A 57671-nucleotide genomic window follows, 5' to 3' on the forward strand; every position below is an offset into this window, starting at 1 on the left:
CTTTCAGACGCACGGCTTCTTCCACGGCGATTTCGCAGAAGGGGTTCATCGACATTTTGACGTTGGCGAGATCGACGCCGGAATTGTCCGCCTTGACGCGAACCTTGACGTTGTAATCAACGACTCGCTTAACCGCTACAAGTACCTTCATGAGTGCCTCATTTTCGGATGGACCAAAACAAAACCCGCCAAAACGTGACTGAAAACTCCTTTTCATTCATATTAAGACCAAGGCGGGCCCGTCATTCAAAAGCCCTTTATCATGACGGCCGGCGCACAGACGGTCAATACTTGCAACCCGACCATAGGCGCAAAGGCGAGACAAACCGCCATCTTTGCATTGGAGGCGAAACAACTGGCTGTTATACTTCGCGGCTAATCGATCATGGAAGATCATTCGAAAATCGATACTTGTGACCGGCCTAGAGTTAGGAGATACATAGTGGAACGCGAATTCATGGAGTTTGACGTTGTCATCGTAGGTGCTGGCCCATCGGGCCTTGCAGCTGCATGTCGAATCAAGAAGCAGGCAGCTGAATCCGGCCAGGAAGTCAGCGTTTGCGTTGTTGAAAAAGGCTCCGAAGTCGGCGCGCACATTCTCTCCGGCGCCGTATTCGAACCCCGCGCCCTGGAAGAACTCTTCCCCGATTGGAAAGAGCTTGGCGCCCCGCTGAACACCCCGGTCACGCGTGATGACATTTATATGCTCACCAGTGCCGAAAAAGGCAGCCGCATCCCCGACCTCTTTGTGCCCAAGACCATGCACAACGAAGGTAACTACATCATCTCCCTCGGCAACCTCTGCCGCTGGCTGGCCGAGCAAGCCGAAGCCCTTGAGGTTGAAGTTTATCCCGGCTTTGCCGCACAGGAAGCGCTGATCGACGAGAACGGCGTGGTTCGCGGCATTCTGACCGGCGACCTGGGCGTTGACCGCGAAGGCAACCCGAAGGAAGGCTTCTACACCCCGGGCATGGAGCTGCGTGCGAAATACACACTGTTCGCCGAAGGCTGCCGTGGTCACATCGGCAAGCAGTTGATCAAGCGCTTCAACCTCGACTCCGAAGCCGACGCCCAGCATTACGGTATCGGTATCAAGGAAATCTGGGATATCGACCCAGCCAAGCACGAGCCGGGTCTGGTGGTACATACCGCTGGCTGGCCGCTGGACATCACCGGCACCGAAAACACCGGTGGTTCCTTCCTGTATCACATCGAGAACCATCAGGTAGTCGTGGGTCTGATCATTGATCTGTCCTATGCCAACCCGCATCTCTCGCCGTTCGACGAATTCCAGCGCTACAAGCATCACCCGGTAGTCAAGCAGTACCTGGAAGGCGGCAAGCGTGTTTCCTACGGCGCACGCGCCATCTGCAAAGGCGGTTTGAATTCGTTGCCGAAAATGGTCTTCCCTGGCGGCGCGCTGATCGGTTGCGATCTGGGCACCCTGAACTTCGCCAAGATCAAGGGCAGCCACACCGCCATGAAGTCCGGCATGCTGGCTGCTGACGCCGTTGTCGAAGCGCTGAAGGCCGGCCGCGAAGGCGGTGATGAACTGACCGGTTACGTTGATGGCTTCAAGGCCAGTTGGTTGTACGACGAGCTGTTTGCTTCACGCAACTTCGGCGCCGCGATTCACAAGTTCGGCCCGCTGATGGGTGGTGCATTCAACTATATCGATCAGAACTGGTTCGGCGGCAAGATCCCCTTCACGCTGCACGACAACAAGCCCGATTACGCCTGCATGAAAAAGGCATCGGAAGCCACCAAGATCAATTATCCCAAGCCTGATGGCGTGCTCAGCTTCGACAAGCTGTCTTCGGTGTTCATCTCCAACACCAACCACGAAGAAGATCAGCCGGTTCACCTGACACTGAAAGATCCGAGCATTCCGATCGAGAAGAACCTGCCGTTATACGATGAGCCTGCGCAGCGCTACTGCCCGGCCGGCGTTTATGAAGTCGTGACCGAAGACAACGGCGACAAGCGCTTCCAGATCAACGCGCAGAACTGCGTGCATTGCAAGACCTGCGACATCAAGGACCCCTCCCAGAATATCAACTGGGTGGCCCCTGAAGGTACTGGCGGCCCGAACTACCCGAACATGTAACGCGCGTCTGGGCGTTACAGCGGCAAGCTGCAAGCGACAAGAAAAACCCGGCCTCTGTGCCGGGTTTTTTGTTAGGGGATAATGCAGCTAGAAGCTGGAAGTCTTGCCTCGGTGTGAATTGCGAAGATGTTAGGCTGGTCGCGGCACTTTACTCAAGACGAACCCCTCCCAACTAAAAGAGCAAGCCGGCGACTTGAAAAAAGGGGGGGGGTAGCTTCTAGCTTCTAGCTTCTAGCTTCCAGCTTTAAGCCCCCCACCAGCCGACCAGTATGCGCGGTCGCGCCGCCTACCCCTACCCTACAACCAGCTCCAGGAAAAACCGGTGTAGACGCCAAAGCCCTCACCTGGCGTCAGGCGCGCAGCCTCTACGCCGTTGTCGTTGTAACCGGGCGTAACGGTGGCGGCGTAGCGCTCATCGGTCAGGTTGCGCAGCTCAAGCCAAGCCTGCCAGCTGGGGGCGTCGTAGCCCAGGGTGGCGCCAAAGATGGTGTAGGCGTCGGCGTTCCAGGAATTGGCGTAATCCACCGGCACTTTGGATGCGTGCTGCGCGTTCAGGCCGAGGTACACACCGGCGGAATGCTGATAGCGCAGCTCGCCTTGATAGTAATGCCGTGGCAGACCCGGCAGACGGCTGTCACCGAAGGCGTCATCGTCGCGGTAATGGAAGTCGCTGAAGGTATAGGCCTGACGCAGCGCCAACGCGCCCAGCTCACCGCCTTGCCATAGCGTGCTGGTCAACCCGGCCTCAATGCCTTGATGCACAGTCGGGCTGGCGTTCGACTCGGCAAAGATATTCGGCTCAACCTCAATGGTGAGCAGTTCGTGACGCACCTGCGCGTAGTAGTACGCCAGATCCCAGAGACCGATTAGCGAGTCACCGCGAGCGCCCACCTCAAAGGTGGTTGCGGTCTGATTATCCAGGCTCACTGGAGTGCTCTGGCGTCTACTCCAAGGCTGGGTAGTCTCATCGAACCGAATAGGCGAACCCCAGATCATCGACCACGGATGTGGCGGCTCAACCGAGCGCGAAAGATTGCCGTACACAGCAGCACCGGACTCCAATTGATAACGCAGCCCGAGGCGTGGCGCGTAGTCCCAAGTACTCTCAACCAGCCGCTCATCGGTATTCGGCCAAGTGACCTCCACCTCGCGTTGGGTATAGATCAGCGCCAGCCCGCTGGTAAGCCACAGCCTTGGAGCCAGCTCCAGCTCGTTGCTGACATGGAGCACGTTGTCCGACCCCTGATGTTCATATTTGCGCATCAGCGTGCCGACCGGATAGGTGACCGAGGGCTGGAGCCTGTCAGGCGTCCACACTTCATACGCCGTTTCTTTCGCGTCGCTGCTCGGCAGATTGGTCGTGGTTCGCCAACCAACCGTGGTATTGGCGTTGAGGCCAAACAGCTCGTGCTCACGCTTATAGTTCAGCGTTGCACTGATATCGCTGTAATCCACCCGGATGCGATACGGGCTCTCCATCAGATCCATCGGATAGTGGTGATACACCAAGCCCATTTCCAGCGTACTGACGTCGTCCAGTCGCAGCGTGGTCTTGTTCGCCAACCAGGTACTGCCGGGCTGCTCACGCTTGGCATCACGGGCGATATTGGCTGCGTTGGCCTGCGTCGGGTCATCGTCGATCTGCGATTGGGTCAGGCGCCCCGGCGACTGGTGCTCGGTTTCGCGATAACGCAGGAAAAAGCGGGTCTCCAGATCAGGGGTCAGCTGCAGACCCAGGTTGGCGACAACGCCCTTGCCGCTACCGGCAGCATGATCCTGCTGCCCGTCGTAGTGCAGATCGGTAACGCCCACATAGTAGTCCAGGTTGTCGATCACCTGACCCGACGCGACATGGCGCTTGAGGTAGCCGTCACTGCCCGCCTCCATGCGCAGTTGCAGACGCGGCGCATCAAAACCGCTGCGGGTGATGTAATCCACCGCGCCACCCAGCGCCAAGGCGCCGCGATCAAAGCCATTGGCGCCACGCAGCACCTCGGCACGGCTGAGCCACAAGGGTTCCAGCAATTCATAGGGCGTTCCCCCAGAACCCGTCAGCGGTAGACCGTCGAGCAAGATGTGACTGCCCGAGGCATGGGCGCCGGGGCCCCGATTGATACCCGAGCCGCGGATGCTGATCTTCACCCCTTCGTTACCCGGTGACTGGGCATACACACCCGGCTGATAGGCCAGCACATCCGCGACACCGGCAACCCTGCCCTGCTCTACCCGTTGCATGTCAATCAGATTGGTGCCGCCCGGCACTTCATTCAGCTGCTCACGCGCCAGAGCCACCTCGTCCAGCTTCACGCCGGAGATAGTAATGGCGTCGAGCTGCGCCGCGCCGTGCTCCTGTGCCGGCGCAGGAGAGGCAAACAAACACGCCAGACAAAGCGGCGCCAGACGGGTTGGCGGGGTCAACAAATTGGGCATGCGGCAACTCCAGCAGCGGGTAGACAAAACGCGGGCAGTGGCCTGCGGCAGTTTGGAATCGGCGCATTTTACTGGTTTACCCGGCCCCGACAACCAGCGCGTGATCTCGCATCCTGTTCCGCGATCAGCCGGAGAAATTTTTCAGATATAGCCAAGGCGCAGCGCCATGCCCCAGGTCGGCCGACGCATTTCATTGAACAGGGAGATCTTTCGCGCGTCCGCCGCTAGAGCAGCGAAGCTTCTTCACGCAAGGGGATTACATCCACTGCGACGCTGAGCACATGGTCGCCGCCGCCGGTCATCACCCCCTTGAGTGGGGTTACATCGGCGAAGTCGCGCCCCCAACCCAGCACAATGTAGCGCTCGTCGGGCATGCAGCCGTTGGTGGGATCGATTTCCAGCCAGCCCCAGCCTGGAATGAAAACGGCTGCCCAGGCATGAGTTGCATCCGCACCCAATAGTTTGATCTGGCCGGGCGGCGGTGAGGTTTCCATGTAGCCGCTGATATAGCGCGCAGCCAGCCCAAGTGAGCGCAGGCACCCGATGATCAGATGCGCGAAGTCCTGGCAAACCCCGCGCTTGTTGTCGAGCACGTCTGCCAGCGGTGTAGCAACCGTGGTGAACTCGGGATCGTAAACAAACTCATTGAATATCTTGCTATTGAGTTGCAGCACGGCATCGACCAGGTTGCGACCAGGGCTGAAGCAATCACGGGCATATTCCGCCAAGCGTTGATGCTGAAAGATAAAGGGTGAACTCAGCACATAAAGCCGCGCTTCAAGACAGTCCCGGTTGGTTTTACGCGGATCCTGCTGCAACTCCCCTGCTGCCGCCTCCCAGCCAATGCTGCTGAAAAAGTCTGCGGCCAGCCGCGGGCGCGTCACTATGTTACTGCTGACGGTGACATCTAGGCTGTCGTGCAGTGACTCGATGGAAAAGTAGACCACCTTGTTGCCAAAAAAATCGGTGCGTTCACGCAGGCGATCCGGCGTTGGGGAAATCACCAGTTGGGTATCGATGCAATGCTGCCACGGCAGATCGCGCGGCAGTATGCGCGCTTCGTTGTGGCTCAGCGTGACCGCGCCGCTGTATTCATAATGGGTGGTATGGCGTAGCTGGTATTTCATCACTGCCTCGGTCAGGGTTGCCCACTGTAATGCATGCTTACCAGCTGACGCGGCGCTTCAACGTGGCTGAAATGACTGTGCGAGAGCGCGTTCGACAACTCGGACATGGGTTCGATCAACTGGTCCAGCAGGTTACTCAAGGCGTCTCGCGCGTCTGCGGAGCCTTCCAGGTCAGTCAGGGTAGCAATATCGACCAGATGCAATGTGCTGGTCGCCTGGATTACCAGGCGCTGCTCGGTATTGCGGTAAGGCGAGCTGCCAGGCGAAGGCAGCTTGGCAATCTGCCGCTCCAGGCGCTTGAGCATATAGCCGATCGAACGCGGATTGGTTTCATCAAACAGCAGGAGATCCAGAATGGCCAAAGGATGCAGCTGCGAGCGGTAGCGCCGGCGATACACCGTCAGGTTGTCGGTCGTCGCCAGGACCACCTCCCACATCGGGATGCCCGGCTCCTCGGCTGTCAACAGCGCCAGTTTGAGCAACTCCAGCGAGCCCAGCATACGCTCGATAAAGCGGCCGATATCCAGAAAACGCCAGCCATAATGATGCGGCATTGTCTCGTTGCACAGACCGAAAAAGGCAGCCAGATCAAGCACCATGGCTTCGAGATGACGCTGGCCCACTACTATGCCGCGAGTACGCGACATACTGTTGAACTGCTGCCGCAGGCTGTTGATCGCACGCCAGGTATCGTCACCCAGATGATCACGCACCGCGCGGCTGTTACGCACAAAGTGACCGAAGAGCACAGGCAGGCCCTCGGGCAGGTCATCCGAAAACATCTGCAACAGGCGGTCCCGAGTCACTATGTACTCACGCGATACGCGGCCCGGCGCTGGCGCAGGCTCCGCTGTTTTCGTTTCATCCAGCTCGAGCGAAATCTCCAGCGCCCGTAACAGGTCCGGCATCAGGGTAGACCCACCCTCCTGACGATCGTCCTGCAACAGTCGCGCAAGCGACTCACGCAACAGGCGGGCGCGGCTATCCAGACGCTCACCATATCGGCCCAGCCAGAACAGGCTTTCTGCCACCCGGCACGGCAGGTCCTTGCCGTCGCGCGTCACCACTATGGGCCCCAGCGCCTGACGTAACAGGCTGATGTGCGGCTGCGGGACCGGCGCCAATACCCAGACATCCTTGACCAGGCGGCTCTTCATGAGCGGCGCACCGGCCTCCCCTTGCCACGCCAGACCGCCAGGCATGACGCGATAACTGCGCTCCGCCACCGGCTTGAGCAGGTCATCGGGCTCCATCAGGCTGAAGAACCGCAGCGTTGTATGCTGCCGTTCGAGGCTGCGCGTCTGCGGATTGAAGCCCGGCGTCACGCCCACTGCGATCTGACGCTGGGCAGTAAACAGATACGGATGGTGGCGTAGCTCTGCGCGCAGGTCGCGTAGCGCATCCAGGCCCATCTGGTCCGCCCGATAGAGCTTGCCCGGGCGGCTGATGTCGCGCAGCACCCATTCATCCAGCTCATCGTCAACCTGCGCCAGACTGTCGGCAGAGCCGCACCACAGGGTTTCGCGGCATGGCAGCAGCAGCTCTTCATCCAACAGCGCGCGGCACAGCTCCGGCAGGAAGGCCGACAGCCCGGGATGCTCGAGAATTCCGGCGCCCAGGGTGTTGGCGATGTGCACATTGCCGCAGCGCGCTGCCTGCAGCAAACCGGGCACGCCCAGTAGCGAGTCCGGGCGCAGCTCCAGCGGATCGCACCAGGGATCATTGATCTGTCGCAGGATGACGTCGACCTGCGTCAAGCCGCCCAGGGTGCGCATGGCCACCTGACCGTCACGCACCACCAGATCATCACCTTCGACCAGCGAGAAGTTCATGTAGTTGGCCAGCCAGGCATGCTCGAAATAGCCGGGGCTGCCGGGACCAGGCGATAGCAAAACGATGTTGGGCTGCTCGCGCTGGGTTTTTGCCAGACTTGCCAGACAGCGGTGCTGCGCCTGCAGGAACCCGGCAAGACGCTTGATGGGCGCATCGCGATAAATGCTGGGCAGGGCGCGCGCCAGGGTAATGCGGTTCTCCAGTGCGTAACCAACACCGGCCGGCGATTGGGTCCAGTCGCTCAGCACCTGCCAGGCGCCGCGCTCGTCGCGAATCACGTCGGTGCCATGAAAGATCAGCAGTGGTCGATCTACCTGGGCCGGGTCATCCGCTGCCGAAAACAGAAAGCCGGGATGAGTGAAGATCAGTTCCGGCGGCAGCAAGCCATCCTGGAACACCCGGCGTGCACCGTAAAGATCGTCCAACAGGTGTTCCAGCAGCCGACTGCGCTGGCGCAATCCAGCTTCGAGTTCGTGCCAGTCTTCGGTATTGATCACCCAGGGCACGCAATCGAGCTGCCAGGAGCGCAATTGCCCCGGATCATCTTCATAGGGGTTGAAGGTGACGCCGTTCTCGTGCAGCAGGTTCTGGGCTTCTTCGCTGCGGCTGACCAGAGTATCAGGGCCGAGACTGGCAATATCCTCCAGCAACGCCTGCCAATGCGCGCGCGGCTGCAGCTCGGCGTCGAGAAGCTCGTCGTGGCCGGAATGACCCGGATAATCCCCCAGCAAGGTTTTGAGCGGGGAGACTGCGTTACCTGCCTGTTGCATGCAAAGCTTCCTGAAGACCGCCGATGACAGCGGCCCGGCGCTAGGGGGTGTAGTCAGCCATTATAAACCAGGGCTGGCCACTACGGCACGGCGCAAATCCAGAGTGTGCGGATATTCCTGCCCCGGCGCCTGGCGAACCTCGGCCATTGAACCCTGCGTGTGGCCATAATCCCAGAAACGCGTCATACGCCGCGCTTCGGCTTCGTTGGCGTTCACCGGGAAGGTTTCATAGCCGCGGCCGCCGGGATGCACCACGTGGTAGGTGCATCCGCCCACCGAGCGCTGATTCCAGTTGTCCACCAGATCAAACACCAGCGGCGCCTGAATGGTGATCATCGGATGCAGCGCCGAGGGCGGTTGCCACGCCCTGAATCGCACGGCTGCCACCGCTTCTCCGCTCACGCCAGTGGGCTGCAACGGCACCTTGTAACCATTGCAGGTCAAGGTATAGCGCGCCGCGTTGAAGTCCCTCACCTTTACTTCCATGCGCTCGACCGAGGAATCGACGTAGCGCGCGGTACCGCCCCCACTCACTTCCTCGCCCAATACATGCCAGGGCTCAATAGCCTGGCGTAGTTCAATGCGTACATCGCCATACTGCACCTCACCGGCGTGCGGGAAGCGGAACTCCAGAAAAGGTGCAAACCACTCATCCTTGAAGGCAAAGCCATGCGCGCGCAAATCCGCGAGCACATCGCACAGGTCTTTCCAGATGTAATGGGGCATCATCCATTTGTCGTGTAGCGCTGTGCCCCAGCGCGCGAGGGGTTGTCGATAGGGTTCGGCATAGAAGCGTGCCACCAGCGCGCGAATCAACAGCTGCTGCATCAAGCTCATGCGCGCATGGGGCGGCATTTCAAAGCCGCGCAGCTCAAGCAGCCCTAAACGTCCGGTGGCACTGTCAGGCGAATACATCTTGTCGACGCAGAACTCTGCACGGTGGGTATTGCCGGTGATGTCGGTCAGCAGATTGCGTACCAGCCGGTCGACCAGCCAGGGCTGCGGCACATCCCCTTCGGGGATCTGCGCTAAAGCGATTTCCAGCTCATACAGGGCTTCATGCCGTGCCTCGTCAATGCGCGGAGCCTGACTGGTCGGACCCAGAAACATGCCCGAGAAAAGGTATGAGAGGCTCGGATGGTGCTGCCAGAAGGTCAGCATGCTGGCCAGCAGGTCCGGGCGACGCAGGAAGGGCGAGTCCGCCGGCGTGCGCCCGCCCAGAGTCACGTGGTTGCCACCGCCGGTACCCGTGTGCCGTCCATCAAGCATGAATTTCTCCGTGCCCAAACGGGTGAGGCGCGCCTCTTCGTAGAGGATTTCGGTGTTTTTTACCAGATCAGGCCAGTTGCCCGCCGGCATGACGTTGACCTCGATCACCCCGGGGTCGGGCGTGATCATGAATTTCTCGATACGGGTGTCCGCTGGCGGTGCATAGCCCTCTATGCACAGAGGCATCTTCAGCTCCGCGGCGGTCTGCTCAAGGGTCGCCAGCAAAGAAAGATAACTCTCCAACAGCGTCAGCGGTGGCATGAAGACAAACAGCTTGCCGTCGCGTGGTTCTACGCATAGGGCGGTGCCTATGATGCCCTCTTCCTCGACGGGCACCTGCTCCTGCCATTGCTGGCCGGCGGCCACCTGATGGGTGCCCTGCCCGCTGGCACCGCTGCTCGGTTTCTGCAGAGCACTGTAAAGGCGCGCCACTTCCCCATGAATGTCGCTCAGTTCCTTGACCTGCTCGAACAGAGATGCGGCCTGCGGCTCTTCCCGCTTCTTCTCCGGCAGTGCCGCCAAAGGCAGGCGCAGCCCCATGGGCGAGTCGCCGGGGATTAGATACAGATGCTCACGGCGCAGCGGCCATTCACCTGTCTGCCATAGGTTCTTCGCCTTGCCAGCCGCCAGCGGCAGCGCAAACCCGGTGACTTCATCCAGGCCCTGTTCCAGCAGCCGTGCCAGACGCCTACGGGTTTCATCGTTCTTGAGATCTTCGTTGACCAGGTCGATATCAGCCGGCAGCGTCTGTTCAATCCACAGGTAATAGTAGGCATCTTCATAGCAGGGAATGAGGAACTGGGCCGAAAGGCCAAGCCGTCTGACCAGGGTTTCTGCAAAGAGCTGCGCCTCGGCACCGCCGTAGCCATAATCCTTTTCCATATCGGCCAGCCATTGATCGTCCTGCCACATGGGCTTGCCGTCACGGCGCCAGTAACAGGCCAGAGCCCAGCGCGGCAAGGGTTCGCCCGGATACCACTTGCCCTGCTGATAGTGAATGAGTGAACGCGGTGCATAGTGCGGACGCAGGCGCCTTAACAGCGCCTCGGAAAGCCCTCTTTTGGTCGGCCCCTGCGCAGCTATGGTCCATTCTGGTGCATCCATGTCGTCGATGGACACAAAGGTCGGCTCCCCGCCCATGGTCAAACGTACGTCCTGCTCATCCAAATGGCTGTCCACCATGGCGCCCAGCGCGCTGATTTCCTGCCATTGCTCATCACTGTAGGGCAGGGTCACGCGCGGATCTTCATGCACCCTGGTGACGCTCATTTGAAAATCAAAGGTCACTTCGCACTTGCCGGTCGCCCCGGTAATGGGCGCAGCGGCACTGGGTTCGGGCGTGGCCGCCAGCGGCAAATGGCCTTCGCCGGCGAACAGACCCGAGGTCGGATCAAGGCCAACCCAGCCCGCGCCCGGCAGAAACACCTCGGTCCAGGCGTGCAGGTCGGTAAAGTCGACGTCGGTGCCCGAGGGGCCGTCCAACGCCTTGACATCAGCAGTCAACTGGATCAAATAGCCAGACACAAATCGTGCGGCAAGGCCAAGATTGCGCAGTATCTGCACCAACAACCAGGCCGAGTCTCGGCACGAGCCGCGCAGCAGTTCAAGGGTTTCCTCAATCGTCTGAACCCCAGGCTCCATACGAATCAGGTAGGCAATATCCTGCGATAGGCGCTGGTTAATCTCGACCAGAAAATCGCTTACCGTCATTTCCTTGGTACTGACATCCTCCAGCCACTTGCGCAGCCGCGGGCCGGGCTTCTCTGCCTCAAGATAGGGGCTCAGCTCCTTTTTCAGGTCTGCGCTGTACTCGAAAGGGAAGGTTTCGGCGTACTCTTCCACAAAGAAGTCGAAGGGATTGATCACCGTCATAGGCGCTATCAATTCCACATCGATATGCAGCCTTTCCATCTTCTCTGGAAACACCAGCCGGGCAATGTGATTACCAAAAGGATCCTGCTGCCAATTGATAAAGTACTCGCCTCCGCTAACCTTGAGGCTGTAGGCGTCAATCGGCGTGCGACAGTGCGGTGCCGGCTTGAGCCGGATCTGGTGGGGTGCGACAGTGACCGGGCGATCAAAGTCGTAATGCGTGGAGTGCCTGAGTGCTACACGGATAGTCATGCTTGATGATCCCGGTTGTATGGTCGGCAGATGCGTTGCCAGAACAAAGCAATGGCTATGCCAACACCTTGGATGATACGGACCGAATACGCACGTGATTTCTTAACACCACAATGTGACACTCACCAATACGGCTGTAGAACCTGGTTTCCAATCTGGCTACCCAATGCAGGGTGCGCCAACCATTCACCTGGTGTTATCTGGTATGGCAATTGCAAAGCATCTGCCATCCCTCCCCTAGCGGACAGAGTAGCTGAATGAGCAAAGTAAACTGGGAAAATTACCTATCCAAGGGCTTCTACGACGAACTCATCAAGGCGCCCGGGCAGCCGAGGCAGGAAGCCGACCTGCTATGCCGATACCTCGCCAATCTTGATGCGCGCGAGCTGGCCGAACACAAGACGGCGGCCGAGGTAGCCATTCAGTTGATGGGCATCACCTTTACCGTCTACACCGAAGGCAACATGATCGACCGCGCCTGGCCCTTCGACATAGTGCCGCGCATCATCCCCCTGAGCGAATGGCAGAAGACCGACGCCGGTCTGAAGCAGCGCGTACAGGCGCTCAACATGTTTATCGACGATCTTTACCACGACCAGAAGATCATCAAGGACAAGGTAGTACCCGCCGAGGTGCTCGCGCAATCGGTCAACTTCCGTCCGCAGTGCGTGGGGATATCTACGCCGCACAACGTCTGGGCCCATATCTGCGGCTCGGATCTGGTGCGCGACAACGACGGCACGCTCTACGTGCTGGAAGACAATCTACGGGTACCCTCGGGCGTGTCCTACATGCTGGAGAACCGCAACGTCACCAAACGCGTGCTGCCGGACCTGTTCGCCAGCGGCCGCATCCAGCCGGTAGACGACTACACCTCCCAGCTTTACGACATGCTCGCCTCGCTATCGCCACGCCCCGGAGACGACCCCAATATCGTGATTCTCACGCCGGGGATCTACAACTCCGCGTACTACGAGCATTCCTATCTGGCCGCGCAGATGGGCGTGCAGCTGGTGGAGGGTCCGGATCTGGTGGTGGGCGATGACGACTGCGTCTATATGCGGCTGATCGATGGTCTCAAGCGAGTAGACGTCATCTATCGCCGCGTCGACGACATGTTCATTGACCCGGAGGTGTTCAACCCCGACTCCATGCTGGGCGTGCGCGGGCTGATGCGCGCCTGGCGCAAGGGCAACGTGGCGCTGGCCAATGCGCCGGGGGCTGGCGTAGCCGACGACAAGGTGGTCTACGCCTTTGTACCCAAGATCATCGAGTATTACCTGGGAGAAGAACCGCTGCTACCAAACGTGCCGAGCTACTTGTGCATGTTTGAAGACGATATGAAGTATGTGCTGGCGAACCTCGACAAGTTGGTCGTCAAGCCGGCCAACGAGTCCGGCGGCTACGGCATGCTGATCGGCCCGCATGCCAGCAACAAGGAGCGCGCCAAGTTCGCCGAGTTGATCAAGGCAGACCCACGCAACTATATGGCGCAGCCCACGCTCAGCCTGTCTACCTCGCCCACCTTGTGCGGCAAGGAGATGGAGCCCAGGCACGTCGACCTGCGCCCTTTCATCCTGTCCGGCGAAAACAACTGGGTTACCACCGGCGGACTCACTCGCGTAGCTCTCACCAAGGGCTCCCTGTTGGTGAATTCATCCCAGGGCGGTGGCAGCAAAGACACCTGGATCGTTGACCTGGCGGGGAACTGAATGATGCTTTCACGTGTAGCCGAAAACGTATACTGGCTTGCCCGCTACCTGGAACGCGCCGAAGACACCGCGCGTCTGCTTAGCGTCAACAGTCACCTGTTGCTCGACCTGCCGCGCACCACCGAGCTGGGCTGGTCGGAGATCATTGCCATCACCGGCAACGACGAATTGTTCGACGAGTACTACCCCACCCGCGATGAAGCCAGTGTGCTGACCTTCATGTGTGGCGACCGGCGCTACCCCGGCTCGATTCTCAGCTCACTGAGCGCGGCGCGCGAAAACCTGCGCACCACCCGCGACGTGATTCCGCGCGAGATCTGGGAAGAGGTCAACCAAATGTATCTCAACGTCAAGGAACAGGTGGGCTCCGGCATCACCCCGCGGCGCCGCGACGCCTTTCTTGGCCGGGTGATTCGCAGCTGTCAGACGGTCAACGGTCTGATCGAGAGCACCCTGAGCTACACCCAGGTCCGTTCCTTCCTGATGCTGGGTCGGCAGCTTGAGCGCGCTGATATGACCACCCGCATTCTGGATGTGCGCTCCGCCAACCTGTTGCCGCGCAGCCCCGAGGATCTGACGCCCTTCGAAACCCTGCAATGGATGAGCGTGCTCAAATCCCTCAGCGGTTATCAGATGTATCGCCAGCACGTGCGATTGCGTATTCGCGGGCCTGACGTTCTGCAGTTTCTGCTGCAGGACCGGCTGTTTCCACGCAGCGTGGCCTGTGCGCTCGAACGCCTGGCCAATGCCCTGCTCACCCTGCCCCGCCACGAAGCGGCCTTGAACGAGGTGGAAACCTGCCGACAGGATCTGGCCAAGGCCGAGATCGGCGTGCTCGCCGCCGAACCAGATCGCCTGCACGCGTTCGTCGACGATATTCAGGTCGACTTTGATGACCTGCACGAGGCTATTCGTCAGACCTACTTTGCCGAGCTCGAAGAAAGCGCGCAAACTCAGTCTCAGTCGCAATCTTAAGCCAGCGGCGCGCGTCAGCGCGCCCGCGCTAAAGCACAGGTAGAGACAGATGAGTTATTTTGATCAGTTGGTCCGTGCCACCGAAGGCCAACAGCTGTTTGACTACCAGCCAACCGGCCAGGTGCATCGCTGCCAGTGCGGCCAAGCGGTATTTTTCAACAACACCCAGTGCCTGCGCTGCGGCGCAGAACTGGGGTATTACCCACTCAAAGGTCGTCTTTTCAGCCTGGAGCCCGCCAGCGAAAAGGACCTCTGGCATTTGCAGGCGGATACTGAACAGCCCAGGCGCAGTTATCATCGTTGTCAGAACCTGAAGGCGCCCGCTGCCTGCAATTGGCTGGTAACCGGCGACAGCAGTTCGCCCTTTTGCCTGGCCTGCGCGCTGAACGAGACCATTCCGGATCTGAGCCTGGATGAAAACGCCCGCCTCTGGTACGAAACCGAAGTAGCCAAACGCCGCCTCGTTGCCCAACTGTTAATGCTCGGCTTGCCGGTCATACCGCGCAGTGCTGATCCGGAGCAGGGGCTTGGCTTTGACTTTCTGCGCCAGCAGCCCGGTGAAGATCCGATCATGACCGGTCACATGAACGGCATGATCACGCTGAACATTGATGAAGCAGACCCAGCGCACCGCGAGCGCATGCGACTAAACATGCACGAGCCCTACCGCACCATGCTGGGCCACTTCCGCCATGAGAGCGGGCATTATTACTGGGATCGACTGGTACGCGACACGCACTGGCTGACGCCCTGCCGCGACCTGTTTGGCGATGATCGCGAAGACTATCAGGCGGCACTGAAGCGGCATTACAACGACGGTCCGCCTGCCAATTGGAAAGATCATTTCATCAGCAGTTACGCTGCGACCCACCCCTGGGAAGACTGGGCCGAAACCTGGGCGCACTATCTGCACATGACCGACACCTTGAATGCCGCGCTGGACTTCGGTTTGCAGCTCGACACCGTGACGCTGCAAACCGACCCGTTCGACAGCAGCCAGTTACCCGCCCTTGAGTACGGTGAGGATGACCGCCCGCGCTTTCTCGCATTCGTAAACCGCTGGGTGCAGCTGAGCAGCGTGCTCAACGTGCTGGCCCGCAGCATGGGCCAGCAGGATCTCTACCCCTTTGTGCTTACGGTAGACAGCATGCGCAAGCTGTACCTGGTGCATTCTGTGGTCGCCAGCGCCGGCCAGCCTGCCAGTCAGCCCGCCGGCTAAGCTTGGTCAGGCCGCGATGATCGGAATCAGTCGGGGCCGAAGCGGGCTATCCGGGAGCGGCGGCAGGCCATGAGCCGCCCTCGCCTGCTGACATCCGGGGCTGTCCAGGCCATTTTCGCCGTGATACGGGAAGTCGCGGCACGGGCTCGAACGCTTTTCATAGATGCTGCAACGCGTGCCCTCGCCCACGGTGCCCAGTAGCGCCACGCAGCGCGGCTTGGGCTGGTTGGTGCCCTGCATGCAGGCGCGATAGGGGGAAATCTGTTCGGTAAGCTGGGTGGGTACGTCACCGCCGGGCGCGCTGTCCGTCTCGCCCCAATAGAAAGAAACCCTGAAAGTGGCGCAACAGGCACCGCAATTCAGACAGGGCGATTGTTCGCTCATTTCATCGCAACCCTCATTTTGCTTCGGTGCGGCTTTTTACACCGAATTCAGGGCACTTAACAACGGATTTCAGCGACGGCGAGCGACTATTTTCCAGTCCGCATCAGAGCGCTGGATGATGCGCCATTCGCGGCTCTCGGGGGTTTCTGTTGGCGCCGCAGACAGGCTACTATCAAGTCATTGATCAATAACCGGAATTCCCCATGGAACAGAGCAACAGCATCGCCGGAATGGACCTTGAACGCCTGGATCGGATTGGCGACCACCTGCAGCGCGCGTACCTCGAACCGGGCAGACTCCCAGGCACCCTCACGCTGGTCGCCCGGCGTGGCGAGATCACCTGGCTCAAGGCGCAGGGCCTGCGCGATGTGGAGCGACGCCTGCCGGTGGAGCGCGACACGCTGTTTCGCATCTACTCAATGACCAAGCCGATCACCTCCATCGCCTTGATGCAGCTGTACGAACAGGGGCGCTTTCTGCTCGACGAGCCGGTGCACAAATACATACCCGCCTGGAAAGATCTGCGCGTCTACAAGACCGGCAGCCACCCGCAGATGCTGACTACCGCGCCGCAGCGCCCAATGACCATCCGCGATCTGCTGACCCACCAGTCCGGCTTGACCTACGGTTTCATGAACCGCACCAACGTGGATGCTGCCTACCGCAGCCTGAAACTCGACGGCGGCCCCGGGCATACCCTGGATCGCTTGATCGACGAGCTGTCGCGTCTGCCGCTTGAGTTCTCGCCCGGCACCGCCTGGGGCTACTCGGTCGCCACCGATGTCTGCGGCTACCTGGTGCAGATCCTTTCCGGCCTGACGCTGGATGAATACTTTGCCCAGCACATCTTCCAGCCCTTGGGCATGCCCGACACTTTCTTCACCGTGCCGCAAGATAAACTGCACCGCTTCGCGGCCTGCTATCAATATCAGCCGGGCGATACTTTCAGCCTGCAGGACGACCCGCAGAACTCGGCCTTTGCCAAGGCGCACGGTTATCTTTCCGGCGGGGGCGGCCTGGTCTCCTGCATCGATGACTACTACCGCTTCGCCCAGGCCCTGGCCAACGGCGGCGAGCTGGACGGCGCGCGCATCATCGGCCGCAAGACGCTCGAGTTCATGCGCATGAACCATCTGCCCGGCAGCCAGGACCTGCCCGGAGTAGCCACCGGCTCATTCAGTGAAACGCCCTACGACGGCACCGGCTTTGGCCTGGGGTTTTCGGTCAAGACCGACGTAGCCAAGTCGCAAACCGTAGGTTCAATGGGTGAATACGGCTGGGGCGGCATGGCCAGCACCAACTTCTTTATCGATCCGGTCGAGGATTTGCTGATGATCTTCATGACGCAGCTGATTCCGTCTTCCACCTATGCGGTGCGGCAGGAGTTGCGGGCGATCATCAATGGGGCTTTGGTGGATTGAGTTTTTGATTGCGGCATGAATGTACGCCGAATGTCGTAGGGCCGACAACGCCATCGCCCTTTCCGCCATGGTGGGTGGCTTCGGCCACCCACCCTACGATTAGGATGTGGTGGTTTGGCATTTTTCCCAGGCTTCGAGCTGCGGTGGTTAGCTCACTTTCGATTTCGCCTCTAGGCGAGTCAAGGGGGCATGCTTGCCCATGCCCCCTTAACAATCCCCCAGGGCACCCAGCTGCGCGGCCCTACGGGTTCGCTGCGTTGCTCGACCTGCCGGGGACGCTTGCAAACTCGCTTCGCTCAGACATCGCAAGCGCCTTTTTCCCGTCAGCTCTGCGCTACTCGCCCGCTCAGATGGGAAATTCTAGTCCGTGCAATCGGCTGATTTGTGGTTTTCAAACTTAGACCGAATCACGAGACCTGAAAATCACGCCTTTCTCCGGCCGTTCATCCCCATCCAAGCTGTCGAGTAACGCAGGATTTGAGCGAGAGAGCCGAGGACTGTCTGAGGTGCGGAGCTTGCGTAGCGCCGAGTTCCGCAGGCGCGCTCAACTCTGAGTAACGCAGGGGAGCCGAAGGCCAGCTTGGTCGGGGCCCAAGCTGGTCGCGACCTTTCTTTTGGTTACGGCTCGATGGCCAAGCAAAGAAAAGTAACTCGCCAGCAAGGCGAAAAGCGAGCGACAAACAGAACATAAACTCCCGATATAACATGGTTATAGCCGAGATGTACCGTCAAGACTCACACAGCATATGTCACCCATGTATCTGGATAAGAAACTAACCACCAACCCGGCAAGCAACACAACCATCATCCAACTGTCACACATCCCCGCTAGGGTAAAAACACACCAAACCCGGGCCAATCATGACCGACGCGCTACACCAGATCCAACGCCACCTCCCCGAACACACCCAGCTGGAACGCCTGCTGCACCAGGCAGCACGCCACCTGCGTGTTACCACGCCGCTGCATGTACCCATAGGTGATCTGAGCATTCCCGTGCGCGTGATCGAACTTGGCAGCCGCTCGCCAAACGCCCCGGTGATCGGCTTTTTTGGCGGTGTACACGGTGTAGAGCGCATCGGCACCCAGGTGCTGATTTCCTGGCTGCACAGCCTGGTGCATCGGCTGGACTGGGACGACCAATTGCGCGAGCAGCTTGAGCGCGTGCGGCTGCTCTTCATGCCGATGATCAACCCCGGCGGTATCTGGCACCACAGGCGCAGCAACCTCAATGGTGTAGACCTGATGCGCAACGCGCCGGTGGACGCCATGGGTCCGGTGCCCTGGTTGGTCAGCGGCCATCGCATCAGTCGGCGCCTGCCCTGGTACCGGGGCAAGCTGGGCGCAGCCATGGAGCCGGAATCGGCTGCTGTGGTGAAGGTGGTACAGGAACGCATGCACGGATCACCCTTTGCTATCAGCGTGGATTGTCATAGTGGTTTTGGCCGGCGCGACAGGCTCTGGTGCAGCTATGCGCGCAGCCACAAACCGATAACCCATATCGCCGAGGTATTGAGTCTCAAGCGTTTGTTCGAGCAGACCTACCCCAATCACCACCCCTATATCATCGAGCCGCAATCGATCAATTACACTACCCACGGCGACCTCTGGGACCACTTGTACGACACTGGCCTGGAGCAGCACCCAGACAATCTGTTCCTGCCGTTCACCCTGGAAATGGGCTCCTGGCTCTGGGTGCGCAAGAACCCGCGGCAGATGTTCGACTACTTCGGTTACTTCAATCCGGTGATCAGCCATCGCAAGCAACGGGTGTTGCGTCAGCACTTGCCGCTGTTCGAGTTTCTCACCCATGCCACCCGCTGTTGGCGCAACTGGACGCCGCATCCGGACCAGCGCGAGGAGCTGACCCGCCAGGCCATCGAACAATGGTTTATGGAACCAGATTGATCGTACCGACGCGCCGTCCTTAACCTGTCACACAGCCTTGCCATCATTGCCCGCGTTTACCTCAATCTGAGTTCAGCAAAGGGAGCAATAACATGGCTGGTTTTACTCGGCGGGACTTTCTTCGTGCATCAGCGCTGGCACTGGGCGGCGTGGTGGTTTCTACCGGTCTGCAGGGTTGCCTCAGCAGCAGCTCATCCTCCTCCGATCCCGCAGTTGCTCGGCAGCTGGCCTTCGCGCACGGTGTAGCCAGTGGCGACCCATTGGCAGATCGCATCATGATCTGGACCCGCGTCACGCCCATGGACGGCTCGAGCGCCGATATTGAGGTGAGCTGGGAGGTAGCCAGCGATGCCGCCTTTACTGACCTGCTGCACGATGGCACCGCCAGCACTGGCGAAGCCCGCGACTACACACTCAAGGTCGATGTGCAGAACCTGACCCCAGGCCAGACCTACTATTACCGGTTCAAAGCGCTGGACAAGACCTCCGTCGCCGGCACGATGAAAACCCTGCCAAGCGCTGGAATAGAACAGGTGCGCTTTGCCGTGCTCTCGTGCTCCAATTTTCCGGCGGGCTACTTCCATGCCTATGCGCAGGCCGCGCAGGAAGCCCAACTGGACGCTGTATTGCACCTGGGCGACTACATCTACGAGTACGAGACCGGCGGATACGCCACAGAAGACGCCGCTGCCCTGGGCCGCAGCCTACCGAGCGACAATGCAGGCGAGCTCTTCACGCTCACCGACTATCGTAAACGTTATGCCCTCTATCGCACCGATGCGGATCTGCAGACCCTGCATGCCGCAGCGCCATTCATCGCCGTATGGGATGACCACGAAGTAGCCAACGATACCTGGAAAGACGGCGCCGAAAACCATAACGAGGGCGAAGGAGACTTCAACGAGCGGAAACTCGCTGCACTACAGGCCTACTTTGAATGGCTGCCGGTGCGCCCTGCCAGCGAAGATGACGGACTGACCATCTACCGCAGCTTCGACTTCGGCGACCTGGTCAGCCTGCATATGCTAGATACCCGCATCATCGGGCGAGATGAACAGTTGAACTACGTTAACTATTACGGCCCAACGGGCTTTGACGCCGCGGCGTTCACCGCCGATGTAAGCTCCAGCACCCGCACATTGCTCGGGCAGGAGCAGATGAACTGGCTGCAAAGTCAGATCGCGGTGTCCACTGCCACCTGGCAGGTACTGGGCCAACAGGTATTGATGGGCCGCATGCTGCTGCCTGCCGAAATGCTGACCGCTCTCTCCGATCCGGCCAACTCAAACTTGACCACCACGCTCCCTGAACTGGTTACGCTCAAGCTGCGCGTGCAGGCTGGCGATCCCACCCTCACACCTGCAGAGATCGCACGCGTACAAACCGTGATTCCCTACAACCTGGATGCCTGGGACGGTTACGCCTACGAGCGCGAGGTCATCCTTGGTCTGGCCCGCAGTCTGGACAAGAACCTGGTGGTGCTGGCCGGCGATACCCACAACGCCTGGGCCAACAACCTCAGTACACTTGCTGGTGATGCCGTTGGCGTCGAGTTTGCCACGGCGGGCGTGACCTCCCCAGGGCTGGAAAGCTATCTTGGCCTGCCCGCCGAAGCCATACCCGGCGCCGAACAAGCAATCACCGCACTGGTGGATGATCTGCAGTATCTGAACGCCAGCCAACGCGGCTATCTGCTGGTGACGTTCACCGCCGATGAGGCCCGCGCCGACTGGCGCTTCGTCAGCACCGTCAAGGCGCGGGAGTACGTTGTCGACAACGCCCGGAGCAAAACCCTGCGCACGCTACCCGGTAGCGCAAACCGCACGCTGGTGACCCAGGTCTGAGGCAAAAAAACCCAAGCTTTATGAGCTAATTCAACGAACTAAGGGATACATTTACAGCGCCACTTAACACCCTCTACCCATTTAGGGTATAAGGGCGCTATGAAGATCCCCAAGCGTTTGCAACCACTGGTAGAAGACGGCCTCATCGACGAGGTCATACGTCCCCTGATGAGCGGCAAGGAGGCCGCCGTCTTCGTTGTGCGTTGCGGCAATGAGATTCGCTGCGCCAAGGTCTACAAGGAAGCCACCAAGCGCAGTTTCAAGCAGGCCGTGCTCTATCAGGAAGGCCGCAAGGTGCGCAATTCGCGCCGCGCGCGTGCTATGGAAAAGGGTTCCAAGTTCGGTCGCGACCAGCAGGAATCGGCCTGGCAGAACGCCGAGGTGGACGCGCTCTATCGTCTTGCTGCCATTGGCGCCCGCGTGCCTACCCCCTACGGCTGCTTCGACGGCGTACTACTGATGGAGCTGGTCACCGATGACGAAGGTGACGTCGCGCCACGCCTCAATGATGTATCCATGTCTGCCGATCAGGCCCGTGAAGATCACGCCACTGTCATGGAGTACGTCAAGCTGATGCTCTGCGCGGGCCTGGTGCATGGCGATCTATCCGAATTCAACGTACTGGTCGACGCCTACGGCCCGGTCATCATCGACTTGCCCCAGGCGGTAGACGCCGCCGCCAACAACAACGCGCGCAAGATGCTCGATCGCGATGTGCGCAACATGACCGAGTACTACGGCCAATACGCCCCCGACCTGCTAGAGACGCGCTATGCCGCCGAGATGTGGGCCTTGTACGAAGAAGGCAAGCTTGCGCCGGAGACCGAGCTGACCGGGCATTTTGATGACCCCGAGGGTGAGGCGGACGTGGACAGTGTGGTGGCCGAGATTCGGGCTGTTCTTGAGGAAGAAGCGGCTCGGCAGGAGCGACTCAGGGATGCGGAAGAGGAAGGCTAAAGGCTGCTGGATCATTTGCCATTTCGTCTCCACGCCAGTCCTGCAACACGCCGTTATCGCTCACCAGCACTTGTAGGTTGGACAATGCCGCAGGCTTGTCCACCACAATGCGCGGTTCATCGGCTCATCACCTCTTTCGCCTCCAGGCGAGCTACCCGGGCATGCTTACCCATGCCCTTGGCGGTCTCCGAAAGCGTACACAGCGGTGCGGAGGGCTTCAGCTTTCCACCCTACGGGGCCACGTACACAATAGGGGCGCCAAGCCTCGGTGGCCGGCTAAACGTCTACCTTGCCACGCAACTGCTTGGACTGCCCGCGCTTCACCTTACTATCGACGCGCCGCACCTGCGAGCCCCGGGTTGGCCGCGTGGGTCGACGCTTTTTCTGTACCACTATCGCGCTGAGAATCAGCTCGCGCAGACGCTCGACAGCATCGTCACGGTTCATCTCCTGGGTACGAAATTGCTGCGCCTTGATGACAATCACACCGTCCTTGGTAATGCGCTGGTCAGACAAGCGCAGCAGCCGCTCCTTGTAGAACGGCGGCAGGCTGGAGCGTTGAATATCAAAACGCAAATGGATAGCGCTGGCGACCTTGTTGACGTTCTGGCCACCCGCACCCTGTGAGCGGACGGCGGTAATCTCCACCTCCCAGTCTCCCAGTTGTACTTCGTTTGACAGAACAATCATGCATCAGCCTCCAGAGCAGAAAAGCGTCGGGTTGCGCCCCAACCAGGGCTCAAGGATACGCCGCTGCAACGCTGCGGGCAAAAGCAGGCCGAATCAGCGCGCTTGCTGCAGGAAGTTGACAATCCAGTCGAGCATGACGCCATCGTCCACCTCGGCGCTCAGCGATGCCTGGCCGGCACGGTAGCGGGTGGCCGGCAGCAGGTCTCGGCGAGCGTCCATCAAGTCCGCCGAATACGCCTTGCAGAACTCAGGGTGCCCCTGCACGCTCATGAAGTGCTCGCTGTACTGCAGCAGGTAATAGGGGCAGAAATCGCTGCGCGCAAGAATTTCGGCCTGGGGTGGTAGCCGTACTACCTGGTCCTGATGGCTAACGATCAAGTCGAGGCCGTCGTGGCCAGGCTGCATCCAGGGCTTGCGTACCAAAACCTCGTTGAACGACATGCCCACGCCCCAGCCCCTGGGCGACTTGTGTACTTCGCCGCCCAACGCCTTAGCCATCAACTGGTGCCCAAAGCAGATCCCCACCAGCGGTGTGCCTGCCTCCCATAGCCTCACCATGAAGGCCTGCAGCTGGTCAATCCAGGGCAGCCCGTCATTGACGCCAAACTTGCTGCCCGTAGTCAGATAGCCATCGCACTCATCCGTGGTCAGCGGCAGCTCGCCATCGAGGGCGCGATAAACCCGGTATTCCAGCTGTGGCACACGGGGGCGCAACAGTTTCTCTATCATCTCCGGATAATTTCCGTGCGCCGGCTGCAAGCTTTCACGCACATCATCACACTGCAATAAACCCAGTTTCATCGTTCACCTGCAAGGTTGAAAGTAGGCAAATAGCCCAGGCACACCGCTATTCCAGCGGTGGTATATCGTCTGGCGACACCCCCGCCAAGGTGGCTGCGCTCTCGGCGAACACCAGCGCCGCTTCACTGTCGCCAGCGGCAGCCGCTTGCGCAGCCTGCGCCGCGAGTTCGGCTGCTTCTGCCTCTGGAGGGGCTTGCAGCAAATAGGTGATCGAGCGCTGCAGTCGGTCTGCCACCGTGGCATTCCCCTGGTCGCGAGCCACCTGCTCGCGCTCTTGCAACAGGGCCATGCTCCGTTTTATACGCACATCTGGCGCCATAGCGCTGTCAGAAACTATGTCCGCCGCGCGGTCAGACACCTCCGGCGCCTGTTGCGCGGCAGCCTGCAGAGAGAATGCAAGGCTTGCGGCCAGTGCCAGCCCGCCCAAGGTAAAGCGCTTATCGCATTTCATAGGTTACTTCTGAAAAGGCTGTTCGGCTTGGGTACAGCCGGGCACGCCCTCACGAATATGACGAGAAAAGCTCGCGTCATCCGGCGCCTGCCGCGCGAGGTCGGTAATACGTCCTCGCAAGCGCAGCTCCGCCAGGGAGTAGCCTGACTGCAACCCGCCACGGGCGAACACGTACTCATCAAGATAGCCGCTTAAAAGCAAACGGTAATCCAGAGGCAGCTCGGGGTGAATGCGTTTGGCCATGGTATAGACGATGGTGGTGCAGTTGGCCTTGAGCGTGTGGTAGAAACGTGGCTCTACCGCCAGGGTATTGGCCGCTTCGACAAAACCCAGTAGCAACTTGCGGCCGTTTTCTGCAGAAATGCGCGTACGGTACAGGTAGGCATCCCCTTCGCGGCAGTTGGTACGCACCCGCACCATGTCGCGTTCTTCACTGGCGACGATATTAAGTTCGAAATGCTTGAAGAAACCGCCCAGCACCGAGAACTCTTCGTGCTTCTGACGCCGAATTTCCACGGAAAATGTCAGATAGCGCCCATCGGCAAAGCCGAAGGAGACCAATACATGGGCTATGGGTCTGAGGCCCCAGAAGGACGTAATCATGTCGACGGTCTGCAACTGCGACAAGGCGTACTCGCGGCTGCACCAGACCGGTTCGTACTGCTCCCGGGTAAGCCAGCGAAACTCGCGCACTCGTTGCAGGCTCAAGGTGTCGCCGTCCAGTGCGCCGGTGGTGGTATAGGCCACATCGTCCGCCCAGTCGCCCTGCCCTGTGGGCAACAAGCCACGCCACCACAGCAAGACAGGCGCAAGGCCGGCCGCCAGCCAGAGGGCAGCTGGCAGATAGTCGCCGCGCCACAGGCACAGTACCGAGGTGCTCCAGATCAGCAGCCAGAGACCCAGCGGCAAATAGCGCAGTTGCACCCGGCGCGGACGATGGAACCAAAGGGCCAGTATTACCCAGACATTCAGCAGTAGCGCCAGCAACAGCACAAGACTCAAAAGCATGTCACACCCTCGACCCTCGGTATCGGCGACTCGCCGCGACTCGCGCAGTCTACACCATCCGGTTACCGGTACTGTCACGTCTGGCGGACAATCGCGCGATTGCGTCCTCATCTGCAATCGTTCAATCTTGCTCACAAATAGCAATACTCAGCTTGCAGCAGAATCATTGGCATCTTCTATACTTGGAGCAAGCGCAGAAAGCCGCGTTGGCAACAAGGATGAGTACATGCCCGCAAGAATAAAATCGCGTCAAAGCGTGCGCTATTATTTTCTAATGATCTGGATCCCCCTGATCATCGTTGCGCTGCTCGCCATAGTGCTGCTCATTCGCAGCAATGTAGAAGCAAGGACTGTCACCGCGCACGCTGAGCAGCGTGCGCAAGTTCAGGAGGCGTTAACGCTGCTGGAAGACAGCATCCGTGACATTCGCAGTGATGCCCTCTATCTGGCGACGCTCTCAAGTCTGACCCCAACGCCAGCACATCCAGAGCCTCTGCTTGAAGACAGTACTTACGCATTGACTTCCTTCATGCAGTTCAATCCGCAATACGAACAACTGCGCGTGCTGGACCTGCGAGGCATTGAGCAAGTCCGTGTCGAGCGACAGGACAATGAAGCCGTCATAAAACCCCCAGAACAACTGCAGAACAAGGCCGCGCGCTATTACGTGCAGTTGGGCCTGCAACTTGAGCCTGGGCAGCTTTACTTTTCTGCTTTCGATTTGAATGTTGAGCGTGGCGAGATCCAGCGCCCGCTGAATCCTACCATCCGGGTAGCCACTCCGGTCGCCGACAAGACTGGTGAGACCGCAGGGCTGCTGGTGATGAATTATCGCGGCGCCAACCTGCTCGATGCCTTGGCAGCCATGGATTCGCCGCGCACCGGGCAATTGTGGTTGGTCAATCAGAATGGCTATTGGCTCAAGGGCCCCACTGCCGATCAGGAGTGGGGGTTCATGCTGCCAGAGCGTAGCGAGCAGAGCCTGGCTAAAAAATACGTCAGACTTTGGAGTCAGATTATCCAGAACACGCAACTCGGCGAACTGCTCGACGCCGACGACCATTACAGCTTTGCCTCGATTGACCTGACGCCGACCGAAAGCCCCTCCTTTGAGCAAACATTGGGGCGCCTCCACGTGGTCTCTCACCTTTCCGGCGGGCAACTTGACCAGCTTACTGGACCATTGAAGAAAGGACTGTGGCAAGCAGGCGTATTGATTGCATTGCTGTCCGCTGGCCTGGCGTATGTGCTGGCCCGCTCGGTCGCACAGCGCTGGCACACCGAGTCCAGCCTGCAGGACAGCGAAGCGAAGTTTCGAGCCATGATCGAAGCAGCGCCAGACGCTATCATAATCACTGACACCGACGGAACCATCGTGCTGCTCAACGAACAGGCCATCCGACTGTTTGAATATACCCAGCAGGAGCTGTTGGGGCAGAAGGTTGAAGTCCTGTTACCCGAGGAGCTGCGTAGAGGTCATATTCAGCACCGTCAGGGATACGTAAGCGCTCCAAGGCCACGGCTCATGGGCTCGGGTTTACGCCTTCAAGCGAAACGCAAGGACGGCAGTGAACTGCCAGTGGAGGTCAGCCTGAGCCCTATTCGCACCCCCTCAGAAACGCTGGTGTTCTGCGCCATTCGCGACGTGACCGAGCGCCGAGAGACCGAAGACAAGATCAAACAGCTGAACAACGGATTGACCGCCCAGAACAACGAGCTACAGGTGGTGAATCGCGAGCTGGAAGCATTCAGCTACTCGGTCTCGCACGACCTGCGGGCCCCGCTACGCGCTATTGACGGTTTTAGTCAGATTTTAACCAGCAGTCTGTCTGACAAGCTGGATGAGCAGGAAGTCGACTACTTCAACCGCATCCGCAAGGCGGCGCAGAAAATGAGCAAGCTGATTGATGATCTGCTGCTGCTCGCCCGCGTCTCGCGTGCCGACGTACTGTCAGCCGAAGTAAATCTGAGTAACCTGGCAGAATCCGCCGTGCAGAACCTCAAAGAGCTGCAGCCTGAGCGCGAAATCGATATTCAGATCCAGAAAGGAATATGCGTGGAAGGCGATCTGGCGCTGCTGCAGGTCACGGTCCAGAACCTGATTGGTAACGCGTGGAAGTTCACCGGCAAGACCGAGCACCCGCAGATCCAGGTGGGGACAGAGATTCAAGACGAAGAAGAAGTTATTTTCGTACGGGACAACGGCGCGGGCTTCGATATGAACTACGCTGACAAACTCTTTATTCCGTTTCAGCGACTGCATAGCGGCAACGACTTTCCTGGCAGCGGTGTCGGCTTGGCCACCATCGAACGAATAATGGCCAAACTGAATGGCCGCATCTGGGCCGAATCGGTCACCGGCCAGGGCGCCACCTTCTTTCTCAAACTCAAGTTGGTAACGAACAGGTCATGAAAAACCGATCTATACTTCTGGTGGAAGACAACGCGGACGATGTCGCGCTGATGCTGCACGCGCTGAAGAGTAACCGCATCACCAACCAGATCAGTGTCGCCGAAGACGGTGAGCAGGCGCTGAACATGCTGTTTTCCGACAAGGGAGAAGCGGCAAACCAGCCCGCTTTGATCCTGCTGGACCTCAATCTGCCCAAGGTTGAAGGGCTTGAGGTGTTACGCCAGCTGCGAGCCAACGCCGACACGCGCCTGATACCGGTCGTCGTACTCACCTCGTCGCTGGAGCAGAGCGACCTGCAGAACGCCTACGGATATGGCGCCAACAGCTATCTGCGCAAGCCAGTCGACTTTGAGGAGTTTGTTCAGGTTACCCGTGACCTCGGGCATTACTGGCTGCAACTGAACAACCCGGCAGTGGAAGCCTAAGCAGGAGGGGCAATGGAACCACGAAAACCGGAGGACCCGCAAAAACAGTGGCGCATCCTGATTGTTGAAGACAATGAGGATGATGCTCTGCTGGTCGTCAACCACCTGGAAGTCCATGGCTGGTCGGTGATTTGGGAGCGGGTCGAGACCGAAGACACACTGCAGCGGGCACTCAGCAGAAGCGAATGGGACGTTGTTTTGTCTGATTACAGTATGCCCCTATTTGATGGCGAGCATGCGCTTGCCTCGGTTCGCCAGCACAGCGAGGACCTGCCCTTCATCTATGTTTCCGGTACCCTGGGTGAAAAGGCTGCCGTAGAGGCTATCAGAGCGGGCGCGCAGGATTATATCGTCAAGAATGACCTGCAGCGCCTGGCGCCAGTCATTCAGCGTTCTGTCGCCGAGCGCGCCGCCGAGAAGACCCATCGCGCCTCGCGCCAACTACTACGTAAACTGTCACAGGCGGTAGACCAGGCCGCGGACAGTATTTCCATCACCGATCGCGAAGGCCGTATCGAGTACGTCAACCCGGCTTTCGAACGCATGACCGGGTACAGTGCGGCGCAAGCGAATGGACAGCTGTTCACGCTGCTGAAGGCACCTGAGCAGAATCCTGAAGCACACGCTCAGATTAATGAGACTCTGCGCGAAGGCCATACCTACCGAGGCACGCTGATCAACCGTACTCAGTCCGGCAGCGTATTCTTTGAGGAAAAGGTCATTTCACCTCTCGTAGACGCTGAAGGCAGGATTACTCACTACGTCTCTACCGGCCGTGACGTCACCGAGCGCATCAAGGCGGAAGAGGACCGCATGCGCCTGAATGCGATTCTGGAGGCTACTACCGATGCCGTGGCCATCAGCGACGCTCAGGGCAAGGTAATGTATCTGAACCGAGCCGGACACGAGTTGTTTGGTGAGGCCAGCTATGAATCGCCATATCGTGTAGAAGACCAATCCAACTCCGCCATGCAGACCGCCCAGGAACTGATTCTCAGCGCCCTGAATCAGGCCGAGCGACATGGTGTAGTTGAACGTGAATCCATGCTCAACCTGGCCAACGGAGAACAGCTGTATCTGTCGGAAGTGATCATTGCGCACCGCGACAAGTCAGGTAAAACGGCCTACTTTTCGACTATTGCACGCAACATCAGCGAGCGAAAGCAGTTTGAGGCAGAACTGCAGCATCAGGCGACCCACGATGGCCTCACTGGTCTGGCCAACCGGGTAATGCTGGCACAACAGCTGCAAAGGGAGATTCATCGGGCTGAACAACGCCAATCCAGAATGGCCGTTCTCTTTCTCGACATGGATAACTTCAAGCGGATAAACGATAGCCTTGGCCACGGCACCGGCGACTTGTTGCTTCAGCAGATCAGCGGGCGGCTAAGTCGCCATATCAGGCCCAACGACCTGCTAGCGCGCTATGGGGCGGACGAGTTTGTGATAGTTGCCAGCGATCTGAATGCCCCCGAGGCCATTGTTGGCGTATTAGATAAACTCAAGCGCGCCTTCGAAGCGCCCATTCGCCTGGCCGAACAGGACATTTTCCTTAGTTTTACCGCTGGCGTATCTATCTGGCCAGACGATGGACTAACGGTTGAGGCGCTGCTGCGCAATGCCGACTCTGCGATGAATCAGGCCAAGGCCGCGGGCGGCAGAGCTTTTCGCTTCTATGCACCTGCTATGAATGAGCGTCAACAAGATCTTTTAGCCCTGGAATCAGACCTGCACTGGGCGCTGGAACGCAGTGAGTTCGTCATTTACTACCAACCTCAAGCCGACATGCTCAGCGGCAAGGTGGTAGGTATGGAAGCGCTGTTGCGCTGGAACCATCCCGAACGTGGATTGATTCAGCCTGACGATTTCATTCCACTATTGGAAGAAACCGGCCTGATCGTAAAAGTTGGCCTATGGGTTCTCAAACAGGCGTGCTTAGATGCCATGGCGCAGCAGGCAGTAACCCAACAACCGCTGCGCATGTCGGTAAATCTTTCGGCCCGACAGTTTGCCGCCGGCGACTTGGCCGTGCAGGTGGCCGACGTGCTCGCAGACATCGGCTTTCCCCCGAATCAGCTGGAGCTAGAAATCACCGAACAGATGTTGATCAACGATCTGGAGACGTCTGCCGGCACTCTGGAGGCCTTGCAGCGTCTAGGTGTGCGGGTAGCCATCGATGATTTTGGCACTGGCTACTGCTCTCTGGCATACCTCAAACGTTTCCCGCTGCATGCGTTGAAAATCGATCGAACCTTTGTAAGGGAGCTGCCCGACAATCTCAGTGACAGCGCCATAGTCGAGGCAACTATCCTGTTGGCCCACAAATTAGGTCTTGAAGTAGTGGCCGAGGGTGTGGAACAGCCAGCACAGCTGCAATTCCTGCGTGGGTTGGGGTGCAATCTCATACAGGGTTATTGCCTGAGCAAGCCAAGACCCTATTCCGATCTGCAGGCCATGATCCGGCTGGACCTCAAAAACTGTTATTGATGGAGGTCTGGCGGAGCCTCCTCGGGCGGGCCTCGAGCTATCTTGCGTTGAGCCCAGCGGCATCGCCAGCCGAGTAGCTCAGCGCATACGCCTGTCGCCTTTCCCTTGCAAGACCCTTCCCGGGACAGCACAATACTGTACGCACAACCAGTACTGTATTCTTTATGCCGATCCCCGACGCCGCCAATTTTTATTACCTGAGCAACTTCCAGACTGTGCTGGACTGGGTGGCCGCCCGCTATGCCGATTTGCTCAGCGAGTCAGAGCACGCATTTATCACCCGATTCAGCACCCTGCCCCAACCTGCGCAAGCCTTGCTGGTGCGTCTGGTAATGCGCAAGGGCCCACACTTTCGGTGCAGCAAGCTGGTATATGCCGAGATTGGGGACATCCCTACAGCTGCCGCGCCGCTGCTTGCGCTTGGCTGGCTGCGCGATGACCAACCGCTGCAGGCCCAGGAGCTGGCCAACCTGTTACTCAAGCGTGAACTGGTGAAGCTGCTGCCCTCCCTCGCCGGCTTGCCAGCGCCCGGCAAAGCTGAGCTGATCGCCCTGTTGGCCGAGACGCAGCCACAGGCCTTGCCCTGGCAACAATGGCAAGCAGCGCCACAGGATCGGCTCTTCAGCCTGACAGTGGGGGCGCTATGCGAACGGCTGCGACTTTTGTTTTTTGGCAACCTGTCCCAGGGCTGGGCAGAGTTTGTACTGGCGGATCTAGGCCTCTTCCGTTATGAGCAAGTGGGCTTCAGCGCCCATTCGCGAGGCTTTCACCAGCGCCAGGAAGTGGACGATTACCTGCTGCTGCAGCGCTGTAGGGAGGCCTTTGATGAGGGCCAGCCGGCAAAAGACATTCTGGCCGCGCTGCAAGCGTTCTCCAGCAGCAGTCCCTGGATAGAGCAACGCTGCCAACGGCTGCGGTTTCGCCTGAGCCAACAATTGGAACGCGAAGGCAATCTGGAACTGGCGCTGCAACACTACGCGCAAACCCACTACCCCGGCGCGCGGCAAAGACGCATCCGCATTCTGGAAAAAACCGGGCGGCACAGCCAGGCCTACCATCTGGCCACCGCAGCGCTTCAGGCACCAGAAAGCGAGGCAGAGTTGCAGCTGGTGGAGCGCGCGCTGCGTCGTCTCAGCCGCCAACTGAAGGCGCCTTTGCCGCACCGTTCTACGCCCGCAGCCATGCCAGAACAGCATCTGCACCTGCCGCAACAGGTCGGCATGGCAGTCGAGCATGCCGTGGCCAGACAGCTGAGCCAACCCGAAGGGCGGGTTTACTATGTCGAGAATGCCTTGCTGGGCAGTCTGTTCGGGTTGCTCTGCTGGGAGGCGCTGTTCGCCCCGCTGCCCGGTGCCTTTTTTCATCCCTTCCACAGCGCACCGGCAGACCTGTACAGCAGTGATTTCTATACAAGACGGCGTAGGCTGTTCAACCATTGTCTGGCCCAGCTCGACAACGGTGAATATCGCACCTGCATTCGTCAGCGTTATCGGCAGAAGCAGGGAATACAATCGCCCTTTGTGCACTGGGCGCTGCTGCACGAACAGCTGCTGGAGGACGCCTTGCAGTGCATCCCCGCCGCCCACCTCAAGCTCTGGTTTCAGCGCCTGCTGCAGGATATCAAGGCCAACCGCGCCGGCATGCCGGATCTGATTCAGTTCTGGCCCGCAGAGCAGCGCTACCGCATGATCGAGGTCAAAGGACCGGGCGATCGCCTGCAGGATAACCAGCGTCGCTGGTTGGACTTTTGCGCCAGACATCAGATGCCCGTCGAAGTCTGTTACGTCACCTGGGATGAGGCTGAGTACGCATGACCTATAGGGTCGCAGTGCGCGCACTTTGCGAGTTCACCGCCAAGGAGGGCGACCTCGACCTGCGTTTTACCCCCTCGCCCACCGCCCAGGAGGGCGTCGCCGGGCACCAGACCGTGGTGGGCCGGCGTGGCGAGGGCTACATCAGTGAACTCCCGTTGGCCGGCAGCTATCCAGAGTTGTTGGTAGCTGGCCGTGCCGACGGCTATGACCCTGCGCAGAACCTGCTGGAAGAAATAAAAACCCATCGCGGCGATGTGGCGCGTATTCCCGACAACCACCGCAGCCTGCACTGGGCGCAGGTCAAGGTTTACGGCTGGCTGCTCTGCGCTGAGTTGGAGCTGTCGCAGATCGATCTGGCTGTGGTGTATTTCAACGTCACCAGCCAGAAGGAAACCCAGTATCGCGAGAGCTTCAAAGCCGATGACCTGCGGCGTTTCTTTGCCTTGCAATGTGATCGTTTCATCGCCTGGGCGCGGCAAGAAACGCAGCACCGCGGTGAGCGGGATGCCTGTCTGCAAGAGCTGCGCTTTCCGCACGCCAGCTTTCGTGCAGGGCAACGTCAACTGGCCAAGGCGGTTTTTCGCGCAGCGCGCGATGGCGATACCATCATGGCGCAAGCCACCACCGGCATCGGCAAGACCCTGGGTACCCTGTTCCCGCAGCTCAAGGCCTTCCCCGAGCAGCAATTGGACCGTCTGTTCTTTCTCACCGCCAAAACGCCCGGCAGGCAACTGGCGCTGGAAGCGCTGGCCACCCTGCGCAGCCAGCAAAGCGACATGCCCCTGCGCGTCCTGGAACACACCGCCCGCGAGAAAGCCTGCGAACATCCCGACAAAGCCTGCCATGGCGAATCCTGCCCCTTGGCCGAGGGCTTCTACGATAGGCTGCCGGCAGCGCGGCTGGCTGCGGTCAACGCCCGCTGGCTGGATCAATCGAGCGTGCGCAGTATCGCGCTGGCGCACAACATCTGCCCCTACTACCTCAGTCAGGAGCTGTGCCGCTGGAGTGATGTGGTGGTGGCCGATTACAACTACTACTTCGACATGACCGCCCTGCTCTACGGCCTGACCGTGCTCAACGACTGGCGCATCACCCTGCTGGTGGACGAGGCGCATAATCTGATCGACCGCGCGCGCGGCATGTATACCGCCGAGCTCGACCAGACCGTGCTGAATGTACTCAGACGCACTGCTCCCAAGGGGTTGAAAACCCCTCTGGATCGCGTCGCGCGCCACTGGAACACCCTGCACCGTGATCAACTTGACGATTATCAGATTTATCCGACCATCGCGGACCTGTTCATCGCCAGCCTGCAAAAAGCGGTCAGCGCCATCACCGACCACCTGACCGAGCAGCCAACAGGCAATGACGCGGCCCTGCTGCGCTTCTATTTTGACGCCATGTTATTCTGCCGCCTGGCCGAAGCCTACGGCCCGCACTCACTGTTCGACATAACCCGACATGAGGGCTTTGGCGGCCAGCGCACGCTTTCGACCCTGTGCTTGCGCAACATGGTACCGGCGCCCTTTCTCAAGCAGCGCTTTGCCAGCGCCCACAGCACCACCCTGTTTTCCGCCACTCTGAGTCCGGCACAGTACTACAGCGACCTGCTCGGACTGCCGGAGGAGAGCCGCTGGCTGAATGTCGAATCGCCCTTCAAGCCGGAGCAGCTGGAAGTTTCTGTGGTGCGTAATCTCTCAACCCGCTACCAGCATCGCAGCGCCAGCCTGGCGCCGATAAGCCGGCTCATAGGCGAGCAGTTTGCGCGGGCGCCCGGCAATTATCTTGCCTTCTTCAGCAGTTACGCCTATCTGCAACAGGCGCTTGAGCAGTTCCAGAATGACCATCCAGGCATTCCGGTCTGGGCCCAGTCGCGCAGCATGAACGAGGGCGAGCGCAGCGGCTTTCTCGCCCGTTTCACCGAGCACACCCAGGGCATCGGTTTTGCCGTACTGGGCGGCGCCTTCGGTGAAGGCATAGACCTGCCCGGCAGCCGCTTGATAGGCGCGTTCATCGCGACCCTTGGGCTACCCCAGATCAATCCGGTAAATGAGGAAATGAAAGAACGGCTGCAAGCCATGTTTGCCGACAGCGGCGGCAATGGCTACGACTACGCCTACCTCTACCCCGGCCTGCAGAAAGTGGTACAAGCCGCCGGCCGGGTGATTCGCAGTACGCAGGACAAGGGCGTCGTCTACCTGCTCGACGACCGCTTTGGCCAACGTAGTGTGCGCGCGCTGTTACCCGACTGGTGGCAGGTTGGCAGCCAGTTGATCTGAGACTCAACCCGCCCGATAGCTCTGGCGTCGCGTGGTTTGACCAACCAGCCGCGACGAAAGCCTACCAACAATTAGCCTAATCGCTCCATTGGGTACAGCGCATTGCACACCGGTATACGCGATCCTGATAAATCTCGGCGATCTGGTTATCACTGAACCTGTCGTGTCGACAGATCGATATTGACATGTGCGTCGACAACCTGCGAACGGCCCCGGTTAGTGCAACTGGCAGCGCCAACTCCGTGCTAGGATTCTGGCAACACGTCACCGGGCCTGTGATCCACTCTGGCTCGCCATCCACTGTTCGGGACCAAGCAATATGAGCAACGAAAAGCACTACGAACCGCCCAAAGTCTGGACCTGGGACGCCGAAAGCGGCGGCAAATTTGCCAACATCAATCGTCCGATCGCCGGGCCAACGCATGACAAGTCACTACCGGTCGGCAAACATCCATTTCAGCTGTATTCACTGGCCACGCCCAATGGCGTAAAAGCCACCATCATGTTCGAGGAATTGCTGGAGCTGGGCCTGGTTGATGCCGAGTACGATGCCTGGCTGATTCGCATCAACGAGGGCGATCAATTCTCCAGTGGATTTGTCGCCGCCAACCCCAACTCCAAGATTCCGGCGCTGATGGATCACAGCACTACACCGCCAACGCGAGTGTTCGAATCCGCGTCCATTCTGCTGTACCTCGCAGAGAAGTTCAGCGTGTTGTTACCAAAGGATCATGCCCAGCGTACCGAAGCCATGAACTGGCTGTTCTGGCAGATGGGTTCGGCGCCCTATCTGGGCGGTGGCTTTGGCCACTTCTATGCCTATGCACCGGAAAAATTTGAATACCCCATCAACCGCTTTGCCATGGAGGTGAAGCGTCAGCTCGATGTGCTCGACCGCCACCTGGCCGACCACGACTACATGGCCGGCAGCGAGTACAGCATCGCCGATATCGCCATTTACCCCTGGTACGGCGGCCTGGTTCAGGGCGTGCTCTACAGTGCCGGCGAGTTTCTTTCCGTGCACGAATACACCCACGTGCAGCGTTGGGCGCAAACCATCGCACAACGCCCAGGGGTCAAACGCGGACGTATGGTCAACCGGGTCTGGGGTGACGAGTCCGAGCAACTGGCCGAGCGTCACGCCGCAAGCGATTTCGCTGGTAGGTCCTGAACCGTTTCAACCCTTAGCCTCATCGCCGCCCAGTTGGAGGGGCGGCGAGCAGCTGAAAAGCGAACCACTGCCTGAGCGCTGTTGTCTCTAAATCATCGATAACGCACCAGCTTGGTGCGGCGCTTGAGTCATGCCAGTATAGTGCACCGCTGATCTGCCTATCCTTGAGAGACAACAATGCGCCAATCCCTTGCAAGCTATCTTGATCAAGTAAAACACCGCGACCCCGGCCAACCCGAGTTCCATCAAGCCGTGGAGGAAGTTCTGACTTCGTTGTGGCCCTTTCTCGAAGAGAACCCGAAATACCTCAAGGCGGGCATTATTGACCGCTTGCTGGAACCCGAGCGCGTCATCATGTTTCGCGTTGCCTGGCTGGACGACGCCAATCAGGTCCAGGTCAATCGCGGCTACCGCATCCAGATGAACAGCAGTATCGGCCCCTACAAGGGTGGCCTGCGGTTTCATCCTTCGGTCACTCTGGGGACGCTCAAATTTCTTGCCTTTGAGCAGGTGCTGAAGAACGCCCTGACTACCTTGCCCATGGGTGGTGGCAAGGGAGGCTCCGATTTCGACCCCAAGAACAGAAGCGACGCGGAAGTCATGCGCTTCTGCCAAGCCTTCATGACGGAGTTGTCGCGGCACATTGGAGCAGACCTGGACATACCCGCCGGCGACATTGGCGTAGGTGCACGGGAAATCGGCTACCTGTACGGCCAGTACAAGAGAATGCGCAACGAGTTCACCTCGGTGCTCACCGGCAAGGGGCTGTCCTACGGCGGCAGTTGCATACGCCCGGAGGCGACCGGTTATGGCTGCGTGTACTTTGCCGAGGAAATGCTCAAGGGCCGTGACGAAAGCTTTGCCGGCAAACGCGTGGCGATTTCCGGGGCCGGTAACGTGGCCCAATACGCCGTTCAGAAGGTACTCGATCTGGGTGGACTGGTAATATCGGTTTCCGACTCAAAGGGCACGTTGCACTTCGAGCAGGGCATGACCGCAGACCAGTGGCGAGAGCTCATGGAGCTCAAGAACGAACGCCGCGGCCGCCTGGAGGAAATGGCCAGCGCCACCGCCCGCTACCTGGAAGGCCAAACGCCCTGGCACCTTGAATGCGATATTGCCCTGCCCTGCGCCACCCAGAACGAACTGGACGAGCGCGACGCCCAGCGGTTGATTGACAACGGCTGCCTCTGCGTTGCCGAGGGGGCGAATATGCCCTGCAGCCTGAAAGCAGTGGATCTGTTCATTGCCAACCGGCTTCTCTTTGCTCCGGGCAAGGCATCCAATGCCGGCGGGGTAGCCGTTAGCGGTCTGGAAATGAGCCAAAATGCCATGCGCGTGCACTGGAGCGCGGGCGAGGTCGACGAGAAACTGCATGGCATCATGAAATCCATCCACTCAGCCTGCGTACAGCATGGCCGAGAGGATGACGGTTACATCAACTACGTCAAAGGCGCAAATATTGCCGGCTTCGTGAAGGTCGCCGAGGCAATGCTGGCCCAGGGCGTGATCTGATCTCAAGGCAGTCATCGAGCAGCTCAAGGCAATGCCAAGCGACGCAGCTTGGCATTTGCGCAACACGCACAAAATCTAGCATGCGCGATCAAAGAAGGTGTCCAGCCGGCAGCGCTTGGCCTGGCAAACGGTGTAGGTACGCACCGCGTCCGGCCACTGCACCGCCTTGACCACGCTCAGACTGCGCAGCATCGGGAACAGGGCAATATCATCCCAGCGCAGCGCACTGCGATGTGAGGTCAAATCAATGATGTGTTGCAGCTGCGCCAGATTCCTGTTCACGTCACAGGCGGTGTTGTGGGTATCGGCGAGCGCCTCGTTGAAATCCCCAATGCTGGCGGTCTTCTTCCTGAGAAAGTGCTCGTAGGCACTGGGCGAGGCAAACTCCTCAAGCCCGATTCGGGTCCAGCGCGGATATCCCAGATACTGCAGATTGGGCACAAGCTCCTCAATCCATTTTTGCAGCTCGGCGGTGTCGGGCTTGCGCACAATGGGCTTGCCATCCAGGTAATCCAGATATTTCACGATTCCCATGCTGTCGGCCATGGGCGTGTCGTCCTGACGTATCAGCACGGGAATCTGATGCTGGCCCAGCAATCGGGTGATGGTCTGTTCGTCATCGGCCGGCAGCACCACGGTTTTGACCTTGATCTCTTTAAGGTTCAAGAGCATGCGTACCCGTGCGCTGAACGGGCAATGGTCGTAGTAGTACAGTTTCATAAGCCACCTGATCGGCTGGTCCCGAAGCGGATATGGGGATGTCCATTTGCTAGTGACCCAGGCCCGCGCGCATGGGTTTAACCTTTGTTGCGTATTGCCTGACGAAAGGATCTTCCGGATAAATCCCAGGAACCTGTGGCGGGGCAAAGGGCTCTACTGGCAGAGCCCTGTTTAGCCGAAAAAAGGACCAGCCGATGCGCCTGCCTTCTTCCCCTGTGGGCCAGGTCACAATTCACCACCACAAACTTCCAGCGCGCTGGCTGCGACCCTGGTCTGACAACGCTGCAGCCGCACCCTTGAAGACGTCACCTGGAGACTGCCATGTCTGCTTCCTATCCGGGCACCCTACTCTCGCTGGGTAGTATCAACGCCGACTTCGAGGTGCGAGTAAACCAGCCGGTCGGTAGCCGCGAAACGCTCTTGGCGCACGATTTTTCCCGCCTGGCTGGCGGCAAGGCCAGCAACACGGCCTGGCTTGGTGCCTGCTTTGGGCACACCAGTCGGTTGTTGGGTCGTGTAGGTGATGACGATCTGGCGGAACAGGCTTTGGGTCGGTTGCGTGACGCTGGCGTGGATCTGAGCGCAGTTACCGCCGCGGCGAATACGCCAACGGGGATGTCGATGATCATGGTGCCGCCAGACGGCAAAAAGCACATCGTACTTTCGACCAACGCCAATGATTGCTGGGATGAAGCGGCTATCCACAAGATGTTGCAAGCCATTGCGCAGACCCGCCCACCAGCCTGCCTGATAGTGGATTACGAGGTGCCGGCCGCTGTAGCGCATCAGGCGATTGACACCGCTCAGCAACACGGCATCGCGGTAGTAGTAGACCCGTCTTTCCCGGACCGGGTAGAGCCGGATATGTTTGCCAAATTGCTGGCCATTACGCCCAACGCAGACGAAGCGCAAACCCTCACCGGAATACGCGTCAGCTCGGTTCACCAGGCGGCGCGGGCAGCAAGGCAACTGCATGAAAGCGGCGTGCAGATCGCCTGCGTGCGGCTCAGCGATGGCGGGTGTGTACTGGCCGCTGGCGATGGCACCATCCATGTGCCGCCCGGCCAGGCAGAACCGACCGACAGCACGGGTGCTGGCGATGCGTTCACTGGCGTATTCGCCATCGCTCTGCTCGAGGGCAAGGCGCCACAGGAGGCCGCCGTCTGGGGTGTGGCGGCAGCCAATATAGCCGTCACCGGCTACGGCTCCAAGCCTGCCTATCCGAACCGCGAAGACATTATCAGGCAAGCCCATTCGTTAACCAATCAGCCAAGGAACCTCGATGCGTCTGGATGAACCTCGCTGGCAGATCTATTTCAAACACTTCGACCCCAATGACCAGCGCCGCCGCGAGGCTCTGCTGGCTCTGGGCAACGGGTTGCTGTCATGGCGCGCCAGCGCACCTGAAGCTGCAGCTGCCCCGGCGGCATCGTCGCAGGTGCATTACGCGGGGTTCTATCGGGCGGGTTGGTACGACAGTGCCGCGCGTGAGGTAAACGCAGAGGCGGTACACATGGCCGCGCTGGTCAATTTACCCGACCCCTTCGGTCTGAGCTTTTCACTCGACGGCGAACACTGGTTTGGCCCAGCGGAGGCCGCACAGGGTTACCAGCAGACGCTGTGCATGAAGCGCGCCTTGTTGCAGCGGACGCTGCGGTTCCAGTTGGGCGGTGGTGACTTCAAGCTGCGCGAAACACGACTGCTGAGCCTGGCCGATCCGCAGTTGGCGGTCCTTCGTTGGGATCTGGAGCTGCCATCCGACTGTGAGCAACTGTTGCTGCGCTCGGTACTCGACGGCGGTGTAAAGAATGATCTGATCGACAAGAACCGCGCTTATGAGGGCGCGCGCCTGCGCGATATAGCCATTACCGCCGACTCATCTGGACGCGCTGCGCTAAGCGCTGCGCTGATTACGCTCGGGCGGCGGTTGGCAATGGCGCTACAGACAACCTGCAGCGCCGGCGCTTTGGACTGGCGCAGTGATGAGAAAAATCACCGGTTGGTACAGCAAGCGCGCTGCCACCTGGACGGCACGCGCCGCCTGACCATCGAGAAACGCGTGCGTGTGCAGGTGGATGATGAAATCCCCGTTGCTGCCGACGCAGCGCGGCAGCAGGTGCTTCACCAGTTGCCCGTCAGCGGTTTTGCTCGCTTGCTATTGTGCCACACACGGGCCTGGCGCCAGCTATGGGCGCGCATACCTCTAGCGCTGGACGATGCCACTCTTGAACGGCCATTGCGTTTGCACGTCTTTCATCTGATGCAAACGCTGTCGCCGCAGAGTCTGGGGCAGGATCTTGGTTTCCCGCCACGCACCTGGCAGGAGGGGTATTTTGGCCAGGTGTTCTGGGATGAAATCTTCGCCTATCCGTTTCTGACGACGCATTTTCCGGAGCTTGCCAGGGAGCTGCTGCATTACCGCTATCTGCGTTTGGACGATGCCCGCGAGCGCGCCCGCCGCGCCGGCCTGCGCGGCGCCATGTTCCCCTGGCGTAGCGCCGATACCGGCTGGGAGCAGACACCGCCGTTTCAGTGCAATCCGTTGTCCGGTCACTGGATGCGGGACCATACCTGGCGGCAGCGCCATGTTGGCTCGGCCATAGTCCACGATGCCTGGCAGCTCTACCTGGCCACAGGCGACGAGGACCTACTCGCCGGTGAAGCGGGTGAGCTGATGCTTGAGGTAGCCCGTTTCTGGGCCAGCATCGGCCAGTGGGAACAGGAGCGATTTGTGATCCGCGGCGTAATTGGTCCTGACGAGTATCACAACCTGCCACCGGGCAGCGACGAGCCTGGCCTGGATAACAATGCCTATACCAACCTGATGGCGGTCTGGGCCCTGTCGGTAGCGCTTCAGGCGCTGGATATACTGCCGCGCGATAGAGCTCGAGCCTTGTGTCGACGCGTGGCGCTGCAGTCCGGCGAGCCGGCAGAGTGGCATCGGATCATCCGCAACATGTACCTGCCAATCCGTGACGACGGTGTGCTTGCGCAGTTCGATGGTGTCGAGGATTTGAAACCCGTACCGGATGATTGGAAAAAAGGTGACCGGCCCCGCCTGGACTGGATGCTCGAAGCCAAAGGTGACCGCGCTGACGACTATCGTCTGACCAAACAGCCGGACGTGCTGATGCTGCTTTACCTGTTTCCCCAACCGGCGCTGCGCGCCTTGCTCGAAGGCCTCGGCTACGAATTCTCCGATCAGGCGCTGCGGCGCACTGCAGATTACCACCTGGCTAACCTCACGCATGAGTCGAGCCTATCCAAGGTGGTTTGCGCCGGCGCGCTGGCGTGTTTCGATCCGAGCGCTTCCTGGGCATTTTTTCGGCGCAGCATGGGCGTTGATCTCGACGCCCCTGCGCAGGGTGGCACCATTGAAGGGGTTCATCTTGGCGCCATGTCGGGCTCGCTCGACGTGCTGCAGCGCCACTATCTTGGCATTCGGCCGGCACTGGACGGCTTGCATGTATTCCCTTTGCCGCCCGAGGAGCTCGACGGCGTCAGTCTTGACATCGGCTATCGCGGGGCGCGCTTTCAGTTCAGCCTGCAGGGGCGAGAGCTGCAGATAGACGCCCACCCGAGCAATGCCGAAGCCATGCCGATAACCCACGCAGGAGGCCGACAAATGCTGGCGCCGGGCGAGCGTCTTGTTCTGGACTGCCTCCGACCTCATCAATACAGTGTCAGGTCATAGCTCGCCGCGCTTGGCCATCGCCTGAATGCGGTCTGCGGTGCGGCAGGCGATGGCTTGAATGGTAAGCGAAGGATTTACCCCGCCGGAGGTAGGAAATACTGAGCCGTCGCAAATCCACAGATTGGGTATATCCCAGCTACGGCAGTCGGCATCCACCACACTGCTGGCCGGATCAAACCCCATGCGCGCGGTTCCCAGCAGATGCGCGGTCCCGCCGGTTTCGGCCCAGATATTACTGGCGCCGATGCCCTCCAGGCCTCGCTGCATGAAGCCAAGGGCGTGATTCACCAAGCGATGGTCGTTGTCGCCCATCGACCAGGTTACCCGGGCGATGGGTAACCCGTACTGGTCTTTCTGCTCGGCCAGCGTTACTCGATTGGCTTCCTGCGGCAGTGTCTCTCCAACGATTTTCAGCCCCACCTGATGGTTGTACCAAGCCATCTCATCCACCAGCTCCTGCCCCCAGAGACCACGGCTGCCAGCCAGCGTGGTGGCCCATGCTGCGGGTAGCGGGCCTTGGCTCATGATTGCGTAACCGCCATGAAAGTCCTTGCTTGCATCCTCGTAATTCCAGTGTTCGGTAATTGCCAATGAGGGTGGGCCCTTGTACCAGCGAATCTCCTCCTCTACCCGGCCCCAGACCGCCTGATTGGTATGTACCATCAGATTCTTGCCTAGCAGCCCACTGCTGTTGGCAAGACCGTCCGGGTAACGTGGGTTGGCGGAGTTGAGCAGCAGCCGAGGCGTTTCTATCGCGTAACCGGCAACGACCACGTTACGTGCACGCTGGAATCGCCATTGCCCTTGACGTTGGTAGTGCAGGCCACTGACCAGCCCGTCGCTAGCGGTTTCAATACGGCCGACCATGGCCAGATCACGTACTTCGCCGCCTGCCTGCACAGCACGGGGAATCCATGTATTGAGCACACTCTGCTTGGCGTTGGTAGAGCAACCGGTAACGCAGAAGCCACGGTAGACGCAGGGCGGCGCATCACCGCGCGGTGCCGAGAGCGTGGCCAGCGGCGTTGCTGCCCAATTTACGCCCATGGCATCGCAGGCCTTGGCCAGTGCCAGCCCCGACGCATTTATTTCGTGCTGCCGATAGGGATATCGCGGCCGCTTTGGCCCCCACGGATAACGCACCGGGCCAGAAATTTTCAGGCTTTGTTCTACCTCCCGGTAGTAATGCCACATCTCCCGCCAGTCCAACGGCCAATCGAAGCCGTAACCCAGCAATGACCGAGCCTTGAACCATTCCGGGCGCATGCGCAGCGAGACCATCGCAAAATGCACCGTGCTGCCGCCCACCGATTTGCCGCTGTTGTTGGTACCCAGCTGCAAGGGGTTGGCCCCGTCGCACAAGCGCTCATCGGTCCAGAAGAGTTTCTGTTGATGGGCCTCATCCGAGGCAAAGTCTTCCAGCGGACGCCACCAGGCGCCCGCATCAAATACCACCACGGAAAACCCTGCTTCGGCCAGTTTGCATGCCAGGGTCCCTCCCCCTGCGCCGCTGCCGACGATGGCGAAGTCCACCGCCTCGTCCTCAGCATATTCGCGCATCGGCAGCCAACCACCACGGCGCATCACATCCGGAGCACGCCCCCTGCCACCCCGCGGCTCGTGCAGAGCCTCGTAGAGCGGGTCAACGAACATGCCGGTTCAATTTCCGCGCCTGATTGTTATCGCCTGGGCGCGCTTGCGCCGCCTCCCAGCCATCGCGACTGTTCTCTGCCAGACGTACGTAACCCCGCGGGCTGGCAGGTCCGCCGAAACCCAACTCGTTCCAGGCGGTGGGATGGCTGTAATAGGCGGCGCAGATATCGTGCAGCAGCCTCTGCTGGAAGCACAAGGCGGCCGACATTCCCTGCCACGCTGGCCCCGACAGTTCATCGCGCTGCATGGCCGTGAGCAGTTCGTCCTGCTGCGCCGCTCGCAATTGCGTAAAGGGCTGCTGGTGCTGCTGCTCGGCCGTCAGGTCCAGCGCATCCAGTGCCCGTATCCAGGCCACCTGCAGCGACGGCAGACGGCTATCGCGGTAACCATCACTCCCATGGCTGATCTTCTGTTCGACCATGGCGGCCAAAGGCACTGACGGTCTATCGTCTGGCTGCGGCACTATGCGCTCGCATACCGCCTGCAAGGTATGCCATTGCGTCGGATTGAAGAAGCCGGCCTCGTTACGCAGCGCCAGGCGCTGCGCCACTACCTGCCGGCTCGGCTCGTTCCATGATGGGCCCTGGCGCTTGCGCAATACGTCGTAATCAGGATAGCGCGGTAACATCAAAGCCTCCGGGTGGTCGCTGGCGGTTTCTCTTCATCCAGCAGTGAATGCGCTGCCAGGCCAGCCAGCGCCAGACCGGTAAAACTCGGCGGCGCTGGTAGTGGCGGCCCTGCCTGCACGTTCTGTCGCCAGTTACGCCAGCCCCCGTTGTTGCGGGCTACTCCCAAGGCATGAAAGCCAGCCCCGGCGAAGCCCATGAAAGCGCTAGCGCGCAACATCAGACGTGACCACCAGCGCAACCGCTGTCGCCGGGGGCTGGTCACTGCGCTGGCAGCCAGCAGCACCCCGGCGAGGGGAGGCAGGCTCACGGGGAGAAACATCGCCGGATTCTGGAAGGAGCCGCGAAAATGCAGCAGCCCTGCTTCGGTACTGGTGCCCAGTAACCCACCGGCGGCCATCAAGGCCACTGACTTACCAGCTGGCAGGCCAAATACGCGTGGGCGCTGCTCGCCGCTGGCATTGCGCAGGCGCTCGGCGTAGTGGCCCAGGAGTCCAGACAGCGCCAGCGCCGAAGGTGCACCCAGCGGCGCGGCATAAAACAGATTGCTCCAGCTGAAGCCACCCGGTCGCTTGCTGACGTTGTATAGATGAAAGCCGCTCCCTATCACTCCTGTCAGCCCGGCGAGCAGGTAGATGGGGTTACGTCTTTTGCTGGCCACAGTAGCGGCGTCGCTCTGCCCGTGCCCGCTGGCCAGCAACGACAAGGTCGAGGTAACCAGCGGCGCGTACATGGCACGATTGTGAAAGTCGCCACGGTAATGCTCCAGCGCACTGTCAAGCGCGACCGAGGTGGCCAACAGCCCCGCGCCACGATTGAGCGTGCGCGCGGCATCCACCAGGGTTCCCGCGCTGGGGGTAAACAGTAGGCCGCGGCCGCGTTTCTCGTGTTTCTGCCAACTCAGCGAGGCGGCACCCACTGCGGCAGTGGCACCCAGAGCGAGTAGCCTGAGCTGTGTGCGAGACACCATGAACCCTCCGTCAAGCTGCGTAGCGTTGCGCATCTGCCCGGCGCAGTCGCAGGCCGTGACCGGGCTGCGTCAGGTCAGGCGTGATATGGCCATGTAACAACTGTGGTACGCCCTCAAACAGCATGGATTCCAAGCGCACATGATCGTGAAACCATTCCTGATGACGAAGACGCGGTGCGGCGCAGCAAAGATGCAAATGCAGCGCCGGGGCACAATGTGCTGAAAGCGGCAGGTGGAAGGCGTCGCACAAGGCGGCAGCCTGCATGAAGCCGGTGACGCCGCCGCAGCGCGTTACATCAGCCTGCAACACATCGACGGCCTGATGCTCCAGCAAGTGGCGGAAATCATCTGCGGTATAGCCATACTCACCGGCTGCTACATCCATGTTCTGTCCGCTGGCATCAAGCGCTTGGCGCACCTGATGCAGGCCCGCAACATCATCCGAGCTGACCGGTTCTTCAAACCAGCTCACTTGCTGCTCTTCAATTCGCCGCGCAAAAGCAATGGCGCTGCGTGGACTGTGCGCGCCGTTGGCGTCGATAAACAGACCCGCATCGCCCACCGCCGCGCGTGCGATCTGCACGCGCCTAGCCTCGTGCACGGCATCGGCGCTCACCTTCATCTTTATCCAACTGCAGCCGCCCTCTTCGACCCAACTGGCCAGTTGATCACTCAGGCGCGCATTATCGTAGTTGATAAAACCGCCGCTGCCGTAGACCGCCACCCGGTCACGGCGTAGCCCCAGCAGCTGCGCCAGTGGCAGGTTCAGCAAGCGCGCCTTGAGATCCCACAGCGCCGTATCGATGGCAGAAATCGCACAGGCAGCCAGGCCGGAGCGGCCGAGATTGCGCACGCTGGACCACAAGCGCTCATTTATCTGTCCGATAGCCAAAGCATCCTGCCCTTCTACCGAGGCGCGCAAGTGGCCGTTTATCAGCGCCGCAAGCGAAGCGTCGGCGTAGGTGTATCCGATGCCGGTCTGGTTGGCCGCATCAAGCTCTACCAGAATCAGCGTGGTTGCACCCCAGCTAAGAGTACCGTCGGTCTCGGCGGCATCGGTGGGCACACGATAAGCGCTCACCCGCAGCTCGCGGATACGGCTATCTGCCGGCACGCTCATTCGTTGTCCTTGTGATGCCCCGGCATGACCGAGCCAAGCACCTGTTTGGCCGTCTGCCTGATGATGCCCGCCTGGTTTGGATCGCCCTGCAGCAAGGTGGAAGCGTAGGCCTTGGCCTGCTCCAGCTTGATGTGCGGCGGTAACGGCGGCACGTTGGGATCGGTCTTGAACTCGATCAGCACCGGTCGATCAGCCGCCAAGGCTTCATCCCAGGCGCTGGCTACCTGATCGTCGCGATCCACAAAAATGCCCTTGAGGCCAATGGACTCGGCAAAGCGGTGATAGGGCACATCGGGAATATTCTGCGAGGCCTCGAATTTGGGGTCGCCTTCCATCACCCGCTGCTCCCAGGTCACCTGATTCAGGTCTTCATTGTTAAACACGCAGCAAATCCACTTGGGGCTGTCCCATTCGCGCCAGTATTTGGCGACAGTGATCAGCTCTGCCATGTTGTTCATCTGCATGGCCCCATCGCCCACCATGGCGATGACAGTGCGCTCGGGATAGGCGAACTTGGCGGCAATGGCGTAGGGCACGCCAGCGCCCATGGACGCCAAACCGCCAGACAGTGAACACATCATGCCGCGGCGTATCTTGATGTCGCGGGCAAACCAGTTGGCACAGGAGCCCGAATCACTGGTGATGATCGCCTGATCCGGCAAACGGGGTGACAACTCCCAGGCCACGCGCTGGGGATTGATCGGCTCGGCGGTGGCCATCGCTCGCTCTTCCAGCTCCTCTTCCCATTTTGCGCGCCATTTCTCGACCTTCTGCCGCCAGCTGCGATCACTCTTTTGCTCGAGCATGGGCAGCAGTGCGCGCAGGGTTTCGCCAGTTTCGCCCTGCAGATTGACCTCCATGGGGTAGCGAATGCTCAGCATGTCGGCCTTGATATCGATCTGCACACCGCGCGCCTGTCCTTCTTCGGGCAGAAACTCCGAATAGGGGAAGCCTGAGCCAATCATCAGAAAGGTGTCGCACTCGGTCATCAGCTTGTAGCTTGGCTCGGTGCCGAGCAGGCCAATAGAACCGGTCACCCAGGGCAGGTCATCGGGCAACGCCGCCTTGCCGAGCAGCGCCTTGGCCGCGCCGGCGCCCAGTTTCTCGGCGACCGCGATCACTTCATCGGTCGCTTGCAGCGCGCCAGCACCGACCAGTATCGCTACCTTCTTGCCGGCATTGAGCACTTCTGCAGCGCGGCGCAGGTCAGCTTCGTACGGCATCACCTTCGGTTTGCTGTAGCCAATGCCTGATTTCACCGCGCCGTGGCTGCGCGGCGGCTCGGTGTATTCGGCATCCTGCAGATCGTTAGGCAGAATGACGGCGGTCACCCGGCTCTCACCCACGGCAGTGCGAATCGCCCGGTCCACCAGATGACGCACCTGCGCTGGCGCACTGGCCTGCTGCACGAAGGCACCCGCTACATCCTTGAACATGGATGGCAGATCAATCTCCTGCTGATAATGCGTTCCCAGCGCGGTGCGCGCCTGTTGACCGGCGATAGCCAGTACCGGCATATGGTCAAGGCGTGCGTCATAGAGCCCGGTCAATAGATGCGAAGCGCCGGGGCCGGAAGTAGACAGGCACACCCCCAGTCCGCCAGTGAACTTCGCATCCGCCGAGGCCATGAAGGCGGCCATTTCCTCGTGCCTTGCCTGGATAAACCGGATTTTGCCGTTGGCTCGGTTAAGCGCGCCCAGCACCCCGTTGATACCGTCACCGGGGTAACCATAGATACGCCGCACACCCCATTGGTAAAGCCTTTCTACGAAGTAATCCCCGACCGTCATGCTGCCCATGCTGGAGCTCCTCCTGGTTGCTGATGCAAGCAGAGATGCGCGGGAACGCAAAAGCGCCACGGTCCAGATATATATCCCACAGCCCAGAGGCGGCATATCTGATCTGACATCACCAACGACGCGCGAGCTTCTCTGCCAAAGAACAATGCTTGATAGTGCTTGCGATACCGTCGACGCCAGCGAAGTTCAACCATTTTCGGGCTGCGCTCGCGCCGTCAAGGCGGAGCGAACGCGAAGCAGGGATGGGCGGTCACAAGGGAAGACAAGGGAGGCTTTGATGGAATCGATTGTTGTGCTGCTGGCCGCTCTGGTAGCGGCTGTAACCCTGTGGGACCAGTTTGTCACCGTGTTCAGCACCAGTGGTGCCGGGCCGGTCAGTGGGCGTTGTTATCGCACTGTGTGGCGGGCGCTGCTCTGGCTACATCAACGGCGCGCTATCCATGGCGCCTTGCGCTTTGCCGGCCCGGCGATGATCCTGTGCAGTATTCTCGGCTGGTATCTGCTGCTGACGCTGGCCATCTTTCTGATGCTGGCAAGCCATCCCGGCGCAGTAATTAACGGCAGTACCGGCGAACCGGCCGACTATCTGCAGACGCTGTATTTCGCCAATACCACCCTGTCCAGTCTGGGTTACGGCGACTGGGTACCAGCCGGCTATCCCTGGACCCTGATCAGCACGCTGGGCACACTGATGGCAACCATCGTGCTGACGGTGTCCCTGTCATATGTGTTGTCGGTGGTGTCGGCAGCAGTGCAGAGGCGTAGCCTGGGAACCAGCATTTTCGCGTTGGGCAACACTCCGGCCGAGATAATCGACAGCGCGCGTTTGCATGATCCCGCGGGCTCGTTGAAGAATTACCTGCTGAACCTATCGCTGAGCATCGACCAACAGGGTTTGCGGCATCTCGCCTTCCCAGTGTTGAAATACTTTCATGCAACCCAGCATCAGCAGTCTCCTGCGCGCGGCTTACTGCTGCTGGCAGATACACTCTTTGTGCTGGAGCTGAGCCAGTCGGCTTCATTCCAGGGCCTGACCCGTGTGCTACGCAGCAGCATAGAAAATTTTGTCGGCTTCAGCAGAGTCGGTCCCGCCATGGCTGCAACCAGCGACGCCCACAGTGAACCGGAGCGTGAATACCTGCGTCAGCTCGCTGCTCGCCTGGGCGCTCGCCCGGAAGAAAATGAGTTTGCCGACCGCTATCAGGAGTACCACCCCTTGCGCAGAAGGCTACTGGCGTTGTGCGCAGAGGATGGCTGGGCGACCCAATAGCCATCGACAGCGCTGGCAAACCTCAAACTATGCTCTGTCAGCTCTGGCGGTCGTTGGGATTGCCGGCGCCTGCCCAAGTACGCACGAGGCAGTCAGGGCCCGCGATCAGCGCCTACAAGCAGCGCAAATATATGCATACATCTGCTGCCGGCGGGCCTAATATCCCTGCATCTGCCACCTATAACAAAAAGCAGCCGCACCGTGATCACAAAGCCAGCAAATGCACAGCAAAAAACAGGTTTTCTCTTCTATCGCGCGCTGATGATCGTCGCTGCCAGCTTAGCGCTGACGGCGTGTTTGGACAGCAGCAACGGCTCATCAGAGGACGTCAGCGCCCCAGCGCCTGGCAACAAGCCCAACCTGATTCTGATCATCGCCGATGACGTGGGCGTCGACCAACTGGCCAGCTTCGGCTTTGGCGGCGTACAGCCGCCGGCAACGCCCACCATCGACAGCCTGGCTGCGACGGGCCTGCGTTTCAGTAATACCTGGTCAATGCCCACCTGCTCCACTACGCGCGCCGCGCTCTTCAGCGGCCGATATCCGCCGCGTACCAACGTCAATACCGCCATTGTCTCCACCGACTTCGCCAACTCGCAGATGTCGCCCTTCGAGCGTTCACTGCCCCGTGTATTGGCCGACCAGGGCTATGTCAGCGCCTATATCGGCAAGATTCACGTGACCGGCTCCGACGTCAACCCGGCCAACCATCCCTTCGGCGATGAGGCGATCAGAGCCTTGGGCTTTGATTATTTCGCCGGTTACTTTGACGGCGGTCCGCGCCCGATTGACGTTACCGCCGGGCTAGACAATCTCGACCCCAGCGCGCAGCCGTTCAGCTGCGGCTTTGTACCCCTGGCTGCGGACCATCCGCAGGGCGCCGACAGCGGCGCCTGCTATCAGCCAAGCGGTGCCTGCTCAGAGCTCAGCACTGCCACCGACCCGGTCCCTGGCAAGGCCTGTCTGGAAGCTAGTGGCCTGTTCGATCCCGGCCAGGTGTGTGCCGACACGCTGCCGACCTATCTCGACTTCACTCGCCAAAACGCCTACTACACTGCCGAAGTCACCATCAGCGAAGAAACCGGCTCCCAGCGCCTGGATGTAGACAATCCCGCTACGCGCCTGTATCGCAGCCAGCTGGAGTCCAATTTTGCTATCGACTGGATGGCTGCCCAGAACACCGATCAGCCATGGATGCTCACGCTCGGCTATTCAGCCTCGCATGCGCCATTGCAGCCCGCCCCCGCCAGCCTTGCACCGGAAGCCGGCGCGCTGGACAGCGGCATCGACTGTGCCGACGGCGCCGATACCCGCAAGCTGATGAACCAGACCATGGAAGCATTGGATACCGAGATACGCCGGGTACTGCTTGCCGCCGGGGTGTATACCGAAAACGATGCCGGCGAGCTGGAATACAATCCGGCCAGCAATACGGTGGTTGCATTCATCGGCGACAACGGCACCTATGGCCCGGTGGTCAAGGAGCCTTTCCTGCCGGCACGCAGCAAGGGCACGGTATATCAGGGCGGAATCTGGGTGCCCCTGATCGTGTCTGGCGCAACCGTCGAGCAACCGGGGCGCGCCGTGAATGCGATGGTCAACTCGACTGACCTTTACCATCTTTTTGCCACCCTGGGCGGCGCTGATCTGAGCGCACCCGTAGTGGCCGAGCGGCTGGATGCGCAACCCATGGATGCCTATCTGGCCGGCCCGGAAGCCTCGCCGGTGCGCGACAGCAACTTCTCCATGTCGGGCCGCAACCTGGCCAGCGAAGTCCCCCAACCCTGTGTGCTGACCGATGTGAACATCTGCCTTCAGCTCTTTCCGCAAGAAGGATTGTGCATATCCGAGGGCGGCACCTGGTATGGCGATGGCGGCGTAGTACCCGGCCAATCGTTCAGCTCCTGCTGCGCGGTCAACGCCTACCGTGTTGATGAGGGAGAAGCGCCGTTCGACATTCTCGCGGAAACCCAACGTACGGTTCGTGATGACAGCTTCAAGCTGTTGCAAATGGAAGAGCCCAACTGCGATGCCGGCGGCCTGACTCAGAGCTACGAGTTCTACGAAATCAACGAAAGCGGATCGGCCCTGGGACTGGACAACCTCCCCGCGCAGGATCTGCTCACCCGCCCATCGCTCACGCCGGTACAACAGCAGCACTACGATGACCTGCTGGCCGAGCTGGACAAGGTGATCAATTCAGAGCCCAACTGTCCTGGCGACGGCAACCTGGACCGGGTCATTGACGAGCAGGACCTGACCGACTGGGCCTACTTTTCCGAGCTCAACCAGGGGCGTTCCAGCTGGTATGACTTCAACTTGGACGGGGTGACCGACGCGGCAGACCGTCAGATCATTGAAGACAATCTGGGACTAAGTTGCCTCTGAGCTGTCTTTGGGCTGACGCCTGTTCTGCGGGCTGCCCCGTCTGCAGAACAGGGGATGCACTATGAGCTTTTGCTGCTGACCTCGCGGCCCGCAGGCTGAATCAATTGGCCTGGGTATCCACTCCAGGCTTGATAAAGCGCTCGCACCCGCTCAACACCAGGATGGTAAGCGCCGGCAGAAAGGTCCGTGTTACTAATGTACCGGGGAACCGGGATGGACGACTTCAGGGGGTGTCCAGCCGGGTTGGTGTGCGGCCAAATACCGGATTTGGTGGTAATACTGGCCGAGTCTGCCTCTCTGCCCGCTCAGGTTACCCCCAAGCGGAACATGCTTGCGAAGTACTGCTAGTGACGCAACGCCAAACAACCCTTTGCCGATACGCGCCCCAACATCAGCAGAAGTGCCACGACCTCCTGATCATGGGCGGCGCCGACGTCGGAATAGCGGCCGTGGCTCAATGGCCGAACGGCCGTAGAGCACACTCATGCCGGCCAGCCCCTTTAGAGCATCAACGGCTGATTTGTCTTCACGCACCGCAAATGCATCAAAACCGCATTGGCGCATATGGCTGAGCTGATCTCGCAGCACATCTCCCACGGCCCGCAGTTCGCCCTGCCAGCCCATTCGCGTGCGTAGCAAATAGGCCTGGCTGTAGCCACGACCATCACGAAAAGTAGGAAAGTGCACCGCAATCAGGGGCAATACCGACAAATAGGGTTGCAGCTGCTCGGCGTCGTCATCGGGCTGCAGGCAGACGGCATCCACGCGTGACTGCTCCTGTGGTAACCCTGCCGCTGGCTGACGCGCAAGCCAGTCACGCAAAGACAGGATCAGCGGCGCAGTCGGCGCTTCGGGCAGCGTCAGCGCCAGCAGCCAGGGATCAGCGTCAACCAACTCGGCGATTGCGCCGCTCAGGCGTATCAAGTTATTCACGCGCTCGCCTCCTGCCGCTGATAGACCCGAGCCTTGAAAGGCTCCAGCCCCAGCCTGGCGACCGTATCGACAAAACGCTCGCGCTCGATGCGCAGTTCGCGGTACACATCTGCCAGATGCGCAATCACATTCGGCACCTCGGCGGCGCTGAAGGCGGGGCCAATCACCTTGCCCAGTGCGCTCTGCTTGCCTTGCGCCCCACCAATGGTGAACTGGTACCACTCACTACCGTTCTTGTCGACGCCGAGAATGCCGATGTTGCCAATATGGTGATGCCCGCAGGCGTTCATGCAGCCGGAGATATTCAGGCTGATCTCGCCCAAATCCTGCAGCAGCGTCTGATCGGCAAAGCGATGCTGGATCGCTTGCGCTACCGGAATGGATTTGGCATTGGCCAGTGAGCAATAGTCGCCGCCGGGGCAGGCAATCACATCGGTCAGTAGCCCGATATTGGCCGTCGCCAAGCCGGCTTCACAGGCCGCTTGCCAGAAGCGGTAAAGATCGGCCTTGGCAATATCCGGCAAGACCAGATTCTGCTCATGCGCCACGCGAACTTCACCAAAGCCGAAGCGCTCCGCCAGGTCGGCAACCTGCTCCATCTGATCGGCGGTGACATCGCCGGGCGGGGTATCGCCACCGGGTTTGGTCGACAGCGTGACGGACACGTAGCCCGGCACCTTGTGCGCGCGGGTGTTGCGTTGAACCCAGCGGGTAAACTGAGGATCTTGCGCCAGCGCTGTGCCATAGCCGAGGTCAGTAGCCGGCTGCGGCAGATAGGCTGGCGGCACAAAGTTGGCCGCTACCCGGCTGAACTCGGCTTCGGTCAGCTCGGCCGGCCCGTCCTTGATATGCTCCCACTCGGCATCGACCTCACTAGCGAAGGCCTCGATCCCCAGCGCCTTGACCAGAATCTTGATCCGCGCCTTGTACTTGTTGTCGCGTCGGCCATGCCGGTTGTACACCCGCAGTACCGCCTCGACGTACGACAGCAGATGGCGCCAGGGCAGCGCACGGCGGATCGGCTGCGAAAGAATAGGCGTACGCCCCAGGCCGCCGCCGACCATGACGTCGAACAGCATCTCGCCGCTTGCATCGCGGTACAGGTACAGGCCGATGTCGTGCATCATCACCGCCGCGCGATCTTCGGTAGCCGAGCACAGCGCAATCTTGAACTTGCGCGGCAAGTAGAGAAACTCCGGGTTGACGGTCGACCACTGCCGCAGAATCTCGGCCAGCGGACGCGGGTCCAGTACCTCATCCGCAGCCACCCCGGCGAAGGCTTCGGTGGTGATGTTGCGCACACAGTTGCCCGATGTCTGGATGGCGTGCATATCAACCTGCGCCAGCCGTTCGAGAATATCCGGTACCTGCTCCAGCTGGATCCAGTTGTACTGAATATTTTGCCGGGTGGTGAAGTGGCCGTACCCGCGGTCAAAGTCGCGGGCGACACTGGCCAACGTACGCAGCTGGTCTGCCGACAAGGTGCCGTAAGGGATCGCCACCCGCAGCATGTAAGCATGGCGCTGCAGATACAGGCCGTTCTGCAGGCGCAGCGGCAAAAACTCTTCTTCGCTCAGTTCACCGCTCAGACGCCGCGCAACCTGATCGCGAAACTGGGCTGCGCGCTCGGTTACCAGCGCGCGGTCATATTCATCATAGTGGTACATGCAAACCTCTCGGGTGGGCTGCGCGCGCCGCTAATAAGGCGCTGGCAACGGGCAGCACGGATCAGATCACCACTATGCGCAGCCAGGCGCTTACCAACCAGACCCAGATTCAGGCAAAAAAAGGGGATCAGATCGTATTTACTCAGGCGCCGGGCGCTAACTAGATGCAGTAGCAGATAGCCTTGCAAGGTTTCGCCCACTCCAATCTGATCCGCTTTTTTAAGCGCATTCTGAATCTGTTACCGAATCAGCTGACCGCGCATCATGCCCCGTGCCTGATAACCGAGAGCCGTGATTGCCATGACCAGCCAGATTCCGATTAAAGACGTGACTGCCAAAAACAAGCAGCCGATCACCTTCGTGCCGCCCGCGCAGACCGGCGATCCCATCCATACCCGCAGCTTCAAGGGGTTGTTTCGCAACCTGCGCCTGAGCGGCGCGGGTGCGCTGATACTCCTGTTCTTCGGCACCGCCTGGCTGAACTGGAATGGCCATCAAGCGGTGCTCTGGGATCTGGACGCCAAGCAGTTTTTTATCTTTGGCGCTACCTTCTGGCCACAGGATTTCATCCTGCTGTCGGCGATCCTGATGATTGCCGCTTTTGGTCTGTTCTTCATCACCGTCTTTGCTGGCCGCGTGTGGTGCGGCTATACCTGCCCGCAAAGCGTCTGGACCTGGATTTTCATGTGGGCCGAGAAGGTAACCGAGGGTGAGCGACATCAGCGCGTTCGCCTCGACGCCGCCCCCTGGTCACTCAACAAATTAGCGCGACGCACTGCCAAGCACGGCATCTGGCTGGCCGTCAGCCTGGCCACGGCGATTGCCTTTGTCGGTTATTTCACCCCGGTACGCGAACTGGTCAGCGATATGCTGCACCTGCAACTGGGTGCCAGCACCGCCTTCTGGCTGTTCTTTTTCACCGCAGCCACCTACTTCAACGCAGGCTGGCTACGTGAGAAAGTCTGCCTGCACATGTGCCCCTACTCACGCTTTCAGAGCGTCATGTTCGACGAGCACACCCTGGTCGTCACCTACGACAGCGCCCGTGGCGAGTCACGCGGGCCACGCAAGAAGACCATCGACCACACCGCCGCGGGCCTGGGCGACTGTATTGACTGCACTGTTTGCGTCCAGGTCTGCCCTACCGGAATTGATATTCGCGACGGCCTGCAACTCGACTGCATCAGCTGCGGCGCCTGTATCGACGCCTGCAACAGCGTGATGGACCAGATGGACTATCCGCGCGGGCTGATCCGCTATACCTCCGAGCGCGCGCTGGAAGGCAAGCCTACACACTGGCTACGCCCTCGCCTGGTAGGTTATGCCGCCGTGCTGCTGGCGATGGTTGGTAGCCTGGCCTGGGGAATCCAGACCCGCCCGCTGATTGACCTGGACGTGAGTCGTGACCGCAGCATCTTCCGGGAGAACAGCGCCGGCGACATTGAAAATCTCTACACCCTGAAGGTCATCAACAAGAGCCAGCAAAGCCGCTCCTACACTATCGACCTGGGCGAGCCTGATCGTTTCAAGGCCCAGGGCCTGGGCGAGGTGACCATCGCCGGTGGTGAAACGGCGGTAGTGCCAGCGCGCGTCAGCCGCCAGCAGCCCGATGGTCGCGCTGGCAGCCAGCCCCTGCAGTTTGTGGTCAAGGATCTGCAGGATACCGACAGCCAGGTCAGCGATGCATCGACCTTCGTTTCGCCTGCGGCGCGCTGAGCGTCGCATGGCCACTGCCGATGGCGTAGAGTATGTGCATGCCTCTAAACCCGCACAGGACAGGATGAAACGCTACGAGAAATTCGCCGACGAGATCGCCGAACTGATCCGTACCGGGGTGATCGCCCCGGGTGAGAAGGTACCCTCGGTGCGGCATGCCAGCCGCACCTATGGGGTCAGCCCCTCTACCGTGTTCCAGGCCTATTACCTGTTGGAAGACCGGGGTCTGATTCAGGCGCGCCCGCGCTCTGGTTACTTTGTGCATGCTCTCGCCCGCCGCCAGCTGCACGAGCCGGATATCGGCCAGTACGCCTCCGACAGCGTAGAGGTAGATGTCAGCGAACTGGTGTTCTCAGTATTGAATTCGCTCAAGGACCCGGACATGGTCGCATTCGGCTCGGCCTTTCCGAGTCCCAACCTGTTTCCGCTGGCGCGCCTGTCACGCTCACTGGCCAACAGTGCACGCGACATGCAGCCACATTCGGTGATTGCCGATATGACCGCCGGCAATCCGGATCTACGCCGGCAGATTGCCCTGCGCTATATGGTCAGCGGCATGATGCTGCCGCTGGAGGAGCTGGTGATCACCACCGGCGCGATGGAAGCACTCAACCTCTGCCTGCAGACCGTGACTCAGCCCGGCGACCTGGTCGCCATCGAAACCCCCGCCTTTTACGCCACCCTGCAGGTACTGGAACGACTCAAGCTCAAGGCAGTGGAAATTCCGGTCCACCCGCGCGAAGGGATTGACCTGGATAGCCTGGCCGACAGCCTGCAGCGCTTCCCGATCAAGGCGTGCTGGTTTATGAGCAGTTTGCAGAACCCGCTGGGCGCCAGCATGAGCGATGAGAAAAAACAGGCGCTCTACGCCCTACTCAAGCAGCATCAGGTGCCGATGATCGAAGACGACGTCTATGCCGAACTGTACTACGGCAACCAACCGCCCAAACCGGTCAAGAGCTTTGATACCGAAGGGCTGGTAATGCACTGCGGCTCCTTCTCCAAATGCCTGGCCCCCGGCTACCGGGTTGGCTGGGTGGCAGCCGGACGCTTTGCCGAGCAGATCAGCCGCCTCAAGCTGATGACGACTATCTCGCCTTCAGTGCCCGCCCAAGCGGCACTTGCCGATTACCTGCAACACGGCGGCTACGACCGCCACCTGCGCAAGCTGCGCCACGCGCTGGAAAGCCAACAGCGCGCGATGCTCGCCTCAGCCGCGCGCCACTTTCCGGCTGATACCCGAGTCACCCGTCCCAATGGCGGCTACTTTCTGTGGTTCGAGTTTCCAACCCGGGTTGATTCATTGCAGCTATTCCAGCACGCACTGGCCCAGGGCATCAGCCTGGCGCCAGGTCCAATATTCTCGGCCAACCGCCATTACGGCCACTGCGCTCGGCTGAATCACGGTCATCCGTGGGACATGCGCAGCGAACAGGCCATGGCCACCCTGGGGCGTATCATCGCGTCCTTCTGACTGCCTTCCGGCTGCGACACCCGACCGCAGTCGCCTCAGACCGCACACTGACCCAGCGCAATATTCGACGCCACAGCACCTTCAAACTGGAGGCCTTTCACCTCTGGAGAGACGCTGCGCATGAACTGCGATATTGCCATCATCGGTGCCGGTCCAAGCGGGCTTTGCCTGGCGCGGGCACTGGCCGAAACAGGACTTTCAATCGTGCTGATTGAACGCCAGAAAGAGAGCAGCCTGGCCGATCCGGTTTTCGACGGTCGTGAGATTGCCCTTACCCACACCTCGCGCGCCACACTGGAAGAACTCGATATCTGGGCACGTTTACCACAGGAAGATATTGCTCTACTGCGCGACGCCCAGGTGCTCAATGGCCCCTCTCCCTCTGCACTGCAAATTCAGGCCCGACACGCAGGGGCTGATCATTTGGGGCATCTGGTCGCCAACCGGTCGATTCGCCGGGCGGCCTGGGAAAGTCTTCAGGCCGTCGGCGATGTGCAGGTGTTGTGC

Annotated in this window: 39 protein-coding genes and 1 pseudogene (1 of these 40 running past the window's edge); 22 read left to right on the forward strand and 18 right to left on the reverse strand. The window is 60.0% G+C overall.

Annotated elements, in window-relative coordinates:
• Positions 1-151 (reverse strand): annotated as a pseudogene (locus V7756_RS12910) (electron transfer flavoprotein subunit beta/FixA family protein); the annotation flags it as partial.
• 291 nt (positions 152-442) lie between these two features.
• On the opposite strand from V7756_RS12910, the gene V7756_RS12915 reads away from it, so the two are divergent.
• Entirely contained in the window at positions 443-2107 is a 1665-nt protein-coding gene (locus V7756_RS12915; RefSeq protein ID WP_335610597.1) for an electron transfer flavoprotein-ubiquinone oxidoreductase, read from the forward strand.
• Positions 2108-2404: 297 nt separating this feature from the next.
• On the opposite strand, the gene V7756_RS12920 is transcribed toward V7756_RS12915, so the two are convergent.
• From V7756_RS12920 to V7756_RS12935, 4 genes are all read right to left on the reverse strand, one after another.
• Positions 2405-4537, reverse strand: a complete 2133-nt coding sequence (locus tag V7756_RS12920) for a TonB-dependent receptor family protein (RefSeq protein WP_335610598.1) — start codon at positions 4535-4537, stop codon at positions 2405-2407.
• A gap of 224 nt (positions 4538-4761) precedes the next feature.
• The gene (locus tag V7756_RS12925; protein WP_335610599.1) at positions 4762-5664 is read right to left on the reverse strand and encodes a transglutaminase family protein; all 903 of its coding nucleotides are present in this window, start codon (positions 5662-5664) and stop codon (positions 4762-4764) included.
• Between the two features lie 11 nt (positions 5665-5675).
• Positions 5676-8267: a circularly permuted type 2 ATP-grasp protein gene (locus V7756_RS12930; protein ID WP_335610600.1), complete on the reverse strand. Its 2592-nt coding sequence runs from the start codon at positions 8265-8267 to the stop codon at positions 5676-5678.
• Positions 8268-8327: 60 nt separating this feature from the next.
• Positions 8328-11660: a transglutaminase family protein gene (locus tag V7756_RS12935; RefSeq protein ID WP_335610601.1), complete on the reverse strand. Its 3333-nt coding sequence runs from the start codon at positions 11658-11660 to the stop codon at positions 8328-8330.
• 257 nt (positions 11661-11917) lie between these two features.
• On the opposite strand from V7756_RS12935, the gene V7756_RS12940 reads away from it, so the two are divergent.
• From V7756_RS12940 to V7756_RS12950, 3 genes are read left to right on the forward strand one after another with little or no spacing between them, the layout of a single operon-like run.
• Entirely contained in the window at positions 11918-13372 is a 1455-nt protein-coding gene (locus tag V7756_RS12940; RefSeq protein ID WP_335610602.1) for a circularly permuted type 2 ATP-grasp protein, read from the forward strand.
• Positions 13373-14347 (forward strand): alpha-E domain-containing protein, encoded by a 975-nt coding sequence (locus V7756_RS12945; RefSeq protein ID WP_335610603.1) that lies wholly within the window; start codon positions 13373-13375, stop codon positions 14345-14347. It abuts the gene before it with no gap.
• A 49-nt stretch (positions 14348-14396) separates the two neighbouring features.
• The gene (locus V7756_RS12950; RefSeq protein ID WP_335610604.1) at positions 14397-15566 is read left to right on the forward strand and encodes a zinc-binding metallopeptidase family protein; all 1170 of its coding nucleotides are present in this window, start codon (positions 14397-14399) and stop codon (positions 15564-15566) included.
• A gap of 6 nt (positions 15567-15572) precedes the next feature.
• On the opposite strand, the gene V7756_RS12955 is transcribed toward V7756_RS12950, so the two are convergent.
• A complete protein-coding gene (locus tag V7756_RS12955) occupies positions 15573-15950 on the reverse strand; it encodes a YkgJ family cysteine cluster protein (protein ID WP_335610605.1) in 378 nt (125 codons plus the stop codon).
• Between the two features lie 203 nt (positions 15951-16153).
• On the opposite strand from V7756_RS12955, the gene V7756_RS12960 reads away from it, so the two are divergent.
• The 4 genes from V7756_RS12960 to V7756_RS12975 all read left to right on the forward strand — a co-directional run bounded on the left by V7756_RS12960 (position 16154) and on the right by V7756_RS12975 (position 22080).
• Positions 16154-17371: a serine hydrolase domain-containing protein gene (locus tag V7756_RS12960; protein ID WP_335610606.1), complete on the forward strand. Its 1218-nt coding sequence runs from the start codon at positions 16154-16156 to the stop codon at positions 17369-17371.
• Positions 17372-18232: 861 nt separating this feature from the next.
• Positions 18233-19279, forward strand: a complete 1047-nt coding sequence (locus tag V7756_RS12965; protein ID WP_335610607.1) for a DUF2817 domain-containing protein — start codon at positions 18233-18235, stop codon at positions 19277-19279.
• A gap of 92 nt (positions 19280-19371) precedes the next feature.
• The gene (locus V7756_RS12970; RefSeq protein WP_335610608.1) at positions 19372-21123 is read left to right on the forward strand and encodes an alkaline phosphatase D family protein; all 1752 of its coding nucleotides are present in this window, start codon (positions 19372-19374) and stop codon (positions 21121-21123) included.
• 99 nt (positions 21124-21222) lie between these two features.
• Positions 21223-22080 carry a PA4780 family RIO1-like protein kinase gene (locus tag V7756_RS12975; protein ID WP_335610609.1) on the forward strand — a complete coding sequence of 286 codons (858 nt, stop codon included), beginning with the start codon at positions 21223-21225 and terminating at the stop codon, positions 22078-22080.
• 276 nt (positions 22081-22356) lie between these two features.
• On the opposite strand, the gene arfB is transcribed toward V7756_RS12975, so the two are convergent.
• From arfB to V7756_RS12995, 4 genes are all read right to left on the reverse strand, one after another.
• On the reverse strand, positions 22357-22770 hold the full coding sequence (gene arfB / locus V7756_RS12980; RefSeq protein ID WP_335610610.1) for an alternative ribosome rescue aminoacyl-tRNA hydrolase ArfB: 414 nt from the start codon (positions 22768-22770) through the stop codon (positions 22357-22359).
• Between the two features lie 93 nt (positions 22771-22863).
• Positions 22864-23571 carry a glutamine amidotransferase-related protein gene (locus tag V7756_RS12985; protein ID WP_335610611.1) on the reverse strand — a complete coding sequence of 236 codons (708 nt, stop codon included), beginning with the start codon at positions 23569-23571 and terminating at the stop codon, positions 22864-22866.
• A 46-nt stretch (positions 23572-23617) separates the two neighbouring features.
• Complete coding sequence (locus V7756_RS12990) at positions 23618-24022, reverse strand: hypothetical protein (protein WP_335610612.1); 405 nt, start codon at positions 24020-24022, stop codon at positions 23618-23620.
• Between the two features lie 3 nt (positions 24023-24025).
• Positions 24026-25030, reverse strand: a complete 1005-nt coding sequence (locus tag V7756_RS12995) for an Lnb N-terminal periplasmic domain-containing protein (RefSeq protein WP_335610613.1) — start codon at positions 25028-25030, stop codon at positions 24026-24028.
• A gap of 226 nt (positions 25031-25256) precedes the next feature.
• Here V7756_RS12995 and V7756_RS13000 point away from each other — a divergent pair, with 226 nt between their 5' ends.
• From V7756_RS13000 to gdhA, 7 genes are all read left to right on the forward strand, one after another.
• On the forward strand, positions 25257-27443 hold the full coding sequence (locus V7756_RS13000; RefSeq protein WP_335610614.1) for a sensor histidine kinase: 2187 nt from the start codon (positions 25257-25259) through the stop codon (positions 27441-27443).
• Positions 27440-27868, forward strand: coding sequence for a response regulator (locus V7756_RS13005; protein WP_335610615.1), 429 nt, complete (start codon positions 27440-27442; stop codon positions 27866-27868). The genes V7756_RS13000 and V7756_RS13005 overlap by 4 nt, the downstream gene beginning before the upstream one ends.
• Positions 27869-27880: 12 nt before the next feature.
• Positions 27881-30355 (forward strand): EAL domain-containing protein, encoded by a 2475-nt coding sequence (locus V7756_RS13010; protein WP_335610616.1) that lies wholly within the window; start codon positions 27881-27883, stop codon positions 30353-30355.
• Positions 30356-30519: 164 nt separating this feature from the next.
• Complete coding sequence (locus tag V7756_RS13015) at positions 30520-32169, forward strand: VRR-NUC domain-containing protein (RefSeq protein ID WP_335610617.1); 1650 nt, start codon at positions 30520-30522, stop codon at positions 32167-32169.
• Positions 32166-34448: an ATP-dependent DNA helicase gene (locus V7756_RS13020; RefSeq protein ID WP_335610618.1), complete on the forward strand. Its 2283-nt coding sequence runs from the start codon at positions 32166-32168 to the stop codon at positions 34446-34448. The genes V7756_RS13015 and V7756_RS13020 overlap by 4 nt, the downstream gene beginning before the upstream one ends.
• Before the next feature lie 319 nt (positions 34449-34767).
• On the forward strand, positions 34768-35619 hold the full coding sequence (gene yghU / locus V7756_RS13025; protein WP_335610619.1) for a glutathione-dependent disulfide-bond oxidoreductase: 852 nt from the start codon (positions 34768-34770) through the stop codon (positions 35617-35619).
• A gap of 177 nt (positions 35620-35796) precedes the next feature.
• Positions 35797-37134 (forward strand): NADP-specific glutamate dehydrogenase, encoded by a 1338-nt coding sequence (gene gdhA, locus V7756_RS13030; protein ID WP_335610620.1) that lies wholly within the window; start codon positions 35797-35799, stop codon positions 37132-37134.
• 75 nt (positions 37135-37209) lie between these two features.
• Here gdhA and grxB read toward each other — a convergent pair whose 3' ends face one another.
• Positions 37210-37854, reverse strand: coding sequence for a glutaredoxin 2 (gene grxB, locus V7756_RS13035; RefSeq protein WP_335610621.1), 645 nt, complete (start codon positions 37852-37854; stop codon positions 37210-37212).
• 321 nt (positions 37855-38175) lie between these two features.
• On the opposite strand from grxB, the gene V7756_RS13040 reads away from it, so the two are divergent.
• A complete protein-coding gene (locus tag V7756_RS13040; protein ID WP_335610622.1) occupies positions 38176-39150 on the forward strand; it encodes a PfkB family carbohydrate kinase in 975 nt (324 codons plus the stop codon).
• Complete coding sequence (locus tag V7756_RS13045; RefSeq protein ID WP_335610623.1) at positions 39137-41548, forward strand: glycosyl hydrolase family 65 protein; 2412 nt, start codon at positions 39137-39139, stop codon at positions 41546-41548. The genes V7756_RS13040 and V7756_RS13045 overlap by 14 nt, the downstream gene beginning before the upstream one ends.
• On the opposite strand, the gene V7756_RS13050 is transcribed toward V7756_RS13045, so the two are convergent.
• Genes V7756_RS13050 through V7756_RS13070 form a run of 5 tightly spaced genes read right to left on the reverse strand, consistent with a single transcriptional unit; the run spans position 41543 to position 47716 of the window.
• Positions 41543-43201, reverse strand: coding sequence for a GMC family oxidoreductase (locus V7756_RS13050; protein ID WP_335610624.1), 1659 nt, complete (start codon positions 43199-43201; stop codon positions 41543-41545). The two genes, V7756_RS13045 and V7756_RS13050, sit on opposite strands and share 6 nt — an antisense overlap.
• Positions 43191-43829 carry a gluconate 2-dehydrogenase subunit 3 family protein gene (locus tag V7756_RS13055; RefSeq protein ID WP_335610625.1) on the reverse strand — a complete coding sequence of 213 codons (639 nt, stop codon included), beginning with the start codon at positions 43827-43829 and terminating at the stop codon, positions 43191-43193. The genes V7756_RS13050 and V7756_RS13055 overlap by 11 nt, the downstream gene beginning before the upstream one ends.
• The gene (locus tag V7756_RS13060; RefSeq protein WP_335610626.1) at positions 43829-44797 is read right to left on the reverse strand and encodes a hypothetical protein; all 969 of its coding nucleotides are present in this window, start codon (positions 44795-44797) and stop codon (positions 43829-43831) included. Before V7756_RS13060 ends, V7756_RS13055 begins: the two co-directional genes overlap by 1 nt.
• A 10-nt stretch (positions 44798-44807) precedes the next feature.
• Positions 44808-45917 (reverse strand): enolase C-terminal domain-like protein, encoded by a 1110-nt coding sequence (locus V7756_RS13065; RefSeq protein WP_335610627.1) that lies wholly within the window; start codon positions 45915-45917, stop codon positions 44808-44810.
• Positions 45914-47716, reverse strand: a complete 1803-nt coding sequence (locus V7756_RS13070; RefSeq protein WP_335610628.1) for a thiamine pyrophosphate-requiring protein — start codon at positions 47714-47716, stop codon at positions 45914-45916. Before V7756_RS13070 ends, V7756_RS13065 begins: the two co-directional genes overlap by 4 nt.
• Before the next feature lie 277 nt (positions 47717-47993).
• Here V7756_RS13070 and V7756_RS13075 point away from each other — a divergent pair, with 277 nt between their 5' ends.
• Positions 47994-48986 carry a potassium channel family protein gene (locus V7756_RS13075; RefSeq protein WP_335610629.1) on the forward strand — a complete coding sequence of 331 codons (993 nt, stop codon included), beginning with the start codon at positions 47994-47996 and terminating at the stop codon, positions 48984-48986.
• A gap of 297 nt (positions 48987-49283) precedes the next feature.
• Positions 49284-51374 carry a sulfatase-like hydrolase/transferase gene (locus V7756_RS13080; RefSeq protein WP_335610630.1) on the forward strand — a complete coding sequence of 697 codons (2091 nt, stop codon included), beginning with the start codon at positions 49284-49286 and terminating at the stop codon, positions 51372-51374.
• A gap of 417 nt (positions 51375-51791) precedes the next feature.
• On the opposite strand, the gene V7756_RS13085 is transcribed toward V7756_RS13080, so the two are convergent.
• Complete coding sequence (locus V7756_RS13085) at positions 51792-52307, reverse strand: DUF934 domain-containing protein (RefSeq protein WP_335610631.1); 516 nt, start codon at positions 52305-52307, stop codon at positions 51792-51794.
• A complete protein-coding gene (locus V7756_RS13090) occupies positions 52304-53974 on the reverse strand; it encodes a nitrite/sulfite reductase (protein ID WP_335610632.1) in 1671 nt (556 codons plus the stop codon). The genes V7756_RS13085 and V7756_RS13090 overlap by 4 nt, the downstream gene beginning before the upstream one ends.
• Positions 53975-54274: 300 nt before the next feature.
• Here V7756_RS13090 and ccoG point away from each other — a divergent pair, with 300 nt between their 5' ends.
• The 3 genes from ccoG to ubiM form a co-directional block, all read left to right on the forward strand.
• Positions 54275-55690, forward strand: coding sequence for a cytochrome c oxidase accessory protein CcoG (ccoG, locus tag V7756_RS13095; protein ID WP_335610633.1), 1416 nt, complete (start codon positions 54275-54277; stop codon positions 55688-55690).
• A 64-nt stretch (positions 55691-55754) separates the two neighbouring features.
• Positions 55755-57164, forward strand: coding sequence for a GntR family transcriptional regulator MpaR (gene mapR, locus V7756_RS13100; protein ID WP_335610685.1), 1410 nt, complete (start codon positions 55755-55757; stop codon positions 57162-57164).
• A gap of 120 nt (positions 57165-57284) precedes the next feature.
• On the forward strand, positions 57285-57671 hold the start of the coding sequence (gene ubiM / locus V7756_RS13105; protein WP_335610634.1) for a 5-demethoxyubiquinol-8 5-hydroxylase UbiM. Its footprint extends 783 nt past the window's final position; only the first 387 of its 1170 coding nucleotides appear in the window; its start codon is at positions 57285-57287; its stop codon lies beyond the right edge, outside the window.

The organism is Halopseudomonas sp. (assembly GCF_036961105.1).
Lineage (GTDB): Bacteria > Pseudomonadota > Gammaproteobacteria > Pseudomonadales > Pseudomonadaceae > Halopseudomonas.

Bases quoted from the DNA above. Each gene is read 5' to 3' on its own strand.
- V7756_RS12920 (WP_335610598.1), bottom strand. From the start codon at position 4,537: ATGCCCAATTTGTTGACCCCGCCAACCCGTCTGGCGCCGCTTTGTCTG.
- V7756_RS12925 (WP_335610599.1), bottom strand. From the start codon at position 5,664: ATGAAATACCAGCTACGCCATACCACCCATTATGAATACAGCGGCGCG.
- V7756_RS12930 (WP_335610600.1), bottom strand. From the start codon at position 8,267: ATGCAACAGGCAGGTAACGCAGTCTCCCCGCTCAAAACCTTGCTGGGG.
- V7756_RS12935 (WP_335610601.1), bottom strand. From the start codon at position 11,660: ATGACTATCCGTGTAGCACTCAGGCACTCCACGCATTACGACTTTGAT.
- V7756_RS12940 (WP_335610602.1), top strand. From the start codon at position 11,918: ATGAGCAAAGTAAACTGGGAAAATTACCTATCCAAGGGCTTCTACGAC.
- V7756_RS12945 (WP_335610603.1), top strand. From the start codon at position 13,373: ATGATGCTTTCACGTGTAGCCGAAAACGTATACTGGCTTGCCCGCTAC.
- V7756_RS12950 (WP_335610604.1), top strand. From the start codon at position 14,397: ATGAGTTATTTTGATCAGTTGGTCCGTGCCACCGAAGGCCAACAGCTG.
- V7756_RS12955 (WP_335610605.1), bottom strand. From the start codon at position 15,950: ATGAGCGAACAATCGCCCTGTCTGAATTGCGGTGCCTGTTGCGCCACT.
- V7756_RS12960 (WP_335610606.1), top strand. From the start codon at position 16,154: ATGGAACAGAGCAACAGCATCGCCGGAATGGACCTTGAACGCCTGGAT.
- V7756_RS12965 (WP_335610607.1), top strand. From the start codon at position 18,233: ATGACCGACGCGCTACACCAGATCCAACGCCACCTCCCCGAACACACC.
- V7756_RS12970 (WP_335610608.1), top strand. From the start codon at position 19,372: ATGGCTGGTTTTACTCGGCGGGACTTTCTTCGTGCATCAGCGCTGGCA.
- V7756_RS12975 (WP_335610609.1), top strand. From the start codon at position 21,223: ATGAAGATCCCCAAGCGTTTGCAACCACTGGTAGAAGACGGCCTCATC.
- arfB (WP_335610610.1), bottom strand. From the start codon at position 22,770: ATGATTGTTCTGTCAAACGAAGTACAACTGGGAGACTGGGAGGTGGAG.
- V7756_RS12985 (WP_335610611.1), bottom strand. From the start codon at position 23,571: ATGAAACTGGGTTTATTGCAGTGTGATGATGTGCGTGAAAGCTTGCAG.
- V7756_RS12990 (WP_335610612.1), bottom strand. From the start codon at position 24,022: ATGAAATGCGATAAGCGCTTTACCTTGGGCGGGCTGGCACTGGCCGCA.
- V7756_RS12995 (WP_335610613.1), bottom strand. From the start codon at position 25,030: ATGCTTTTGAGTCTTGTGCTGTTGCTGGCGCTACTGCTGAATGTCTGG.
- V7756_RS13000 (WP_335610614.1), top strand. From the start codon at position 25,257: ATGCCCGCAAGAATAAAATCGCGTCAAAGCGTGCGCTATTATTTTCTA.
- V7756_RS13005 (WP_335610615.1), top strand. From the start codon at position 27,440: ATGAAAAACCGATCTATACTTCTGGTGGAAGACAACGCGGACGATGTC.
- V7756_RS13010 (WP_335610616.1), top strand. From the start codon at position 27,881: ATGGAACCACGAAAACCGGAGGACCCGCAAAAACAGTGGCGCATCCTG.
- V7756_RS13015 (WP_335610617.1), top strand. From the start codon at position 30,520: ATGCCGATCCCCGACGCCGCCAATTTTTATTACCTGAGCAACTTCCAG.
- V7756_RS13020 (WP_335610618.1), top strand. From the start codon at position 32,166: ATGACCTATAGGGTCGCAGTGCGCGCACTTTGCGAGTTCACCGCCAAG.
- yghU (WP_335610619.1), top strand. From the start codon at position 34,768: ATGAGCAACGAAAAGCACTACGAACCGCCCAAAGTCTGGACCTGGGAC.
- gdhA (WP_335610620.1), top strand. From the start codon at position 35,797: ATGCGCCAATCCCTTGCAAGCTATCTTGATCAAGTAAAACACCGCGAC.
- grxB (WP_335610621.1), bottom strand. From the start codon at position 37,854: ATGAAACTGTACTACTACGACCATTGCCCGTTCAGCGCACGGGTACGC.
- V7756_RS13040 (WP_335610622.1), top strand. From the start codon at position 38,176: ATGTCTGCTTCCTATCCGGGCACCCTACTCTCGCTGGGTAGTATCAAC.
- V7756_RS13045 (WP_335610623.1), top strand. From the start codon at position 39,137: ATGCGTCTGGATGAACCTCGCTGGCAGATCTATTTCAAACACTTCGAC.
- V7756_RS13050 (WP_335610624.1), bottom strand. From the start codon at position 43,201: ATGTTCGTTGACCCGCTCTACGAGGCTCTGCACGAGCCGCGGGGTGGC.
- V7756_RS13055 (WP_335610625.1), bottom strand. From the start codon at position 43,829: ATGTTACCGCGCTATCCTGATTACGACGTATTGCGCAAGCGCCAGGGC.
- V7756_RS13060 (WP_335610626.1), bottom strand. From the start codon at position 44,797: ATGGTGTCTCGCACACAGCTCAGGCTACTCGCTCTGGGTGCCACTGCC.
- V7756_RS13065 (WP_335610627.1), bottom strand. From the start codon at position 45,917: ATGAGCGTGCCGGCAGATAGCCGTATCCGCGAGCTGCGGGTGAGCGCT.
- V7756_RS13070 (WP_335610628.1), bottom strand. From the start codon at position 47,716: ATGGGCAGCATGACGGTCGGGGATTACTTCGTAGAAAGGCTTTACCAA.
- V7756_RS13075 (WP_335610629.1), top strand. From the start codon at position 47,994: ATGGAATCGATTGTTGTGCTGCTGGCCGCTCTGGTAGCGGCTGTAACC.
- V7756_RS13090 (WP_335610632.1), bottom strand. From the start codon at position 53,974: ATGTACCACTATGATGAATATGACCGCGCGCTGGTAACCGAGCGCGCA.
- ccoG (WP_335610633.1), top strand. From the start codon at position 54,275: ATGACCAGCCAGATTCCGATTAAAGACGTGACTGCCAAAAACAAGCAG.
- mapR (WP_335610685.1), top strand. From the start codon at position 55,755: ATGAAACGCTACGAGAAATTCGCCGACGAGATCGCCGAACTGATCCGT.